The organism is Mycobacterium sp. NPDC003323 (genome assembly GCF_053589535.1).
Genome location: NZ_JBSFSB010000013.1, coordinates 1 through 57,671, shown reverse-complemented (window position 1 = coordinate 57,671; position 57,671 = coordinate 1). Strand labels below are relative to the sequence as shown.

The following is a 57,671-nucleotide window of genomic DNA, read 5'->3' as shown; positions in this document are numbered from 1 at the left end:
CGATCGCGACGGCGGCCTCACGCTGCAGCAGCCAGCCGACCAGCAGGTCGCCGACGGACAGCAGGAAGCGCACCGAGCCCAGGCCCACCTTGTAGATGGCGGCCGAATCCTCCTGCGAGGCCATCAGATAGCCGGTCAGCGTGGCGGCCATGCCCTGGACATCCTCCAGCGCGGTCGCCAGCAGCGCGCGCTCGGCCTTCAGCCGGCCGTTGCCGGTGGCGTTCTTGACGAAGGTGTCGATCTCACCGGCCACGTAGGCCAGCGCCTGACCCTTGTCGCGGACGATCTTGCGGAAGAAGAAGTCCTGCGCCTGGATCGCGGTGGTGCCCTCGTAGAGGGAGTCGATCTTGGCGTCGCGGATGTACTGCTCGATCGGGTAGTCCTGCAGGAAGCCGGAACCGCCCAGGGTCTGCAGCGATTCGGTCAGCTGGCGGTAGGCGGTCTCCGAGCCGAAGCCCTTGACCACCGGCAGCAGCAGGTCGTTGACGCGCACCGCCAGCTCGGCGTCCACATCGTGCAGCGCCTTGGCGACTTCGGCGTCCTGGAAGGTGGCGGTGTACATGTACAGCGCGCGCATGCCCTCGGCGTAGGCCTTCTGGGTCATCAGCGAACGACGCACGTCCGGGTGATGGGTGATGGTCACGCGCGGCGCGGTCTTGTCGGTCATCTGGGTCAGGTCGGCACCCTGCACGCGGTCCTTGGCGTACTCCAGGGCATTCAGGTAACCGGTCGACAGGGTGGCGATGGCCTTGGTGCCCACCATCATGCGGGCCTGCTCGATGACGTCGAACATCTGCGCGATGCCGTTGTGCACCTCGCCGACGAGCCAACCCTTGGCCGGGACGCCGTGCTGGCCGAAGGACAGCTCACAGGTGGCCGAGACCTTCAGGCCCATCTTGTGCTCGACGTTGGTGACGAAGACGCCGTTGCGCTCGCCGAGCTCACCGGTCTCGAAGTCGAAGAGGAACTTCGGCACGAAGAACAGCGACAGACCCTTGGTGCCCGGGCCGGCGCCCTCGGGGCGAGCGAGCACCAGGTGCGCGATGTTCGGGAACAGGTCATCGGCGTCGGCCGAGGTGATGAAGCGCTTCACCCCGTCGATGTGCCAGGAACCGTCGGACTGCTGGACGGCCTTGGTGCGGCCGGCGCCGACGTCGGAGCCCGCGTCGGGCTCGGTCAGCACCATGGTGGCGCCCCAGTTGTTCTCGGAGGCGATCTGCGCCCACTTCTTCTGCTCTTCGGTGCCGTTGTGCGCGAAGATCTGCGCGAAGCCGGCGCCGCCGGCGTACATCCAGACGGCGGGGTTGGCGCCGAGGATGTGCTCGTTGATCGCCCACAGCAACGCCTTGGGAGCCGGCATTCCGCCGAGGTCCTCATCGAGGGCGACCTTGTTCCAACCGCCTTCGATGGTCGCGTTGACCGACTTCTTGAACGACTCCGGCAGCGACACCGAGTGGGTGGCCGGATCGAAGACCGGGGGATTGCGGTCGCCGTCGGCGAACGATTCGGCGATCGGCCCCTCGGCCAGGCGGGCCATCTCGCTGATCATCTCGCGGGCGGTGTCGGCATCGAGATCGCTGAACGAACCCGCGCCGAGCGCCTTGTCGAGACCGAGCACATCGAACAAGGTAAATACCTGGTCACGGACGTTGCTCTTGTAGTGGCTCACGGTTTCTCCTCGGTGAGATCGAAGCTTGCGGTTGGGTACTCGGATGCGGACTGCGCTAAGTTACCCACCAGTAACTGATTCAAACTATACCGCCCGGTAACCACATCTCAAAGGGGTGTCGAGCAAATTTTCGCCAGCGAACCAACCCGGCGGTTGATCGGGCGCCCGGCCGACCGAATTCATGCCCTGTGAGCTGCGATTTCGACCGATCTGTGATGCTCGCCACGAAGCGCCCCATCAAACCTCTAGGGTGAGGCGCATGAGGCGTGTGGTGGTGTGGGGAACGGGAAACATGGGCTCGACGGCGATCCGCTCGACGGCCGCCTTCCCGGGGCTGGAACTGGCCGGCGTGATCACGTCGACGACGGAGAAGGCGGGCCGCGACGCCGCCGATTTCGCCGGACTGCCCGCCCCCACCGGGGTGCAGGCCACCACGGATGTCGAGGCGGCCCTGGCCGACGCCGATGCGGTGGCCTATATGGCCTCCGGCGACATCCGACCCGAGGAGGCCATCGCCGATATCGAGCGCTGCCTGCGCGCGGGCAAGCATGTCGTCACCCCGTCGCTGTACTCGCTCTACGACCCGGCCTCGGCCCCACCGGAATGGGTGGACCGGCTGACCGCCGCCGCCGAGGAGGGCGGCGCCACCCTGCTGGTCAGCGGTGTCGACCCCGGCTGGGGTAACGACGCGCTGGCGGTGACCGCCGCGAGCCTGTGCACCCGCATCGAGACCATCACCTGTCAGGAGATCTTCGACTACTCCACCTACAACCAGCCGTTCGCGGTCAAGGTCTCGTGCGGTTTCGGCGGCTCCATGGACGAGACTCCGATGATGCTGCTGACCGGGATCCCGACCATGGTGTGGGGCGGCAACGTCCGGCTCATCGGTCGCGGCCTGGGCATCGAGATCGACGAGATCACCGAGGAGGTCGAGCGGCTTCCGCTGCAGGAGACCGTCGACACCGTGATGGGCCCGTTCGAGAAGGGCACCCAGGGTGCCTTCTTCCTCAAGGTGATCGGCTGGTCGGGCGGAAAGCGCCGGGTCGTCATCGAGCACATCACCCGCATCCATCCGAGTTGCGCGCCGGACTGGCCGCAACCCGACGAGGGAGTCGGCGATCACCGGGTGATCGTGGACGGCGATCCGCAGCTGACCATCACCACCCGCGCCGACGTGCCCGGCGGCACCCGCGCCGACGGTGGCAACACCACCGCCGCCAACCGGCTGCTGGGCGCGCTGAACTGGCTCGCCGAGCAGAAGCCCGGCATCTACGACGGCCTGCAGGTGCCGCTGCGTTCGGCGCTGGCTCCCGAGGCCGAAACCGCGCGCTGGGCCTGAGCTCCGCCCAATCTGAACTCGATGGCGGAGAAACTCCGAAAAGTCGCCATCAAGTTCAGATTCGACAGAGACCAGCTAGGCCTCGGCCTCCGATTTCGTTTCGGGTTCGGCGGCCTCGGCGTCGGGTAGCTGGGACACCAGATGCTCGCCGAGTTCGCCGATGGTCGGGTAGTCGAACACCGCGGTCGGGCTGATGTCGAACTTCCCGCCGAACTGGCCGAACAACCGGTTGCGCAGCTCGACGGCCATCAGCGAGTCGGTACCGAGGTCCAGGAACCGGCTGGTCGCCGCCGGCGGCTGCGCCAGCCGCAGGAAGCCCTGCACCTCCCGCTGCAGGAACTCGGTGATGAACCCGGCCCGCGCGGCCACCGGAAGCTCCTGCAGCTGCCGCAGCAACTCGCTGTCACCGCCGGCCGCGGTGTCGCCGCTGGGCAGCACCTGATCCAGCAGCGGCGGACGGATGCCGCCGAGCATCTTCGCCGTCCGCTGCCAGTTGGCCTTGAGCACCGTGGACTGCCCGACCCCGTGCCGCATCGCCTCGCCGAGCGCGGCCAGCGCCGCCGACGGCTCCAGCGGCATCATGCCCTGCGCGCTCAGGTTGGCCATGGCGGCCTGCGAACTGGCCATGCCGCCGTGACCCCAGGGTCCGAAGTTGACCGCGGTGGCCGGCAGCCCGGCCGCCCGGCGCGCCGCCACCAGACCGTCGAGCAGGGCGTTGGCGGTGGCGTAGTTGGCCTGCGAGGGCGAACCCAACACCGCCGACGCCGACGAGAAGACGATGAAGAAGTCCAGGTCGTCGCCCGTGGTCAGGGTGTGCAGATGGTGCGCGCCATAGGCCTTGGGGCCCAACGTCGTACGGAACCGGTCCAGCGTCTGCTGGCCCACCAGCGCGTCATCGAGGACACCCGCCAGATGAGCCACCCCCGCCAGCGGCGGCAGCTCGCGACGGATGCGGTCCAGCAGGCCCGCGGCCTCGGCCTCGTCCCCGATATCGGCGCAGAACACATGAACCCGGCAGTGGTAGCGCTCGGTGATCGCATCGATCGCCTGCTGGGTCTCCGGGTCGGGGCTGCGCCGACTGGTCAGCACGATGTCCCCGGCACCAAGTTGGGCCAGGTATCCCGCGGTGTGCAGACCCAGCGCACCCAGACCACCGGTCACCAGATAGCTCCGATCACCGTGCGGCTGCAGCGGTTTGGGCATCTGGATGACGATCTTGCCGATGTGGCGTGCCTGCTGCATCCGGCGGAACGCGGTCCTGGCCTCGGTCAGCGGGTAGACCTCGGCCGGGACCGGGGTCCACACGCCGGTGGCCATACCGTCGGACACCTCGACCATCAGCCGCTGGATGTGGTCGGGATCGCTCATCATCGTCACGTCCAGCGCGACGATCTCGTAGTCGATATCCGGACGCACGGCGGCCATCTGGGCCGCCGTCCAGATATCGCGCTTGGCGATCTCGGCGAACCGCCCACCCTGCGCGGTGGCCCGCACGGTGGCCTCGATGAACCCGTCGTTGGTCAGGCTGTTGAGCACCACATCCACGCCGGCGCCATCGGTGTCGGCCAGGATCTGATCGGCGAAATCGGTGGTGCGCGAGTCGTAGACGTACTCCACGCCCATCGCCCGCAGGGTGGCTCGCTTATAGGTGCTCGCGGTGGCGAACACCGTGGCCCCCTGGTGGCGCGCCATCTGCACCGCCGCCAACCCCACACCACCGCTGGCGGCGTGGATCAGCACCCGATCACCCGGCTTGATCTGAGCCCAGTCGAAGGCCAGCCGAACCGTCAGCGCCGCAGCGGGAATCGTCGCGGCGTCCACCGAGCTGATCCCGTCCGGCACCGTCGCCAGCAGCTGGGCCGGCACGTTGAGCCTGCTGGAGAACGCCCCCTGCATGGAGCCGAACACCCGTTGGCCGATGGCGAAGTCGGTGACGTCCTCGCCCACGGCGGTCACCACACCGCACAGATCGCCGCCGATCGGACCCGGATCACCCGGATACAGGCCCAGCACATTGAGTACATCGCGGAAGTTCAGGCCGGCGGCCTCGATCCGCACCTGCACCTCGTGGGCCTGTGGTGCCGTCACGTCCTTCTCGGTCAGCCGCAGATTGTCGATGGCGCCGCGCTCGGTCGGTGCCAACACGAAATCATCCGAGCGCGGCATCGGCAGATAACCGTTGCGGGCCCAGTGCAGCAACCGCGGCACCAGGAACCGGCCCTGCCGCACCGCCATCTCGGGCTCGGTGACCGGCGTGCCCAGCGCGCCGGCCAACCAGGCACCGGAGTCGGCGGCCTCGGTGTCCACCATGCGACAGCGCAGCGTCGGCTGCTCGGCGACCAGCGTGCGCCCGAAGCCCCACAGCGCCGACTGCACCGGATCGACCGGCTCCCCGGGCTCGGTCGCGACCGCACCCTGGGTGATGATCCACAGCCCGCCGGTCAGGGTGGTCTTCTGATCGGCCAGCGCGGTCTGCGTGGCGGCCAACAGCGCGGCGATCTCGCCCTCCAAACGCTGGGCCAGTTCGGTGCTGGACTCCTGCCCGGCGGATCGAGCCGTGCTGCGCCAGACGATTCCGGTGACCGGCGCGCCGCGCTCGGCCGCAGCGGCGAATGCCGCTTCCCAGGCGGCCGGATCGGTGGCCGACTCGATGGTGACGGCACCGGGACGTTCGGCCGCCAGCGCGTCGTGCCCGGCGATCAGCCAGGTGCCGCCGGCATCCTCGGTGGCGGCCTCCGGTGCCGCACCCTCATGCCAGCCCAGCGTGTACAGCAGCCGGGTGGAATCCCCGCCGAGGCCGCGCAGCAGCGCCTCACGCGGTGCCCGCTTGACGGTGAACTCGCGGATACCGCCCAGCAGCCGTCCCTCGCGGTCGGTGAAATCGATGTCGAACACCAGGGTTTCGCTGTTCAGCGGTCCCTCATGCCAGCGGGCCCGGCAGTAGAAGCGCTTGGGCATCTTCTCGGCCAACTGCACCTGCCCGTAGCGCAGCGGCAGAAACAGATCGTGCATGCCCTGTTCGGCGGCCAGGACGGCCGGGAACGACGGGAACGCGACGCCGGTGCACAGGTCCAGCAGCACCGGATGCATCGGTTCGCTGCCGAGATGCTCGGCGAGTTCCTCGCCGACGGACACGTCCCCGATCGCCTCACCGTCGCCGACCCACAGCGAGCGCAGCGAGGTGGACCATGTCGGCCCCCAGGCCAGTTCGAGATCGTTGAAGATGTCGAACAACTCCTGCGGACGGGTCCGGTTCATGTGCTCGATCGCCTCGTCCGGCGGTGTCACGGTCGCGTCCGGTTCCGGCAGGTCGACGCCGGAGGCCAGGGTGCCGTCGGCATTGAGTGACCATTCGGACTCCCGCACCCCGTAGGGCCGGCTGTGCACCTGGAACTTCCAGCCGTCCTCGGTCGTGCGCAGCGTCAGCTGCACCTCACGAGCGGCCTTGTCCGGCAGGATGATCGGCTCGTAGAAGTAGACGTCGGTCACCCGGGCCGGGGCGCCCGCGGCGGCCATCGCCATCGCGGCGTACGTCGCTCCGGGCACCACCACCGTGCCGTAGATGACGTGATGGGCCAGCCACGGCTGCGTCTTCACCGAGAACACGTTGCTGTAGACCGTGTCCCCGGAGGCCAGATCCTTCGGGCTGCCCAGGATGCCCGAGGTCGCGGTGCCACCGGAACTCATGATCGCCGAGGCCTTGGGCCAATAGCGACGCCGCTGGAACGGATAGGTCGGCAGCTCCAGTCGGTGCGCCGGGGCGTGGAACCGTGCGCCGAAATCGGGCCGGTGCCCACTGATGTAGGCCGTCGACAGCGCATCGGCGATCTGCCGTTGCGCGTTGGCGCCCTTGCGCAGCGACACGATGGTGCGCGGTGTGGCAGCGGAATCCGGCCAGGACTGCAGCGCGGCCGCGGTCAGGATCGGCTGCGGGCCGATCTCCATCAGCACCGTGCAGCCCAGCCCGGCCACGGTGCGCACGCTCTCGGTGAACTGCACCGGCTGGCGCGAATGCCGTCGCCAGTACAGCGCGTCGATGGGCGTGTCGGCGGTGAGCACCGCGCCGGTCCGGTTGCAGACCAACGGCAGCGACGGCACCGCATACGTGAACTGACCTGCAAACGCCTCGAATTCGTCGAGGACGGGATCCAGCAGCTCGGAGTGGAAGGCGTGGCTGGTCTCCAGCCAGGTGCAGCGGGCGCCGTCCTGGCTGCAGTTGGCCACGATCTGCTCCAGATCCTCACCCGGACCCGAAAGCACCGTGTTGCGGCCGTTGTAGGCGCCGACCGACACCCGGGAGAAGGCCTCGGCGGCCTTTTCCACGTACTCGGGATCGGCGAACACCGCCACCATCCGGCCACCGGCGGGCAGGCTGCCGAACAGGCGGCCGCGCTCGGCGATCAGCCGCACCCCGTCCACGAGGCTGAACACCCCGGCGACGCAGGCGGCCGCGTACTGGCCGACGCTGTGGCCCAGCACCGCGTCCGGTTCGATGCCCCAGGACTGCCACAACCGGGCCAGCCCCATCTCGACGGCGAAGATCGCCGGCTGCGCGAACGAGGTGTGCTTCAACGTCTCGGCGGCCTCGCGGCCCGAACCGAACAGCACCTCCAGCAGCGGACGCGGCAGGATGCCGTCGACGGCCTGCGCGCAACGTCGCACGGTGTCGGCGAAAACCGGCTCCGTGTCGAACAACTCGCGGGCCATGCCCGGATACTGGCTGCCCTGGCCGGGGAAGAACCAGGCCGTCGTCGGGGGATCGGTGCACTCGCCGCGCACGACGCCCGGCCGCAGCCGGTTGGCCACCAGATCCTCCAGCAGCATCTTGGCCTCGGCCGGCGAACTCGCGACCACCGCGGCCCGATGCTCGAAGTGCGCGCGCCCGGCGCCGGCGGTGAAGGCCACATCGGCCAGCGCCGCGTCGGGGTGGGCGTCCAGCCAGGCGCCGTAACGCTGGGCCAGGGCATTCAGACCCGAGGCCGACCGTGCCGACAGCGGCAGCACGCTCAGCGCCTCCTTGGGCGCCTCGACCGGCTCGTCCGCCGACTCTGAAGCCGCCGCCGCGGGCGCCTCCTCCAGCAGCACATGGGCGTTGGTGCCGGTGAAGCCGAACGAACTGACCCCGGCACGACGCGGCCGTCCGTTGGTCTGCCACGGGGTGGCCTCGTCGACGACTCTGACCGGCAGGCTGTCCCACGGGATGTGCGGGGACGGATTCCGGAAATGCAGCGTCTGCGGCAGCATCTCGTTCTGCATCGACAGCACGACCTTGATCAGCCCGGCCACGCCGGCGGCGGACTCGAGGTGACCGATATTGGTCTTCGCGGTGCCCATCAGCAGCGGGCGGTTCGCCTCACGGCCGTTGCCGTAGGCGGCCGCGGCGGCCTGCACCTCGATGGGGTCACCCAGCGGGGTGCCGGTGCCGTGCGCCTCCAGATAGTCGACGTCACCGCCGCCGAGCCCGGCGCGGTTCAGTGCCGCGGTGATCAACCGTTGCTGCGCACCACCATTGGGCACCGTCAGACCGCTGGACGCGCCGTCCTGGTTGACCGCGGTGGACCGGATCACCGCGGCGATCCGGTCCCCGTCACGCTGCGCGTCGGACAGCCGCTTGAGCACCAGCACACCGCAGCCCTCACTGCGGACGTAACCGTCGGCCGCGGCGTCGAAGGTCTTGCAGCGCCCGTCCGGGGACAGCATCCGCGCCTGTGAGGCGGCGACGATCGACGCCGGGCTCAGCAGCACGTTCACCCCGCCGGCCAGCGCGAGATCGCAGTCCCCGGCGTGCAGCGCCTGGGTCGCCTGGTGGACGGCCACCAGCGACGAGCTGCAGGCGGTGTCCACCGCCATGGCCGGGCCCTCCAGCCCCAGCGTGAAGGCCACCCGGCCGGCGATCGCGTTGAGCGCGTTGCCGGTGATGAAATGCGCCTCCAGGTTGTCCACCGAATCACCGGACAGCAGATGCGAGTACTCGTTGGCGCCCACACCGACGAACACGCCACTTCGGCTGCCGCGCAAAGACGCCGGGGAGTACCCGGCCCGCTCCAGTCCCTCCCAGGCGATTTCGAGCATGAGCCGCTGCTGCGGGTCGATCCAGATCGCCTCGCGCGGGGAGATGCCGAAGAACTCGGGATCGAAACCGTCGACGCTGTCGAGGTATCCGCCGCTGCGGGTGTAGATCTTGCCCGGCGTCTGCTGGTCCGGGTCGTAGAACTCGTCGACGTCGAAGCGGTCCTCCGGGATCTCCCGGATGGCGTCGACACCGCCGGCCAGCAGATCCCAGTAGGCGTCCGGATCCGGTGCGCCGGGGAATCGGCAGGCCACCGCGATGACGGCGATGGGCTCATCGGTGGCCGCCGAGGCCAGCGAGACGTGCGCCACCTCGACCTTGCTGGCGGAGGACTCGTTGAGCTTGAGCACATCCCCGAGCAGGTAGTCGGCCACATCGCTCAGGCGTGGGTAATCCATCGCCAGGGTCGCCGGAAGTTCCTGGCCGACCGCGCGTTCCAGGCGGCGGCGCAGCTCCACGGCCATCAGCGAGTCCATGCCCAGATCGAAGAAGCCGGCCTCCTCGCGGACCTCGGCGGCGTCGACCTGGGTCACTTCGGCCACGGCGTTGCGCAGGTACTCCAGCACCAGCTTCTTGCGCTGCTGCACCGGCGCGGCGGTCAGCTGTTCGACCAGTTTGGTGGTGCCGGGCGCGCCGGCCGGTGCCGACACCGCGTCGGGCACCTCGCGGGCCACCTCCGACAGCAGCGCACGGGCTCCGGTCTGCAGATAGACCGGCAGGAACCGCGACCAGTCGATGCGGGCCAGCACGGCCTGCACACTCGGACCGACCAGGACATCGGCCAACCCCGCCAAGGCATCCGCGGGCGGCAAGGTGCGGACCCCGCGGCGGTCCAACTGCGCGCGCGCGTCCGGGTCGGCCATTCCCGCCGACCACGGACCGAAGTTGACGCTGAACCCGGGGATGCCCTGTTCACGCAGCCGCCAGGTCAGTCCGTCCAGGAACGCGTTGGCCGCGCTGTAGGCGCTCTGCCCGTAACTGCCCCACACCGACGAGATCGACGATGTCGAGATGAAGAAGTCCAGCGGCAGACCGGCCACCGCCTCGCTCAGATACCATGCACCCCAAACCTTTCCGGAGAACACGCGGTCCAGCTCGGCGGGCTCCAGGGTGGCCAGGGCGGTGGTGCTGTTCTCGCCGGCGGCGTGCACGATGCCCGCCAGCGGCGGCAGTTCGGCCTGCACGGTCGCGATCAGATGGGCGATATCGTGCGGATTGGCCACATCGGCGGTAAGCACCCGCACCGCGCAGCCGTGCTGGTTCCCGATCGCGTCGATGCGTTGTTGGGCGGCCGCACCGGGGGCGCGCCGGCTGGTCAGCACCAGCTGCCGGGCGCCGTGCGCGGCCAGGTGTGTGGCGATCTCCAGGCCCAGCGAGCCGAGCCCGCCGGTGACCAGATAGGTAACGTCGGAGCGCAACTCGAGCGGTTTCGGGTTCGGCTGGCCGCTGCGGCGGACCAGTCGGGGAACCCGGACGGTATGGCCGCGCACCGCGATCTGATCCTCGCCGCGGGCTGCCGAGACCACCTGCCGGATCAGTTCGGGCCATTCGTCGGCGTGGCCGGTCACATCGGCCAACCCACCCCACAGCTGCGGGTACTCCAGCGCCGCGGCGCGGCAGAAGCCCCACAGCGCGGTCTGTTCGGGTGACACGGCGTCGGTGTCGGTGACCCGCTGGGCGCCGCGCGTCAGCACCCAGACCGACGCGCGCAGATCGGCCGCGGCCGCGGCGCGGAACAGGCGCTGGGTGCCGTCGAGGATGCGGTGCTGCATCCGCAGCAGGGATTGCATCGACGGTGTGCTCGGCGCGTCCAGCGCCGCGATGTGCAGGATGCGCAGTTCGGGTTCGTCCTCGACCGCCGCGCGCAGCTCACCGGCCAGCCGTTGCTCTTCGGCGTCGGAGACCGGCAGGCTCAGCACCCGGTGCCGGTGGCCCAGTGCGGCCAGCGCATCTTTGAGTTCGGCGGCGATGGTGGTGTCGTCACCGATCAGCAGCCACGCCGCACCCGCACCGGTGACCGCGGACGCGGTGACGGCCGGCTGCCAGCGGATCTCGTAGCGGGCATCGGCGATGGACTGCGCATCACGCTGCCGGTTGTGTTGCACCGCAAGCTTGTTCAGCGCGTCGATGGTGGCCTGGTTGCCCTCGGCACCGTCTAGCAGCGCGGCCAATTCCGCGATTCGGCCGTCCTCCAGCAGGCGCACCGCCTCGGTGCGCACGGTATCGGTCTTGGCAGGTGCGGCGGCCTGCTTGTCCCGGAACCAGTACTGCCGGTGCTGGAACGGATAGGTCGGCAGGTCGAGCTTGCGGGCCGGGCGTCGCACCACCGCATCGAAATCGGGGTGGTGCCCGGCGACGTAGGCGTTGGCCAGCGCGTCGATGATCTGGCGGTGGTCGGCGGCGTTCTGGCGCATCGACGCGATCGCCCGCGGTGCGGTGGCCGGGTCGGGCCAGGCGCGCATCGCCGCGGCGGTCAGCACGGGTTGCGGGCCGACCTCGACCAGCACCGCGCAGCCCAGGTCGGCCAGCGTCGCGACGCCCTTGGCGAACTCGACCGGCTGCCGGGCGTGCCTGCGCCAGTAGGCGCCGTCGAGTTTGGCGGTGCGGCCCAGCGCCGCGCCGGTCCGGTTGCACACCAGGATCCGTTGCGGGGCCTTGTACTCGAATTGGTTGGCGTAGGCCTCGAAGGCGTCCAACGCGGGGTCGAGCAGGGCCGAGTGGAAGGCGTGGCTGGTGTCGAGCCAGTCGCAGCGCACACCGGCGTTCGCCAGCCCGGCCACCGCCTGCTCCAGATCGGGGCCCGGGCCGGACAGCACCGTGTTGGCCCCGTTGTAGGCGGCCACCGACAGGCTCGGGTACTCGTCGGCGAGCCGTTCGACGCGGTCGGGATCGGCGAAGATCGCCGCCATCCGCCCGCCGGCGGGCAGAGCACCGAAGAGCCGGCCCCGCTCGGCCAGCAGTCGGATGCCGTCCTCCATGCTGAACACGCCGGCGACGCAGGCCGCCGAGTACTGGCCGACGCTGTGGCCGAGCACCACATCCGGTTCGAAGCCCCACGACTCCCACAGCCGCGCCAGGCCCATCTCCACGGCGAAGATCGCGGGCTGGGCGTACTGCGTCTGCCGGATCGTCGCGTCCCCGTCGGGGGCGTCGAAGATCAAGTCCAGCAGTGGAATGTCGAGGGCGTCGGCGCAGCGCTTCATGGTGTCGGCGAACACCGGCTCGGTCTCGAACAGCTGCCGGGCCATGCCGGCATACTGGCTGCCCTGCCCGGGGAACAGCCAGGCGGTCTTGGGGGCATCGGCACATTCCCCGCGCACCAGTCCCGGCGCCGGCCGGTCATCGGCCAGCGCGCCGAGCAGTTCGCGGGCCGACTCGATCGAGTTCACCACCAGGGCGGCCCGATGCTCCATGTGGGCGCGGCCCGCGCCGGCGGTCAGGCAGACATCGGCCAGCGTCGCCTCGGGATGCTCGGCCAGCCAGCCGCGGTACTGCTCGGCGGTCTGCACCAGGGCCGCCGGCGTGCGGGCCGACAGCGGCAGCACCATGAAGCGGCGGTCATCGGTGGCCGCGGCGGCCGTCGGGGCGGGTTGGGGTGCCTCTTCGAGGATGACGTGGGCGTTGGTGCCGGAGAAGCCGAAGGAGCTGACGCCGGCCAGCCGGGGACGCTCGCAGCGCTGCCAGGAGGTCGATTCGTCGACCACCCGCACCGGGATGCGGTCCCACGGGATGTGCGGCGACGGGGTGTGGAAGTGCAGGTGCTTGGGCAGTTCCTGATGTTCCAGGGCCAGCACCACCTTGAGCACTCCGGCGATACCGGCGGCCGCCTCGAGGTGGCCGATATTGGTCTTGGCGGAGCCGATCAGCAGCGGCTGGTCGGCGTCGCGGCCCTTGCCGAGTGCGGCCGCGGCGGCCTGCACCTCGATCGGGTCACCCAGCGACGTCCCGGTGCCGTGCGCCTCCAGATAGTCGATGTCGGCGGGGGTGACGTCGGCGCGTTCCAGCGCCTCGGCGATGACCCGCTGCTGGGCGACACCGTTGGGCACCGTCAGCCCGCCCGATGCACCGTCCTGGTTGACCGCACTGCCGCGGATGACCGCGCGGATGTGGTCGCCGTCGCGGATCGCGTCCTCGAGCCGCTTGATGACGATGACACCGCACCCCTCGCCGCGGACATAACCGTCGGCGGCGGCGTCGAACGTCTTGCACCGGCCGTCGGCAGACAGCATCCGGGACTGGGAGAACGTGATCATGGTGGCCGGGCTCAGCAGCACGTTCGCACCGCCGGCCAGCGCGAGATCGCATTCGCCCAGCAGCAGCGCCTGGCAAGCCTGGTGGATGGCCACCAGCGAGGAACTGCACGCGGTGTCGACGGTGACGGCGGGGCCGTGCAGGCCCAGCCGGTAGCTGATGCGTCCGGCACCCGCGGCACCCGACGTGCCGATGGCCAGATAGGCCTCGACCTCGGGGTAGGTCAGCTCCGAGGACGCCATCGCCAGGTAGTCATGGGTGGACAGGCCGACGAACACACCGGTCTTGGTGTTGGCCAAAGCCGTTGGCGCAGTGCCCGAATGCTCGACCGCACGCCACGAGGTCTCCAGCAGCAGGCGGTGCTGCGGATCCATCAGGCGCGCCTCGCGCGCCGACACGCCGAAGAACGGCGCATCGAACCCGGTCACGTCGTCGACGAAGCCGGCGCGCCGGGTGACGACCTTGCCGGCCGCCCCCGCATCGGAATCGAAGAACTCGTCGGCGTCCCAGCGGTCCTGCGGGATCTCACTGACCGCGTCTCGACCGCCGGCCAGCACGTCCCAGTACTCGTCGGCGTCGGCCGCTCCGGGGAGACGCGCGGCATAGCCGATGATCGCGAATCGGGTCGACTGGGCATGCTGGGTTGCTGTCATCAGGTGTACTCCCCGCCTCGATCCGATGAACATCCGATGATGAGTTTCGAAAGCCGTGGATCCAGGCCGCGCCATGGTTCGAAATAGCTGCTGAAAACGGCTGCGGCCTGCTCATCTGCCGACAGCCACAGGCCGGTACCTTACTCGGCCGTAAGTATTGCATGTAGGTTGCTAAGTCACGCGGTTTCACCTCGTCCCCGAAAGCTGTCCGCAGCGGCCCGCGAACTCGGGTGAGGTAGCTGCTGTCCGAGCGAACTCTGCGCCGGTAGCCGCTATCGTGAAGTCGCCGTCGGTGCGGTCAGCACGTCACCGTCGACGCTCGAACCCCGGAGGGACAGCTTGCGAATCGGGAAGATCACCATCGGCACCATCGACGACTGGCAGCCGGCCCCGGGTGTGGTGACCTCATGGCATCCGAATGCGGAAGCCATGGAGAAGGCCCGCCAGGCGCCCGTCAGTTCCGTCCCGGTCAGCTATATGCAGGGCCAGCATCTGCGCGGCATCTACGAGCAGGCCGCCAAGGGACTGGACTACTCGCGGCAGATCATCGCCACCTGCGAGGTACCGGGGACGTGCGATATCGCGGCGATGAACCACGCGCTGAACTCGTATCTGCGCCGGCACGACACCTATCGGAGCTGGTTCGAGTACTCGGGATCCGGCGATGTCGTGCGGCGCACCATCGCCGACCCGGCCGATATCGAGTTCGAGCCCGTCGACCACGGCGAGATCACCGCCGCCGAGGCACGCAAGCACATCGTCGACATCCCGTCGCCGTTCGAATGGGGATGTTTCTCGTTCGGGATCGTGCAGAGCGAGGACCACTTCGACTTCTACGCCAGCATCGACCACGTGCACGGGGATGCGGCGCTGATCGGCATCACCATGCTGGAGGCGCACGGCATGTACACCTCGCTGACCACCACCGGTCAGCCGATGCCGTTGCCCGAGGCCGGCCACTTCGATGACTTCTGCGTCGAGGAACGGGACCGGACCGCGGAGTTGACCGTCGATTCTCCCGAGGTTGCGGCCTGGATCGAATTCGCCGAGAACAACAACAACAGCATGCCGGAGTTCCCGCTGCCGTTGGGCGATCCAAACGTGCCGACGGTAGCTGACATGGTCGGCGAGATGCTGCTCGACGCCGATCAGACGGCCCGGTTCGAGGCGGCCTGCGTCGCCGCGGGTGTGCGATTCGTCGGCGGGTTGTACGCCTGCACCGCGATGGTCGAGCACGAACTGACCGGCGCGGCGACCTACTACGGGCTGACCCCGCGCGACACCCGCCGCACCACCGACAACTTCATGACCCAGGGCTGGTTCACCGGCCTGGTGCCGTTGACCGTGCCGATCGCCGCGACGACGTTCGCCGAGGCCGCCTGGTCGGCGCAGACCTCGTTCGACTCCGGGCTGAACCTGGCCCGCGTGCCGTATTACCGGGTGCTGGAACTGGCGCCGTGGCTGGACAATCCGCATCCGAACTTCCCGGTGTCGAACTTCCTGCACGGCGGCGCCGCGCCGTTGAACGCGGTGCTGGCGGCCGCCGAGATGGGCTATTCGAACAACATCGGCATCTACTCCGACGGCCGGTTCTCGTATCAGCTGACGATCTACGTCTTCCGCTACGAGGCGGGCACGGCGATGGCGGTGATGTTCCCCGACAACGAGGTGGCCCAGAAGTCGGTCACCCGCTATATCGCGACCATGAAATCGGTGATCGAGCAGGTCGCCGAGACCGGGGACTGGGGTCGTTTTGGTTAAGCCGGAATCCGGCGTGGAAAGAGCTGTGGGGGATCTGTGCGCCGGTTAGCCGACTTCGTGGTGCGCTGGCCGCTGGCCGTGATCGGGATCTGGGTGGCACTGGCGGTGGCTCTGCCGCTGTCCGTGCCCAGCCTCAACGAGATGGCGCAGCGAAATCCGCTGTCCATGCTGCCGGGCGACGCCCCGTCCAGCGTCGCGGCCCGGCAGATGGAAGAGGCGTTCTCCGAACCCGGGACCGACGACCTGCTGTTGGTGGTGCTGACCGACGAGGACGGGCTGGGCCCCGAACACGAGGCCACCTACGCCAAGCTCGTCGACGCCCTGCGCGACGACCAACGCAATGTCGTGATGCTGCAGGACTTCATCGGCACACCGGCCCTGCGCTCGACGTTGACCAGCGAGGACAACAAATCCTGGGTGCTGCCGGTCGGGCTGGCCGGTGCGCTGGGCACCCCGCAGTCCTACGAGTCGTTCAACCAGGTCTCGGATCTGATCGAGCGGACCACGGCCGGCGGGCCGCTGGAGGTGCATCTGGCCGGCCCGGCCGCCACCGTCGCCGACCTGACGGTCGCCGGTGAGAAGGACCGGCTGCCGATCGAGATCGCCATCGCCGTGCTGGTGCTGCTGGTGCTGCTCATCGTGTACCGCAATCCGGTCACCATGCTGCTGCCGCTGGTCGGCATCGGCATGTCGCTGGTGATCGCGCAGTGCACGGTGGCGGCGCTGTCGGAGTTCACCGGTCTCGGCGTCTCCAATCAGGCCATGATCCTGTTGAGCGCCATCATCTTCGGTGCGGGCACCGACTACGCCGTCTTCCTGATCAGCCGCTATCACGACTTCGTCCGCAAGGGCGACGACTCACCCACCGCGGTGCGCGCGGCGCTGGGATCGGTCGGCAAGGTCATCACCGCGTCGGCGGCCACCGTCGGCGTGACCTTCCTGGCGATCAGTTTCGCCGAGATGGGGGTGTTCTCCACCGTCGGCGTCTCCTCGGCCGTCGGTGTGTTCGTGGCCTACCTCGCGGCGATGACGCTGCTGCCGGCGCTGGTGGCCTTGATCGGCCCGCGCGGCTGGATCAGTCCCCGCAAGGAACTCACCTCGCGGTTGTGGCGCCGCTCTGGCACCCGCATCGTCCGGCGGCCGTGGGCACATCTGATCGGCAGCCTGCTGGTGCTGTTCCTGCTGGCCGGGCTGGCCGGTTTCGCGACGTTCAACTACGACGACCGCAAGGCCGTCGCCGCCTCGGAACCCAGCTCACTGGGCTACGCGGCGCTGGAGGAGCATTTCGACATCAACCAGTCCATCCCGTCGTATGTGCTGATCCGCTCGCCCAAGGATCTGCGCAACCCGGAGGCGCTGGCCGATCTGGAACAGCTGGCCGAGCGGATCACCCAGCTCCCCGATATCGAGATGGTCAGCGGTATCACCCGACCGCTCGGCGTGGTGCCGCCGGAGTTCCGGGCCACCTATCAGGCCGGGATCGTCGGCACCCGGCTCGCCGACGGTGCGGAGATGATCAGCGACGGCTCCGAGGATCTGGACCGGTTGTCGACGGGTGCGAACACCCTGGCCGGCGGCCTGTCCGATGTGCGCGGCCAGATCACCGGTATCGCAGGCAGCCTGCAGCAGATGGTCGACGCGTTCGCCGCGCTGCGCGGCCAGTACGGCGGCGACAAACTGGTCAAGAATGTCGACGTCGCGGCCAAGCTCGTCGCCAGCATCAACCGGCTCGGCAACTCCATGGGCGTGAACCTGATGGCCACCCGCGACATGTTCGCCTGGGTGCCCCCGGTGCTGGCGGCCCTGCACGGCAATGTGGTGTGCGATCTGGACGTCTCGTGCAGCCAGACCCGCATCCACCTGTCCCGGCTGGCCGCCGCCCGCAACGACGGCACCCTGGCCGAGATCGAGGATCTGGCCGGACAGTTGGAATCGCTGCAGGACCGGCAGTCCCTCAACGCCGCGTTGCAACAGCTGGGCACCGCGTTCACCCGGCTGACCAACGCCATGCAGGCCATGGGTCTGGACAGCCCGGCCGGCGCCGAGGCGACGCTGGCCCAGCTGCAGCAGGGCGCCGAACGCTCGGCCGACGGTAGCCGGCAGGTTGCCAACGGGGTGGATCAGATCGTCGACCAGATCCAGGTGATGCGCACCGGTCTGGACCAGGCCGCAGCCTTCCTGCTGACGATGGCCGAGAACGCCGGCTCACCGGCCATGGCCGGCTTCAACATCCCGCCCGAGATCCTGCAGATGGAGGATTTCCAGGCGGCCACCAAGGCCTACATCTCGCCCGACGGGCATTCGGCGCGGTATCTGGTGTTCACCAAGCTCGACCCGTTCGGTCCGGCGGCCATGGATCAGGTCGGCGCCATCTCCGACGCCGCACGCGGCGCGCTGCCGAACACCGAGCTCTCGGATGCCACGATTTCGATGGGTGGCTATCCGGTGGCCCTGGCCGACACCCGTGACTACTACGAGAACGACATCCGCTACATCGTCATCGTGACCGTGATCGTGGTGCTGGCGATCCTGATGCTGCTGTTGCGGGCCGTGATCGCCCCGCTGTATCTGGTTGGCTCCGTGGTCATCTCGTACTTCGCCGCGCTCGGCCTGGGCGTGCTGCTGTTCCAGGTCATCCTGGATCAACAGCTGCACTGGTCGGTACCGCCGCTGGCCTTCGTGGTGCTGGTCGCCGTCGGCGCCGACTACAACCTGCTGCTGGTGTCGCGCATGCGTGACGAGGCGCCGCTGGGCCGGTTCGGCATCGTCCGCACCCTCAGCTCCACCGGCGGCGTCATCACCGCGGCGGGGCTCATCTTCGCGGCCTCGATGTGGGGTCTGCTGTTCTCCAGCATCGGTACTGTGGTGCAGGGCGGGTTCGTCATCGGCATCGGAATTCTGTTGGACACCTTCCTCGTCCGGACGATCACCGTGCCCGCCATGGCCACGTTGGTCGGCCGGGCGAACTGGTGGCCATCTCGACTCACAGCGCGAGGGAGCGGTACGGCATGAAGAAGCTACTCGCGGCGACCACCGCCTTCATGACGATCGGCATCACCGGACCGCTCGGTGTCGGGATCGCCACCGCCGACGAGCCGCCCCCTGGGCCGGTGGGACCCGGCCCGGCAGGCCCGGGCCACGCCCGCACCATCGAGGGCCGCGGCTACGCGCTCGGTGGCGCGCACGTGCTCGGCATCCCGTACGACGAATACATCATGCGCACCGGCGCCGAATGGTTCCCGGACCTGAACCGCCAGATCGTCGACTACCCGGCCGGCCAGGTCCAGGGGCACACCCTGGAGCGGCTGTTCCCGGGGATCGGTCGCCTCGACGACAACTTCCCCGGCCTGGGTCTGGACGGTCCGAGCTACGGCGAATCCATCGACGTCGGCGGCCCGAACCTGCTCAACGCCATCCGCCAGGGCGGCCCGGGCATGGCGATCGGATTGTCCGAGGGCGCCTCGGTGCTCGACGATGTGAAGCTGCGGCTGGCCAACGATCCGACCGCGCCGCCGCCGGACCACCTGGCGTTCGCGACCTACGGCAACCCGGTCGGCAAGCATGCCTTCGGGGAGAGCTTCCTGAGCCAGATGTTCCCCGTCGGCTCCGTGGTGCCGTCGCTGGACTACCGGATGCCGCCGCCGGTGGAGAGCCAATACGACACCCACCTGTTCGTCTCGGCCTATGACAGCATCGCCGACTGGCCGCAGCGGTCGGACAACTGGATCTCGGTGGCCAACGCGATCGTCGGCCTGGCCACCGGCCACACCGCCGTCGCGTTCACCAACCCGAGCATGGTTCCGCCGCAGAACATCCGGACCACCGTGAACTCTCGCGGCGCCAAGACGACGACGTACATGATCCCCGAGGAGCATCTGCCGCTGGTGCTGCCGTTCAAGTATCTCGGCGTGGACAAACCGACGCTGATGGAACTCGACCGGATCCTGCAGCCCTACGTCGATGCCGGCTACACCCGCAACGATGATCCGGCCACGGCGCCGATCACGGTCGACCCGGTCAACGGGTACGACCCGGCCGAGGTGACCGCCCCGGCCACCCAGGCCGCGTTCGGTGGCGGGGCGGATCCGGTGTCGCAGTTGATGGCCGGGTTGCAGTACGTGCTGAACAACCAGCCGCCGGCCCAGCCCTAGAGGCCCGCCAACCCCACCGCCAGCAGCACCACGCCCACCACGGCGATCAGCGCTGCGACGGCGCGGCGGCCCTGGGCGCGCAGCCAGTCGTTGAAGGCCGCCAGCGTCACGCGGGTCCGGTCGGGTGCCAGAAGATATGACAGCAGCGGAATCTCGACCAGCGCGAAGGCCACCGCGTTGAACACCAGCAGCGCCGTCAGCCGGGTGGTGGTGGACACGTCGGCCGCGCCGATGACCGCCAGCGCCGCCAGATAGTCGACCGAGGGCAGCGCGATACCGAGCCCGGCGGCCCCGGCCACCCACAGCGACTGGCCGTCCAGCAGGCGGCGCACCCATTGCGGCGGGGTGCGCGGCCTACCCGTGGTGACGGCGATGAGCGCGGCCGCCACCAGCGCGCACACCCCGATCGCGATCTGCACCTTGGGCAGCGTGAACCGGGTCGATTCGGGCAGGCGCGCTTCGAGCACCAACAGCACCACCGCGCCGACGGCCAGCCCCATCAGGAAGCCGCCGGCCAGGAAGGCGGCCAACTGTAGTTGCGGCCGTGGACGATTGAGCATCACGACCGACATCCCGATGCGGAACGGCTCCAGGCTCACGGCAACCGCCATGACCAGCAGCGTGATCCACATCGGCGGGCGTGTTACGCAGCCAGCCGGACGAACTGCCCCTGCCGGTACTGCTCCACACACGCCGATCGGCGGATCTTGCCGCTGGTGGTGGTCGGTATCGTGCCCGGTTCCACCAGCACGATATCGGCGACCTGCAAGCCATGCGCGCGCGAGATCGCAGCCACCACATCGTTTTTCAGCAGGTCCAGATCCTGGTCGCGGTTCTTGAGCTCGACCACGGCGACCAGCTGCTCGGATTCGCCGTCGGCGACCGCGATGGCCGCCACCCGGCCGCGGGTGATCTCCGAGACCGTCGACTCGATATCGTCGGAGTAGTGGTTGCGGCCCCGCACGATCAGCATGTCCTTGATGCGGCCCACGATGAACAGGTCGCCCTCGGAGATGAAGCCGCGGTCACCGGTGCGCAGCCAGTTTCCGGTCGGCAGGTCGGCGGGTCCGTCGACAAGCGTTGCCCCGAAACCGGTTCCGGTCTGATCTGGTTTGCGCCAGTACCCGGCCGACACGTTCTCGCCGTGGGTCCAGATCTCGCCGACGGTGCCCTCCGGGCAGGGGCGGCCGGTGTCGGTGTCGACCACCAGCACCAGCGGTGAGGCCGGCAGCCCGTACCGCAACAGCGGTGTGCCGCCGGTTTCGCGGACCGCGCTGCCCTGCGTCAGCTGCTCGGCGCCGAACTCGACGGCTTCGGGCGCCCGGCCCTGGCTGCCACTGGCCACGAAAACCGTCGCCTCGGCCAGGCCGTAGGACGGCATGAGCGCCTCGGGCCGGAAACCGTGGGAGGCGAAGCGTTTGTTGAATCGCTCGACGGTGACCGGGTGCACTCGTTCGGCACCGCAGATGATGCTCTCCACACCGGCGAGGTCCACGCCCTCCAGATCGGCGTCGGCGGTGCGGCGCGCGGCGAGGTCGAGCGCGAAGTTGGGTCCGCCGGACACCACGAGCGGATGCCGCGACATGGTCTTGAGCCACCGCACCGGGTGGGTCAGAAACGCCAGTGGGCTCATGACGTCGGCTTGGCGCCCCGCCAGGATCGGTGCGGCGACGCCGAGCATCAGTCCCATGTCGTGGTAGAAGGGCAGCCACGACACCAGGGCCCCGCCTACCGGGAATTCGCCGCCGTACCTGCGCAGGTAATCGGGCATCAATTGGTCGAAGTTGGCGACCAGATTGCGGTGGCTGATCATCACACCGGCCGGTGCCCGGGTCGACCCCGACGTGTACTGCAGATAGGCGATGTCCGGGCCGCCCGCGGGGACGTCGGTGTCGACCGGTTCGGGACCGTCCAGGTCGAGGGTGTCCACGGCCACCACGGCCGTCATCGCGGCACCGTCGTCGACGTACTGGGTGGCGACGTCGAACAGCGCGGCGGTGGTCAGCACCACCGCGGGTGACGTGTCGGCGACCACGGCGATGGTGCGCTCGTCATGCGAGCCGGGCACCGGCGCAGACAGCGGGACCGCGATGAAACCGGCCTGCATGGCGCCCAGGAAGGCCACCACGTACGCCAGCCCCTGCGGCGCCACGATCAGCGCCCGGTCACCGGGGGAGCCGTACTGGGCGACCTGCTCGGCCATGTTCAGCGTGCGTCGGTGCAACTGCGCCCAGGTCAGCGTGTCCTCGACACCGGCGGGGTCGCGGTCGTAGTCGGTGAAGGTGAACGCGCGGTCGTCGGGTGTCAGACCAGCGCGCTCCCGCAAGACGGTCAGGATGGACGCGTTGGGCATGGGGGTCAGGCTACTCATTGTGTTCATCCCGAGTGTGACCATGGTGGACATGGCACCGCACGCGGCAGGATGGTGGGGGACTCGCGGCGTGCCGAGAACCGTGCCCTGCGCACCCCGAGGTCGCCGCTGTGCGCCGTTACATGTGAAGATGGAAGTGTTATGAGTGACACAGACCTGAGCCCGGCCTCGCTGCGTGAGGCGTTCGGGCATTTCCCGACCGGGGTCATCGCGATCGCCGCCGAGGTCGACGGTGTGAAGGTCGGTCTGGCGGCCAGCACATTCGTGCCGGTGTCGCTGGATCCGCCGCTGGTGTCGTTCTGCGTGCAGAACTCCTCGGAGACCTGGCCCAAGCTCAAAAATCTGCCGTCACTGGGGATCAGTGTGCTGGGCGAGTCACACGATGCGGCGGCGCGCACGCTGGCGGCCAAGACCGGTGACCGGTTCGCCGGGCTGCAGACGCAGTCCTGCGAGAGCGGGGCGGTGTTCGTGCACGGCACCAGCGTGTGGCTGGAGAGCACGATCACCCAGGAGGTCCCGGCCGGTGATCACACCATCGTGGTGCTGCAGATCAGTGACATCACGGTGCACGACGTGCCGCCGATCGTTTTTCACCGCAGCACGTTCCGCAAGCTCGGCAGCTAGGGGCGCGCCGCCAGCTGGTCGCGGTATCCGCTGATGCGCTGGTCCAGTTCGGCGGCGTCGGTCTGCCTGCCCTCTTTGCGGGCAAGGTCAGCACGGACCGTGAGCTCGCGAATGGCGGTGCGAATATCGTTGACGCTGATCGTTTCTCGATGTGACATGGGTGTGCCTTCTCGTCGCTGATCGGACGTTGTTCGGTCGCCCCACCAACCGTACGCCCGATATCGCGCGGCGGCATCGATGTCTTCTGGCGAAACTCGCGTACCCGTTGCTCCACCAGGGGATTCAGCCCCGGGTACGCGGGTTTCGCCCGGCGTCGTGCGCCCGATCTACCGCCGGAAGAGCTTGTTGCCCAGCCACACGATCGGGTCGTACTTGCGGTCGGCGACGCGTTCCTTCATCGGGATCAGTGCATTGTCGGTGATCTTGATGTGTTCCGGGCAGACCTCGGTGCAGCACTTGGTGATGTTGCAATAGCCCAGCCCGTGTTCGTCCTGCGCCATCTGCTGGCGGTCGACGGTGTCCAGCGGATGCATGTCCAGTTCCGCGATGCGCATGTGGAAACGCGGGCCGGCGAAGTTCTGCTTGTTCTCCTCGTGATCACGCACCACGTGGCAGACGTTCTGGCACAGGAAGCACTCGATGCACTTGCGGAACTCCTGGCTCCGGTTCACGTCCTCCTGCTGCATCCGGTACTCGCCGGGCTGCAGATCCTTGGGCGGGGTGAACGACGGGATCTGGCGCGCCTTCTCGTAGTTGAACGACACATCGGTCACCAGATCGCGCATCACCGGGAACGTCCGCAGCGGGGTGATGGTGACGGTCTCGTTCTCGTCGAAGGTCGACATGCGCGTCATGCACATCAGCCGCGGGCGGCCGTTGATCTCCGCCGAGCAGGACCCGCACTTGCCCGCCTTGCAGTTCCACCGCACGGCCAGATCGCCGGCCTGGGTGGCCTGCAGCCGGTGCACGATGTCGAGCACCACCTCGCCGTCGTTCACCTCGACGGTGTAGTCCTGCAGGTCACCGCCGGACTCGTCGCCCCGCCATACCCGTAGTTTTGCGTTGTAAGCAGCCATGATCAGCCCTTCCGGTCCGGGTGTTCGGCCAGTTGGTCATCGGTGTAGTACTTCTCGAGCTCGGACAGTTCGAAGGTGGCCAGCAGGTCGGGCCGCATCACCGGTTGCTCCTCGGGGGTGACGACGACGTCCGGGACCACCGGGTCACCCGGCTTGTCGCCCGCACCGTCGACCGTCTTGCAGACCAGCAGCTTGTTGCGCCAGGTGCGGTCCATCTGCGGATGGTCGTCACGGGTGTGGCCACCGCGGCTCTCGGTGCGCTGCAGTGCGGCCTTGGCGACGCATTCGCTGACCAGCAGCATGTTGCGCAGGTCGATGGCCAGGTGCCAGCCCGGGTTGAAGATGCGGCCGCCCTCGACGACGACGTTGGCGTAGCGGTTCTTCAACTCGTCGATCTTGACCAGCACTTCTTCGAGTTCGTTCTGCTTGCGGATGATCCCGGCCAGATCGTTCATCGACTCCTGCAGTTCGGCGTGCAGGGTGTAGGGATTCTCGGCGTCGGCCTTGGGTTCGAAGGGGCTCAGCGCCAGCTGGGTTGCCCGCTCCAGGGCATCCTCGGACACCTTCGGGCGGGTGTCGGCGTTCAGCGCTCGCACGTAGTCGGCGGCTCCGAGGCCGGCGCGCCGGCCGAACACCAGCAGATCGCTCAGCGAGTTGCCGCCGAGGCGGTTGGAGCCGTGCATGCCGCCGGAGCACTCCCCGGCGGCGAACAGGCCCGGGGTCGCCGCTCCGCCGCTGTCCGGGTCGACCTCGATACCGCCCATGACGTAGTGGCAGGTCGGGCCGACCTCCATCTCGTCCTTGGTGATGTCGACCTCGGCCAACTCGATGAACTGGTGATACATCGACGGCAGTCGGCGCTTGATCTCCTCGGCCGGCATGCGGGAGGCGATGTCGAGGTAGACGCCGCCGTGTGGGGTTCCGCGGCCGGCCTTGACCTCTTCGTTGATGGCGCGCGCCACCTCGTCACGGGGCAGCAGATCGGGGGTGCGGCGCGCGGAGTCGTTGTCCTTGAGCCACTGATCGGCTTCCTCTTCGGTCTCGGCGTACTGGCCCTTGAAGACGTCGGGGATGTAGTCGAACATGAAGCGCTTGCCCTCGGAGTTCTTCAGCACTCCGCCGTCACCGCGCACGCCCTCGGTGACCAGGATTCCCTTCACCGACAGCGGCCAGACCATCCCGGTGGGGTGGAACTGGATGAACTCCATGTTGATCAGACCGGACCCGGCGCGCAGCGCCAGCGCGTGCCCATCGCCGGTGTACTCCCAGGAGTTCGACGACACCTTGAACGACTTGCCGATACCGCCGGTGGCCAGCACGATCGCCGGCGCCTCGAACAGCACGAACTTGCCGGTCTCGCGGTAGTAGCCGAACGCGCCGGCCACCCGGTCACCGTCCTTGACGATCTCGGTGATCGAACATTCGTGGAACACCCGGATGCGGGCGTCGTAGTCGCCGAGTTCGCGCTTGTCCTCCTGCTGCAGCGAGACGATCTTCTGCTGCAGGGTGCGGATGATCTCCAGCCCGGTGCGGTCACCGACGTGGGCCAGCCGGGGGTAGGTGTGTCCGCCGAAGTTGCGCTGGCTGATCTTGCCGTCCTTGGTGCGGTCGAACAGCGCACCGTAGGTCTCCAGTTCCCACACCCGGTCCGGAGCCTCCTGCGCGTGCAGCTCGGCCATCCGCCAGTTGTTCAGGAACTTGCCGCCGCGCATGGTGTCACCGAAGTGCACCTGCCAGGAGTCCTTGGTGTTGACGTTGCGCATCGCCGCCGCGCAACCGCCCTCGGCCATCACGGTGTGCGCCTTGCCGAACAACGACTTCGTCACCACCGCGACGCGCAGACCCCGCTCGCGGGCCTCGATCACCGCGCGTAGTCCCGCCCCGCCGGCACCGATCACGACGACGTCGTAGGTGTGCCGTTCCAGGTCACCCATCAAGAAATCCTCACTACGTTGTTTGCGTCCGGAAAAGCCTTGTCAGCCAATGAATCTCAGGTCACTGATGGTGCCGCTGGCCACCAGCATGATGTAGAAGTCGGTGAACATCAGGCTGCCCAGGGTGATCCATGCGTACTGCTTGTGCCGGACGTTGAGCTTGCTGATCTGTGTCCACATCCAGTAGCGCACCGGATGCTTGGAGAAGTGCTTGAGCCGGCCACCGGCGACGTGGCGGCAGGAATGGCAGGACACGGTGTAGGTCCACAGCAGCACCACGTTGATGACCAGGATCAGGTTGCCCAGACCGAATCCGAAACCGCCGTCGGGCTTGTGGAAGGCGATGATCGCGTCGTAGGTGTTGATCACCGAGATGAGCACCGCCAGGTAGAAGAAGTACCGGTGGGTGTTCTGGATGATCAGCGGGAACCGCGTCTCGCCGGTGTAGGTGGCGTGCGGTTCGGCGACCGCGCACGCCGTCGGGGCCTGCCAGACGGTGCGGTAATAGGCGCCACGGTAGTAGTAACACGTCAACCGGAACAGCAGCAGGAACGGCAGCGACACCGCGGCGTAGGGCAGCCACCAGACGTCGGGCAGGAACTGGCCGAAGTGGCTGGCCTCGGGCACACACCCGGTACTGACGCACGGCGAGTAGAAGGGGGTCAGGTACCCGTACTCGGCGACGTAGTAGTTGTTCTGCAGGAACGCCCGCACCGTCGCGTAGATCACGAACGCGGCGAAGCCGAGGTCGGTGATCAGGGGCGAGCGCCACCACGCATCGGTACGCAGTGTGCGTTGCTTGATCTGTGCTCGGGTTGGTGAGAAGACGCCGGTACCTTGAGGTTTCGAGGTCGGTGCGCTCACAGGGTTCCCTCTTCTTCTGTTGTGTCGGGGCGCCGGGCCCCTATGGTCTAGCGGCTGCCGCCGAGACCCTCGTCATCGACACCGCTCCAGAAATCTCGGGAGTAGTCGTGATCGGGGATGGTGATCTTCTCGGCGGTCCGGGGGTGCGCTGGTGCTCCACGCATCTCCAGTTCCGCGGCGTCGATGTCCAACCGGTCGATATCGTTGAGCATGCGTTCGGCATCGTTGACGATGCGGCGCATCGCCGGGGTGTCGCCGTAGCGGGCACGCAGCGATGTGACGCATCGGCGAAGGTTGCCGATCAGTTCGTGCAGTTCGGCAAGCTCGGTTGTGGTGGACAAGGGTGACCTCCTTGGGCTGAAGGGTGTCAGGGATCACATTACGCATCCGATGTTAGCCACAACGCGGACTTGAGAGTGAGACAGATCACGTCTACGTCCAGGAAATTTCTCACCGAAAGGGATCACGATGTCCAACGAGGATCTACAGCAGAAGGCCTCGACCCTGCTGGCACTGCACAAGCCGGGCGATCCGGTGGTGCTGCCGACGGTGTGGGATGCCTGGTCGGCGAAAACGGCCGTCGACGCCGGTTTCGTCGCACTCACGGTCGGCAGCCATCCGGTCGCCGACTCGGTCGGCAAGCCCGACGGCGAGGGCATGAGCTTCGACGATCTGGTGACCCGGGTCGCCCAGATCACCGCGGCGGTCGACGTGCCGATCTCGGTGGACATCGAGTCCGGTTACGGCGAGTCGCCGAGCCGGCTGATCGACGGTCTGCTGTCCGCAGGGGCCGTCGGCCTCAACATCGAGGACACGGTGCACTCCGAGGGCGGGCGTATCCGCTCCGATGAGGACCATGCCGCTTTGGTGGGCGAGCTGCGCAAGGCCGCCGATGCCGCCGGCGTGCACGTGGTCATCAACGCCCGCACCGACCTGTTCCTGCGTGAGGTGGGCGACGAGTCCGACCGCTACGACCGCGCCGTCGAGAAGCTGAAGTTGGCCGCCGAGGCGGGTGCCGACAGCCTCTACCCCGTCGGCCGCCACGATGACGACACCTACCGCCGGTTGGTCGCGGATCTGCCGCTGCCCATCAATGCGATCGCGCTGCCCGCCCAGGACGATCCGAAGAGCTTCGCGCCGCTGGGCGTGGGTCGGATCAGCTTCGGCCCGTTCCTGCAGTTCGCCTTGACCGAACGCATCAACGAACTCATCACCCCCTGGAAGTGATTTCCGCCCAAACGAACAAACGGGCACCGAAGATCGAGTGGTTTCATCCACAACGTCAAGCTCGGTGACGCACGACGAGGCCCCGCGAATTCTCGCGGGGCTTCGTTTCGTGTTGCCCAAGTTGACGTTCGGGTGGGGCCCACCTGGACCTTTTTCACCCGTTTGTTCGTTTGGGCGGTACTTGGCCTTGCCTACTTGGTGGTGATGGCGATGCGCTGCGGCTCGGTGCCCGCATACACGCCGGCGACCCGAACCGTCAGCACGCCGGCGTCGTAGGACGCCGATACTGCGTCGCCGCTGACCTGAGCGGGCACCTTGAACGACCGGCGGAAGGCGCCGTAGCGTACCTCGGACAGCGTCCGACCCTCGCCGTGCTGATCGCGCCGCTCGCCGCGGATGACCAGTTGGCCGCGGTCGAGTTCGACGGTCACGTCCTCGGCCACGTCGACGCCCGGCAGTTCGAGCCGGACCACGGCGTCGTCACCGTCGCGCACCACCTCGGCGGCCGGATTGAAATCGGCCGAGACCGGGGCGGGCGTGCCGAAGAAATCGCGCAGCCAGAAGTCGACCGGCGAGGCCGGGCGGGTGCGTACCGCGTTGCTCATGATGTCTCCTCGATGTCTCGTGACCGGCCCTGCGCCGGTCCGCTGCACATAGAACTTGAGTCGACCCCGCTGAAGTTCCATCAGCGTGTTCGCCGTCAGCGAAGCACTCACAGCCCTTTGCACGGATATGTGAGGAAGCCGTGACGGCCGATTCACACGAGGGCACATTGCGGCAATATCGGCTTCCTACCGTCTCCGGTATGCAAGCAGCCAAGCATGTGGTCGTGGTCGGACACGGCATGGTCGGACACCGCTTCGTCGAGGCGCTGCGCGCCCGCGACACCGAGGGAGTCTGGCGCATCACGGTCCTTTCCGAGGAGGCCGATGCCGCCTATGACCGCGTCGGCCTGACCGGCTACACCGACCACTGGGACCGCACCCAGCTGGCGCTGCCCGGCAACGACTATGCCGGGGACACCGCGGTGAGCCTGCAGCTGGCCATGCCCGCCCAGGCGATCGACCGCGACGCCAAGACGGTCACCACCGTCGACGGGCAATGCCTGGCCTACGACGCGCTGGTGCTGGCCACCGGGTCGTACGCCTTCGTACCCCCGGTGCCCGGTCACGACCTGCCGCACTGCCACGTCTACCGCACGCTCGACGATCTGGACGCCATCCGCGCCGGCGCGCTGGCCGCCGCCACGACGAAGACCCCCGTCGGCGTGGTGATCGGCGGCGGCCTGCTCGGGCTGGAGGCCGCCAACGCGTTGCGCGCGTTCGGGTTACAGACCCACGTCCTGGAAATGTCCCCGCACCTGATGGCCGCCCAGCTCGATCCCGCCGGTGGCGCGCTGCTGAACCGGATGATCCGCGGCCTCGGTATCGACGTGCACACCGGCGTCGGCACCGAGAGCATCGCTCCCGCCCAGCGCAACAAGCCGCTGCGCAAATCGCAGGCCGACGATTCGGTGCGCCTGTCACTCAACGACGGCACCAGCATCGACGCCGGTGTGGTCGTGTTCGCCGCCGGTGTCCGGCCGCGTGACGAACTCGGCCGTGCCGCCGGCCTGGAGATCGCCCAGCGCGGCGGCGTGATGACCGACCGATCATGCGTGACAAGCGATCCCAGTATCTATGCAATCGGTGAGGTGGCCGCCATCGAGGGCCGCTGCTATGGGCTGGTCGGTCCCGGCTACACCAGCGCCGAGGTGGTCGCCGACCGGCTGCTCGGCGGGGAGGCCGAGTTCGGCGAGGCCGATATGTCCACCAAGCTCAAACTGCTCGGTGTCGACGTGGCCAGCTTCGGTGACGCGCAGGGCCGCACGCCGAACTGTCTGGACGTCGTCGTCAACGACCCGGTCAAGCGCACCTACGCCAAGCTCGTATTGTCCGACGACGCAAAAACTTTGCTCGGCGGCATCCTGGTGGGCGATGCGTCGGCCTACGGTGTGTTGCGCCCGATGGTCGCCAGCGAACTACCCGGTGATCCGCTGTCACTGATCGCGCCGGCCGCCGAAGGAGGCGGTGCATCGGCTCTCGGTGTCGGCGCGCTGCCGGACATCGCCCAGATCTGTTCGTGCAACAACGTCACCAAGGGCGATCTCAAGGAGGCGATCTGCGGTGGCTGCACCGATGTCGCGGGCCTGAAGAAGTGCACGCTGGCCGGCACCTCCTGTGGATCGTGCGTACCGCTGCTCAAACAACTCCTGGAGGCCGAGGGCGTCGAGCAGTCCAAGGCGTTGTGCGAGCACTTCGGCTACTCGCGCGCCGAGATGTTCGAACTCATCAGCGCCACCGAGATCCGCACCTTCTCCGGTCTCATCGAGAAGTACGGCACCGGAAAGGGTTGCGATATCTGCAAACCCACCGTCGCGTCGATCCTGGCGTCCACGAGTTCGGACCATGTGCTCGACGGCGAGCAGGCCTCGTTGCAGGATTCCAACGACCACTTCCTGGCCAACATCCAGAAGAACGGCAGCTACTCGGTGGTGCCGCGGTCACCGGGCGGTGAGATCACGCCCGAGCAGCTCATCCTGATCGGCGAGATCGCCCGCGATTTCGATCTCTACACCAAGATCACCGGGGGTCAGCGCATCGACATGTTCGGCGCTCGGGTGGACCAGCTGCCCGAGATCTGGCGTCGGCTGGTCGAGGGCGGCATGGAATCGGGCCACGCGTACGGCAAGTCGCTGCGCACGGTCAAGAGCTGCGTCGGCAGCACCTGGTGCCGTTATGGACAACAGGATTCGGTGGACATGGCCGTCGAGATCGAGAAGCGTTACCGCGGCCTGCGCGCCCCGCACAAGATCAAGATGGCGGTTTCGGGATGCGCCCGCGAATGCGCCGAGGCGCAGAGCAAGGACGTCGGCATCATCGCCACCGAGCAGGGCTGGAACCTCTACGTGTGCGGTAACGGCGGGATGTCGCCGCGGCACGCGCAGTTGCTGGCCGGTGACCTCGACGACGAGACACTCATCCGCTATATCGACCGGTTCCTGATGTACTACATCCGCACCGCCGATCGGCTGCAGCGCACCGCGCCGTGGCTGGAGGCCCTCGACGGCGGGTTGGAGCATGTACGCGAGGTCGTCTGTGACGATTCTCTGGGCCTGGCCGCCGAATTCGAGGCGGCGATGGCCCGCCACGTCGCCGGCTACGCCTGCGAATGGAAGGGCGTGCTGGACGACCCGGAGAAGTTGTCGCGCTTCGTGTCCTTCGTCAACGCACCCGAGGTGGCCGATCCGACCATCGAGTTCACCGCATCATCCGGACGCAAGGTGCCTGTTGCCATCGGCATGCCGAAGTTCACGCCCGAGGAGAACAGCAAATGACACTCACCGATGACCGCAAAGACGTTGTTGCTGAGGCCGATCCGACGTGGACGACGGCGTGCCCGCTGGACCGGCTGCTGCCCAACCGCGGGGCCGGTGTGTTGCTGCCCGGGGGCGTGCAGGCCGCGTTGTTCCGGCTCGATGACGGATCGCTGCACGCGATCGGCAATATCGACCCTTTCTCCGGGGCGGCGGTGATGTCGCGCGGTATCGTCGGCGACCGGGCCGGCCGGGCGTGTGTACAGACCCCGATCAAGAAGCAGGCCTTCGCATTCGATGACGGCGCCTGCCTCGATGATCCGACGAGATCGGTGCCGGTCTACCGGACTCGCGTCACGCAGGACGGTCTTGTGCAGATCGCGGCGTGACCGCCAGCACCCAGCGGGCATCTCTGCCGGGTCCGGGTTGGCGTGCCACATCACCACGCCGTTGCAGCACTGTGAGGTTGCGATATACCGACTCGATCACCGCACCCGAAACACCTTGTCGCAGAACATGATCGCGTAGCTCTGCGGTCGTCAAGGGCCCTTCGGCGTTCTCCAACGCGCTGATCAACTGCGCGCGCAGTCGCTCACTGTGCCCCGACGAAGCCATTTGCACGATCCTAGCCGAGGGACCGGGTCAGCCCCGAATCGGCAGGTCAGGCCGCGGCCGGCAGGCTCAGCGCGCCGGCGCGTCGGAACCGGCCGGCGATCAGCCGCACCATGCCGGGGTGGATACCCAGCGGTTCGGCCACCAGGTCGGCTCCAGCCGCGCGCAACCGGTCCTGGAACAGACCGTCGGCCAACAGATAGGACGCGATGGCGATGCGCCTTTCGGCGTTGCGCTCACGTGCGGCCTCGACGGCGGCCGCCACGGTCGGCGCACCGGTGGCCGCGTAACCCAATTCCACCCGGTCGCCGATCAACGCCGACAGCATCGCCGCCGTCTGGCGCAGGTCGGACTGTGCGCTGCGGTCCGAGGTGCCCGCGGCGGCCAGGATCACCGAATCGCCGGGCCGCCAACCGGCTTCCTGCAGCCTCTCGGCGAGCACACGGACGCTGCCGGCGCACGGGCCCAGCGGGCGGGTGACCGTCACCGCGGGGTGCGCGCTGGCCTGCACGTGGGCAGGCACATCGACCCGGACGTGGTAACCACCGGCCAGGAAAGCCGGCACCAGCACCGCGGGACGGTCCTGGGGCAGGCGGGCCAGCACCTCCGACGGTGTCGGCCCCACCACATCGACGAACGCGACCTCCACCGGCCGGTCGAGGACGGCGGAAACCCGTTCGGCCAGTTCGCCGATCATGCTCACCCCGCCGGGCTTGCGGGTGCCGTGCGCCACCAGCACCGCCGATGCGTCCCGATTCATGACACCCCCACCGCAGATTCGTCGACGGCCAGTCGGTAACCGCGTTTGACGACGGTGGAAACAATGTTCTTGTCACCCAGAGCCGTTCGTAACCGCAGCACGGCCGTCTCCACCGCGTGAGTGTCGGTGCCGCTGCCGGGCAACGCGTTGAGCAGATCGTGTCGCGACACCACCGCGCCCGGCCGGTGCGCCAACGCCCGGATGGTCGCCATCCCGGCCGGTGGCAGTTCCTTGACCACCTCGTCGACCAGGACGCAGGTGCCGCGGATCTCCAACAGGTGCCCGGCCACCCGCATCCGGCGCGACTGCAGCAGGGGTAGCTCGTCGGTGATGTGGCGGGCCAGCGCACCCAGTCGCATCCGTTCCGGTGCGGAGGTCGGCACACCGAGCCGCACGAGCGGCCGGGCGGTGATCGGACCGACGCACATGGCATGGACGTTGGTGCGCAACGCATTCAGCACGTCGTCCTCGACACCGAGGTCGGCGGCCCGCAACAGCAACGATGCCACCGCCGGTGCCGAGGTGAAACTGACCGCGTCGAAGCGCTGCTCGGCGATGGCGAGCACCAATTGGTCGAACGGTCCGTTGCGCGGGGCGGGATTCCAGCGGTACACCCGAATGGGAACCACGTCGGCGCCGGCGGCGCGCAACTCGTCGAGGAACTCGGGGAACGGATCCCAGTCGTCGTTGGTGCCGTGCAGTTGCACCGCGACCCGCATGCCGACGATGCCGCCCTCCAGCAGATAGTGCAGCAGTTCGCGCGAGGATTCCGATTCCGGGGACCATTCCTCGGGAAGCCCGGCGGCACGCAGCGCGCCGGTGGCCTTGGGCCCGCGCGACACGATGCGCGCATTGCTCAGCGCGGCGGTCAGTTCGTGGGCCAGGCCCCACCCGTCGGCGGCGGCGATCCAACCGCGCAGTCCGATACCGGTGGTGGCGATGACGATGTCGGGCGGGTCGGCGATCAGCGCCTCGGTGTTGGCGCGCAGTTCGTCGTCATCGGGCAGCGGCACCATGGTGATGGCGGCGGCACTGGTCACGTCGGCGCCGCGTCGGGTGAGCAGGGTGGCCAGCTCCTCGGCTCTGCGGGCCGAGGTCACCGCCACCCGGAACCCGGTGAGCGGCGCCCAGTCAGGTTCGGTCATGTCACCTGTGTATTCAGTCGGTGTTTCTGGGTTGTTACCCCGCGATTGCACGCGGGTGTCGTGACGGGCTCGGTCGCGATGGGCGTCGCGAACAACATTGGACCGAGGCTATGAGCGCATTGTTGCACGAGCGCTGCCGGCGGTGACCCGGCCGTGAACATCCGCTCACCGCCGATTCCGGCCGGCCGTGAGGTGCGGGTCCGGCCCGTCTTACCAGACGTCCCCGTCGCGCCAATCACAGCTCAGCTCCGCGGTGGTGTCCAGTTCGACGCCGACCGGCAGCACGTAGACGCCGCCGTCGTCCTCGGGTGTGCGCACCCGCCCCGTGGGCGCGAGCACCGACGTCGGCCCCGCCCACTGCTGCCACCCGCGCGGCAGGTACAGCTGCAGCCCGGCCTCCGAGGAGCCCAGTGCACCGAGCTGATAGGCCCCGCGCAGCACCTGTTCCAGCGCGTCCATGATCGCGGTGGCCAGGCCCTGGCCGCGCCAGTCCTGCCGGACCGCGACGGCCTCGATGTATCCGCAGCGCAGCGCGGTGTCGCGGTAGAGCAGCCGGCGCTGGACCACCGCGCCGTGGGCGATGATGGCACCGCGGTGCTGGATCAGGGCGTGCATGCCGCCCAGCGCGTGCTCCCAGTCGCTGTCGTCGAATGCGCCATCGGGGTCGTCGGCGAACGCGTCGACGACCATCCGGTGCGCATCGGCGCGCGTCTCGGCATTTAGATCGGCGGTGTGGATCAGCCGGGCGGTGTGGACCTCCCGGACAGCGCCCTGTCCCTGTGTGTGACTGCGCACACCGCCGTTTCTACCACCATTTCAGAACGGGCGGCGCGGACGCGACCAATGCAGCCGCACCGTCTGCCCCGGCCGCACCTGGCCCAGCTTGTCGATGCCCTCGTCGGTCACCACGCCGATCACCGGATAGCCACCGGTCACCGGATGATCCGGGCCGAGGATCACCGGAAAACCGTTGGGCGGTACCTGGATCGCGCCACGGGTGGCACCCTCGCTGGGCAACTGACGATCCGGCCACCGGTACTCCAACGGCATCCCGACCAGTCGCATGCCCACCCGGTCGCTGCGGTTGGTCACCAGCCAATTGGTGCGGACCAGGATGTCGGGGTCGACGAACCAGTCGTCGCGCGGGCCCGGCACCACTTGCAGGTCCAGGATCTCCGGTTCGATCGCACCGACCGGCGCCTGGTCGATTTCGGGGAAGTCGGCGGTGTGCTCGCCGACGGGCAGCACATCGCCGACCCGCAGCGGAGCCGGGCCGATCGCCGACATCACGTCATAACTGCGCGACCCCAGGACCGGCGCCACGTCGATGCCGCCGCGCACCGCGAGGTAGCTGCGCAGACCCGAGTGCGGCGCACCCAGCGAGATCACCTCACCATCTCGGGCGTAGTGAATACTGTTGGTGCCGAACGGGACTCCGTTGACGGCCGGATCGGTGTCGGCGCCGGTGACGGCGATGGTGACATCTCCACCACGCACCCTGGCGGAGAACCCGCCGAAGGTCACCTCGACGGTGGCGTGTTCACCGGGATTGGCGACCAGTCGGTTGGCCAACGTGTGCGCCCGACGGTCGGCGGCACCGGACCGGGTGACACCCATGTGCGCCATGCCGGGTCGGCCCAGATCCTCGACCAGGGCCAGCGGTCCGGTACGCAGCACTTCCAGCGTGATGCTCATGCGATCTCCCGGAAAGCGACGGTCATGCCCGGCGTCAGCAGGGCGGGTTGGGCGCGTTCGACGTCGAACAGCACGGCCGAGGTCCGTCCGATCAACTGCCAGCCGCCGGGGGATTCGCGCGGATAGACACCGCTGAACTCGCCCGCCAGCCCGACCGATCCGGCCGGCACCCGGGTGCGGGGCTCGGCCCGGCGCGGGACCTGCAATCGCGGATCCCCACCGACCAGATAGGCGAATCCCGGTGCGAAACCGCCGAATCCGACCTGCCACAGGCTTCCCGTGTGGGCGGCGACGACCTCCTCGACGGTCAGGCCGGTGAGCTGCGCGACATCGGCCAGGTCCGCGCCGTCGTAGGTCACCTCGATCACCACGTCGGGCTGCTCGGCCTTGCCCACCTCGTCGACCGCCTGGTGCAGGCTGAGTTTCCCGAGCCGTTGCCGGGTGGGCGCCAGATAGCGCGGGCCCGCCAACTTCAACAGGATGGTGCGCGAGGCGGGCACGATGTCGAGGACACCGAGCAGCGCGGCGCGCTGCAAGGTGTCGGTCCAGGCCAATACCGCCGCGGTGCTGTCGAACTCGAGCAGCAGCGCCTGATCCCCATAATCGCGAACGGTGCCCAACTCGCCGGGCACATGCACTTCCGTCGTCACGGTCATCTACCGAAGCTACCGCCGAGTAAGTTCGTTCTCGACGTGTCTGTGGGCTTTGCCAGAGGAGCCTTAGACGCCTATCAGACAGCTGGCTGGTAGGTGGGTTCGCGACGCTTGACGACGGCGATCACGCGGTAGGTGATCGGCAGCATGACGACCTCGACGATGGTCTTGTAGAACCAGCCTTGCGCGGTGTAGATCAGGAAATCGCTGAACGAGGTGATACCGATGACGCTGGCCGCGATCGCGCAGAACACCACGGTGTCGCCCAGCTGCCCGATGAACGTCGATCCGACCAGGCGTGCCCACAGGTGTTTTTCCTTGGTCCGTTCCTTGATCAGCACCAGCGACCACGCATTCAGCGTCTGTCCGACCAGAAAACCCGCCATCCCGGCGATGATCAGGCCCGTGTAGGCGCTGACGATGTTCTCCAGGTGCTCCTGGTTGGGGTAGAAATCGGCGGCGGGCAGATAGACGGTGGCCCAGAACGCCAGCGCCGCCAGGATGTTCATCGCGAAGCCGAGCAGGATCGCCTTACGCGCAGCCTTGAAGCCGTACACCTCCGACAGCACGTCGCCGATCACGTAGGTCAGCGGGAAGATCAGGAAACCGCCGTCGGTGATGATCGGCCCGAACTCCACCCCCTTGGTCGCGGTGACGTTGGAGATGATCACCAGCGCGGTGAAGACGGCGACGAAGATCGGATAGTAGGCCGAACCGACCTGCGCATAGGAGGGCCGCGGCGGGGTCTGGGTCGGGCTGTTCACCCGGATATCTTCTCAGGTGAGCGCGGCGCTCAGCATCGGCGGCAGTTGGTCGGCCACCGCGGGCAGCGCCAGCGGGGAGCTGAACGTGATCGCGGCGCCCAGGTCGCGACCGGTGAACACATTGCGCCGGCCCTGCTCGGCGATCAGCGGATCCACCGTCAACGCCGCGATCTCGGGGTCGTCGGCGCACCAGATCAGGACATCGGCTTCTCCGAGCACCTCGGACATCTGATCGCGCGGGACCACCGGATCGGTCTCGGGAACCTCGAACCCGAGCTGGGTGAGGAACTCCGTGCGCCAGCCCGGCGGCGTCGTCACCAGGTCGCCGTCGTCCAGGCTGCCCGGCAGCAGCAGCGCCCGCCTGCCCTTGAACTCCGGATGCTCGGTGGCCAGCCCGGTGAACCGGTCGTCGATATCGGCGATGAGTTTGGCCATCTCGTCGTACTTGAACACAGCCGTGCCGATCGCGGTGGCCTGGTCCTTCCACGGTTCGAAGAAGGCCTGCGTCCCCGGCTGGGCGATGGTGGGAGCGACGCCGGATAGCCGGTCGTAGGTGTCACGGTCCAGTCCGGCGTTGGTGGCGATGATCAGATCCGGGTTCAGTGCGGTGATGGCCTCGAAGTTGATGCCGTTGTCCAGGTTGAGCACGGCGGGCTGGGCCGATCCGAGCGCCGGTATGGCCCAGGGCCACACCGCGAACGGTTGCCCGCCGAACCACTCGGTGATGCCGACCGGAATGACGCCGACGGCCAGCAGGCAGTCCTGACCGGTCAGCCCGGCGCTGACGACGCGGGTCGGCGCGGCCGGGACCCTCGTCTCACCGAAGGCATGGGTGACGGTGACCGATCCGTCATCGGCGACGGCGCCGGGACGTTCGGACTCGCAGGCGGCCACCGCGGCGGCCGAACCCGCGGCGAGCACCAGTAGGAAGCCTCGCCGGGACCAAGGAGTCGGCACGCGCTGAGCGTACTTCGCCGCCAGTGACCGTGTCTGGTCAGCGACACGCCGATTCCGCGGGCCTTTGGCGGTCGCTCGTCACGGCGCGAGGCCCCGCAGCAGCACGGTCAGGCCGAACTCGAAGGCGTCCTCGGCGCGGTCGGCGACGCTCGATCCGGTGGCCAGGGCCCGCGCCAGTTCGGGTCCGACATCGTCGCCGCCTCCCCATGGGGCCTCCGGTGCGGCGGCATCCAGGGCCGAGCCCAGCACGAAGCTGTCGATCAGCGTGATGATGCGCAGCGTGTCGGCGGGATCGAACCCGGCCGCGGTCAGAGTGCCCGCCAGCGCGTTGTACATCTTGACGGCGTGCGCACTGCCGACGGGATAGGCGGTCAGCAGCGGTATCAGCCGTGGGTAGCGTGCGTAGCTACGCCGGTAGGAGCGCATGATCTCGGCGACGACCTCGATCCACGGGCCGTCGAGGTCGGGTAGATCGACCGCGCTCATCGCCTTCTCGCGCAGCAGCTCGATGATCTGTTCGCGGCCGGTGACGTGGTTGTACAGCGAGGACGGGCTGACCTTGAGCGTGCGGGCCAGGTCGGGAATGGTGAACCCACCGGTCGAGGTGACCAATTCCATTGCCGCATCGGCTATTCGGTCCGTAGACAGGATGGCCACCCGGGGTCGTCCCATGTGAATTCCCTCCAGGTCTTTACAACGGCGTCGCTTCATCACACAATAAACGAAACTCATTCGTTTTAGGAGTGTCGACATGCGCGTTCTGACCGCCGAGCCCGCCCGACCGTTGTCGCGGACCACCGAGTCGACGCGGCCGCCGGTGCGCGTCGCGCTGGTGCAGCACCGGTGGCGACCCGACGCCGCGAAGTTGACCGCCGCGCTCAACGACGGCATCGCCCGCGCCGCCGATGCCGGGACGTCGGCGGTGTTCCTGCCCGAGATCACGCTGCTGCGCTACCCGGCCGACACCCCGGCCGGCCCGAATCCCGGTGACTCCGCCGAGGATCTGCTGGACGGTCCGACCTTCGCGCTGGCGGCCGAGGCTGCGCGCCGGCATCAGATCTTCGTGCACGCGTCGCTGTACGAGAAGGCCCCGGCCGCCGACGGTCTCGGCTACAACACCGCGATCCTGGTTTCCCCGGCCGGGGAACTGGCCGGCCGCACCCGCAAGATGCACATCCCGATCTCGGCGGGCTATTACGAGGACACCTACTTCCGCGCGGGCCCGCCCGAGGACGCCTACCCGGTGTATTCGCCCGAAGGTCTGGGTGCCCGCATCGGCATGCCGACGTGTTGGGACGAATGGTTCCCCGAGGTGGCCCGCAACTACGCCCTCGGCGGGGCCGAGATCGTGGTGTACCCGACAGCCATCGGGTCCGAACCGGTGTTCCCGGATTTCGACACCCAGCCGCTGTGGCAGCACGTGATCGTCGGGCACGGGATCAGTAACGGCCTGTTCATGGTGGTGCCGAACCGCACCGGTGACGAAGGTGCCCTGTCGTTCTACGGGTCGTCGTTCATCTCCGATCCTTATGGCCGCGTGCTGGTTTCGGCGCCGCGTGACGAGGAGGCGGTGCTGGTGGCGGATCTGGATCTGGACCAGCGGCGCGATTGGCTGGAGCTGTTCCCCTTCCTGCTGACCCGGCGGCCGGACAGCTACGGATCGCTGAGCGCACCCGTCGATCCCGAGCAGCCGTATGGCGTGGGACATGCCGCGACGGCGGTGGTGAAGTGAGCTATCTGATGCCCGCCGAGGGCGCGCCGCAGGACCGGGTGTGGATGGCGTTCCCATCGGCGGGTTACTCCCTCGGGGACACCGCGGCCGACCACCATGAGGCGCGGTCGACCTGGGCGGCCGTCGCCCACGCCATCGCCGAGTTCGAGCCGGTCACCATGCTGGTCGATCCCGACGAGATGGCTTCCGCGAAGAAGTATCTGTCCGCCGATATCGCGATCATCGAGGCGCCGCTCAACGACGCCTGGATGCGCGATATCGGGCCCACGTTCGTGCACGCCGAGGACGGCTCGGTGGCCGCCGTGGATTGGGTCTTCAACGGTTGGGGCGCCCAGGATTGGGCGCGCTGGGACCGCGACGCCAGGGTCGGTGCGCTGGTGGCCGAGGCGGCCGGTGTGCCCGTGGTCTCGTCACCACTTGTCAACGAGGGCGGCGGAATCCAGGTCGACGGTCGCGGCACTGTGCTGGTCACCGAGACCGTACAACTGGACCCGGGCCGCAACCCCGGCCTGACCAAGGCCGATGTCGAGGCCGAACTGGCCCGCACCATCGGCGCCGCCGAGGTGGTGTGGCTGCCCAGGGGACTGACCCGCGACTCGCAGCGGTTCGGCACCCGCGGGCACGTCGACATCGTCGCCGCCTTCACCGCGCCGGGCCGGCTGCTGCTGCACACCCAGACCGCCGAAAGCCATCCGGACACGGTGGTCTGCAAGGAGATTCGCGCCGCGCTCGGGGACCGGTTCGAGATCGTGGACATGCCCGCACCGGCAACCCTGACCGATGATGAGGGCTTCGTCGACTACAGCTATATCAACCATCTGGTGGTCAACGGCGGCGTGATCGCGTGCAGTTTCGGCGACGCCCGCGATGCCGATGCCGCGGCCATCCTGGCCGAACAGTATCCGGGCCGCAGCGTGGTCGCGGTGGACGCCCGGCCGCTGTTCGCGCGCGGCGGCGGCATCCACTGCATCACCCAGCAGCAGCCTTCGGCTCGCTGAACGTCGAAAGGCCGGTCATCGCGAAATGCCCGCGATGACCGGCCTTCGCGACTGTCAGACCAGGGTGGTGGTCACCGGGATGTTGCCGCGGGTAGCCTTCGAATAGGGGCACACCTGGTGGGCACCCTCGATGATGGCCTGCGCGGTCTCGCGGTCCACGCCGGGGATGCTGACATTGAGCCGCGCCTCCAGGGAGAAGGCGCCGTCGGTGTTCACCAGGTCCACCTCGGCGTCCACGGCAGTCTCGGCGGGCAGCTTGACCTTGTGCTGGCCGGCGACCAGGCCCATGGCGCTCAGGTAGCAGGCCGACCAACCGGCAGCGAACAACTGCTCGGGGTTGGTGCCGGTGCCCTCGGCGCCGGGGGCGGTCAGCTGGATGTCCAGATTGCCGTCGGAGCTGTACGACTCGCCCTGGCGTCCGCCGGTGGTGTGGGTGGCGGCGGTGTACAGAACGGACATGGTGCTCTCCTTCAAATCCTCGTCGGTCGGTCGTTCCGGCCTGACTGCTGGGTAGAACTCCACCGCCTTTTGAATCATTCCCGATTAAATCGGACACGCTACAATTGGGCATGGCTGAACTGCCCAAGCTTTCCGATTTCCTCTGCTTCGCCGTGTACTCGGCCAATCTGGCCTACGGCAAGGCCTACAAACCCACCCTCGACGCGTTGGGCATCACCTACACCCAGTACCTGGTGATCGTCGCCTTGTGGGAGGAGGACCATCAGACCGTCAGCGGGCTGGGAGACAAGCTGTTCCTGGAGTCCAACACGCTGACGCCCATCCTCAAACGGCTGGAAACCATGGGCTATCTGACGCGCAGGCGGTCCACCCAGGACGAGCGGCAGGTGGTGATCAGTCTGACCGACGTCGGCCGGGCGCTGCGCGAACAGGGCTTGGAGATGGACCTGGTGGCGGCCACCGGCCTGGAACCCGATGAGCTGCGAGCCATGCAGAAGGGGATCACCAAACTGCGCGACAACCTGCGCAGGCACGCCGCGGGCGGCGAGTGACGGATCAGGGTGATGCGGGCGCGTGCCCGGCCACCGCGATCGCGGCGCGCCGGACCGCCCCACCCAGATCCCGGATCTGCGCACCACTGACCGCGCCGAACGGCGCCACCGCCACGCAGGTATCGGCACCGCCGTCGGAGCGGGGGACGGGTGCGGAGATGACGAAGACCTCGTAGCGAGTGTCGTCGTCGAGTTCGGAGTCCAGGAAGTCGATCTCGATGGTTTCGGTGACCGCGGCGGCGATCCGGGTGTTCAGGGTGTCGCTGCCACCGTCGCTCAACACGTGCAGGGCCTTCAGGATGCGGACGATCTCGTCGTTCATCCGTTCGATGACGTAGCCACGGCGTGCCGCCTCCTCGATGACGGCCGTCATCCTGCGGCGAATCGGCGACGCGGCGTCCCCCAGGCCCGCGAACCACTGGGCCTGCGCCGAATCATCCAGTCCGGTCACGAATTCACGACCGAAAGGCGCCACCATCGGCAGCCGAAATCCACTGGTGAAAGAGGCCGCAACACCCGGCATACCGGCCGTCTCGTCGGTGACGATGACCGATCCGATCCGCCGGGACAGCAGTGCCTGGCAACCGGTGGACACCGCGAGTTCTCTGAGAACCGGCGTGTGTCGAGGCGAGCGCAGCAGCGCCGAGACGCCGTTGTTCAACTCGTAGGAACCGCCGACCTCATCTCGCACCACCCACCCGCGCGCGGTCAGTGCCGACAGGATCGAGTAGGTGGTCGAGCGACTGGCGGCGGCGCCGGCGACGACCTCGGTGTGGCTCAGCGGCCGGTCGGCCGCCGCCAGCAACTCGATGATGTCCAGCACGCGGTCGGTCGGTGGCGATGCCGACGACGGCGGATTCGGCATGTGCTCACCTCGGGGGGCCAATTTCGGTTGTGTTGAGGAAACGGCCATCAATCGCGGAGGCGATGGCCAATAATCGATTCGAAATACTGTACATCGCGTCCGAATATTCGGACAACAGGTTCGGGGGTCGAATCATGAACCGACGACGTGTGTCCGCGCCGCTGGCGGCCGAGATCCCGGTGGGCCGCGTCGGCGGGCTTGCCTTCGCACTCGGAGTCGGGGTCGTCACCGCGGGTCTGGCGCTGGCCACCCCCGCGCATGCCGACACCGGTGAATCCACCGGCGCCGCGTCCTCGTCGGAATCCGCGGACGCGCGGGACACCGAAGCCCGCGACACGACCACGCCCGAGAGCGCCGACTCAGACCAAAAAGCCGACGATGACAAAGCCGAAACCGACGACGACGATGATGCTCCGGTCAAGGGCCGCAGTGTCCGCACTGCGGACGATGACGAACCCGCACCCGATAGGGACCGCGACCACACTCGGGCCGTCGACGATGACGCATCCGAGTCGCTGAAGCCGCGCACCGGTCCCCGCCGCAGCACCGCACCGCAACACCACGTGGCGTCCACCGAACTGCGCACCGAGGCGGCCGAACCCGAACGCAGCGAACCGCAGATCGACGAGCTCACAGCGGATGTACCGACCTCTCAGCAGCCGGACGCCGACGCCCCGGCCGGTGTCGTCGTCAGCAGTCCCGAGCGTGAGACCGAAGTTCGCACCGTGATGACCGCGCGCACGGAATCCTCGGGCGCACTTCCCGATCCGGAACCGGCGACGCCCAGTCTGTGGACGTTCCTCGCCGGAATCGGACGGCACCTGCAGCGCACCTTCGACAACCGTTATCCCACGCTCAGTCCGACGATTCTGGACCGAACCCCCGAGGGTGTGGTGACCGGATCGCTGAACGGTTTCGACTTCGACGGCGACGATCTCAGGTTCACCGTGGTCGGTCGGCCGAGCCTCGGTCGCGTCGAGATCGACCAGGAGTCCGGGACATTCACCTACACGCCGGTCGTCGATTTCGCGTCCTACGGCGGCAATGACGCCTTCACCATCTCGGTGATCGACAAGGCGCCGTTCGCGCTGCACGGTCTGCGCGGGCTGATGAATCTACCCTTCGACCTGATCCGGGGTATCCCGTTCGTCGGCTCGTTGTTGTCGGATTACCTGCCGACGACGACGGTGCGCAGCACGGTCAAGCTCACCTTCGACGGTACCGGGGAGGTCAGCGCGCTGGCCTTCCCGCCCGGCTTCCACTGGGGTGTAGCCGGTGCGGGTTTCCAGCATGAGATGGGAACGGGCACACCGCTGGACGTCAACTCCGATTGGTGGCAATGGACGCACGATCCGTTCAACAGGCTGCTGTTCGGCTGGAAGCCCGATGCGCGGCCGGAGAACGGGCCCGGTCAGTACACCCAGTACCCGGGCGATATCGCGCTGGCCCGCGACGGTGTCGGCGCCGACACCTATCGCATGGGCATCGAGTGGAGCCGGATCTTCTCGTCCTCGACCGCCGGCGTGGACACCTCCGGCGGCTTCACGCCCGAGGTGCTGGCACAACTCGACGCGCTGGCGAATGCCGACGAGGTCCAGCACTACCGCGACGTGTTGACCGCGGTGCGGGCCGCGGGCCTGGACCCGGTGGTCGCCATCAATCACTTCACCCTGCCGCTGTGGGTGCACAATCCCGCCGAGTTCCGTGGGCCGGCCATCATCGGGCGGACACCGACCGAGGCGGCGGGCTGGACCTCGAGCGCCACCGCCGAGGAATTCGAGAAGTACAGCGCCTATCTCGCCTACAAGTACGGCGATCTGGTCGACAACTGGATCACCCTCAACGAGCCGGTGAACTCGATGCTCACCTCGTATTTCGGCATCCCGTTCGGTACCGGCTTCCCGCCGTCGCTGCTGCGCCCCGACCTCGTCGCGCGCGGCTTGCGCAACGAGGCCGCGGCACATGCGGCGGCCTACGATGTCATCCATCAGCTCGACTCCACCGCGAATGTCGGTATCGCGCTGAACATGGTGGCGTGGCGTGGGGCCAACCCGGAGAGCCTCAGCGACCAGCGCGCGGCGGCGGATTTCAGCCAGTTCTACAACCGCTGGTTCCCGGACGCGGTCATCTCCGGCCGGATCGACGCCAACTTCAACGGTGTCATCGAAGATGACGAGATCCACCCCGAATTGGCGGGAAAGGCCGACTTTTTCGGTGTCCAGTACTACAGCCAGGGCAGCGTGATCGGCTTCGGCGGCAACCGGGCCAACTCGTCCATGCCGATCATCAAGGGTTACCCGCAGTTCGCCCCGTTGCTCAACGTGGCGTTCAACACCGGCTGCCCGTCGGTGCAGTGCAGCGATATGCGACAGGTCATCGACCCCGCCGGATTCCGGGAGGTCCTCGACATCGCGGCGTCCTACGGTGTGCCGATCTGGGTGAGCGAGAACGGTGTCGCCGACGCCGATGACAGCGACCGGGCCTCCTACCTCGTTCGCCATCTGGCGGTGCTGAACAAGGCGATCGCCGACGGCCTGGACATCCGCGGGTACACCGCCTGGTCGTTGGTCGACAATCTCGAATGGATCCTCGGGTATCAGCCGAAATTCGGCCTGTACTCGTATGATCCGGTGACGCTGGAGCGCACGCCGCGACCGAGCGTGGGTACCTACAACGACATCTTCACCAACAGCGCGATCTCTGCGGAACTGTTCCGTCAATACGTCAAGGACCGTCGCGTCTGAGTCACGAGGTGGAGTCTGTGGCACGGCGGCTCTGTCCCATACTGCCGCGTCGATGCCGGCGCGAGACTACGGGGCGAGCTGGACCTTCAGGTGATCGCCGGACCGCGACATGGCCGCCGCATAACCGGCCGCGGCATCGTCCAAGGGCATGGTGGTGGTGAAGATCCCGTCGACGTCGAGCCGCCCGGTCTGCAGCAGCGGCACCAGTTCGGGCCAGGTCTGCTGGACCGGTGCGGTGGTGAGCCGGATGGTGAGGCTGCGGATCAGGCAGGCCAGCGCCGGCAGCGGGTAGGGCTGCAGATCGTGTACGCCGACGATGGAGACGGTGCCGCCGCTGCGGACGGAGTCGATGGCGTCGTTGATCGACGTGTCGGTGCCGACGGCGTCGATCACGGCGTCGACGCCGATCCCGCCGGTGGCCTCGCGAACCGATTGTGCGGCAGGGGAGTTCACCGGGTTGGCACCCCACGACTCGGCGCGGGCGCGGCGGGCCTCGACCGGGTCGACGGCGTAGACCGTGGCCGCCCCCAGGGTCAGGGCGCTGCGCAACGCGCACATGCCGACCGCGCCCAGCCCGATCACGGCGACGGTGCCACCGATCGGGATGTCGGCGCGTTTGGCCGCCGCCCAGCCGGTCGCCAGGTTGTCGGTGAGCAGCAGGGCCTGTTCGGTGGTGATGGCCTCGGGCATCTTGAGCAGCTGGAAATCGGCTGCCGGCACCGCCAGCAGTTCGGACTGCGCCCCGCCGAGAGCGCCCGAGCCGAAGATCTGGGGTCCGTGCACACAGCGGATCGGGTCGTGGGTGGCGCAGCCCGCGCAGCGGCCGCAGCCGGCCACCGAAGACACCAGCACCCGGTCCCCGGTTCGGTATCCGCTGACGTCGGAACCGATCTCGACGACGGTGCCCACCGCCTCGTGGCCGAGTGCGACCGGATCGACGATGGGGTAGTGCCCCTCCAGGAAGTGCAGATCGGACCCGCAGATCGCGGTGGCCTCGACGGCCACGATGGCACCGTCGGGCCCGGGCAGTTGCGGGTTGGGACGGGTGTCCACCCGGACGGTGCCGGTGGAATCGACGACAACGGAACGCATCTCAGGCCTCCTGATAATCCGACCATATGGGTTGGTACACCGCGTCGTGATACGTGCTCAGCCGCCACGGGCTGACGGTGTGGATTTCGCCGTCGGCGTTCTTGAAATAGGAGTGCTTGATCGACGGGTGCGCCCACACCGTCTTGCGAATCTCCTCCTGGGAGCGGCGGTGCCATTGCGCGGTGGGCTCGGGCCGCGGTTCCAGGGTGCGCAGATTCTGGGTGATGAGCCGTTCCAGGCATTGGTTGATATAGCGCATCTGCAGTTCGGAGTTCAGGATCAGGCTGCCGCCGTGGGCCAGATGCGCGCCGGGCCCGTAGGTCATGAAGAAGTTGGGGAACCCGGGCACGGTGATGCTGCGGTAGGCGTACGGTCTGCGGCCCCAGACCTCGTGCAGGTCGGCGCCGTCGCGGCCGGTCACCGTGATCGGGAACAAAACTTCAGTGGCCCGGAAACCTGTGGCGTACAAGATGATATCGGCGTGATAGGTGGTGCCGTCGGCGGTGACGACGCCGGTTTCGGTGATGCGTTCGATGGGGGTGCGGACCAGCTCGACATGGTCGCGCTTGAGTGTGCTCAGCCAGCTGCCGTTGTCCTGCAGGGTGCGCTTACCGGTGGCCGGGTAGTCCGGCAGTACCTTGGCCAGCAGCTCGGGGTCGTCGCCGACCTGGGTGGTGATCCAGTCGGTGAACATGATGCGTGCGATCGCGTTGATCTCGCTGACGGCGTGGGACTGGTCGGCGTAGTCGGGGTCGACGAGCGCGGCGTCCAGGCCTTTGTCGGCGCCGGGCCACAACAGCAGGAAGCGGTACCACCGGCCGTAATAGGGCAGATGTTCCATGGCCCAGCGGACACCGTCGGCGACCGGCTCGTGATACATCGGGTTCGGGAACATCCATTGCGCGGTGCGCTGAAAAACGGTGAGGCTCTGTACCTTGTCGGCGATGGCCGGCGCGATCTGGAAGCCGCTGGCCCCGGCGCCGATCAGAGCGACCCGCTTGCCGGTGACGTCGACGCTGTGATCCCAGGCCGCGGAGTGAAAGGCCGGTCCGGTGAAGGTATCCGCGCCGGGGAAGTCCGGGATCTGCGGGCGGTTGAGTTGCCCGACGGCGGTGATGACGGCGTTGGCGGTGAAGGTCTGGTCGTCGGTGCTGACGGTCCAGGCGTCGCCGTCCCAGCTGACGGATTGGACCTCGGTGTTGAACCGGATGTGCGGGCCCAGGTCGTGGCGAGCAACGACATCGGCGAAGTAGCGGCGCAGTTCTGGCTGTTCTGCGAAGAAGTGGTCCCAGTGGTTGCTGGGTTCGAAGCTGTAGCAGTAGAAGTGGTTGGCGACATCAACGCGGGCGCCGGGATAGCTGTTCTCCCACCACGTTCCGCCCGGTCCAGCGTTCTTCTCCAGGATGGTGAAGTCGATGCCGGCCTGCTTGAGCCGGACCCCGGCGAGCACACCGGATTCGCCGCAGCCGATCACGACGACGTGGAAGTCGCGGGTGTCGGCCAGCTTGGCGGGGCGTCGTGGGTCGGAGCCGTCGAGGTCGAGTTCCTCGAGGACCAAGGCCAGGTTGTCATCGCCGACGTGTTCGCAGGCGGCCCAGTCGAGCATCTCGCGGACCAGTTCCGGCGCCAGCGGGTCCGGGACCGGGCAGCCGGCATCACGGTAGGCGGCGATCACCGGGACGGCCTCGGCGCGGGCGCGGGCCTTGTCCTCCTCGGACATGAATCCCTGCACCTCGTTGAGGAACAGTCCGGCCTGCTTGTAGTCGCGGATGAAGCGCGGGTCGCCGGTGATGTGCACCAGTGACAGCAGCAGCGTGGGGATGCTGACCTGCTCCAACGCGGCGGCGATGTCTGCGTCGGGGGTGTCGAACGGCTTGCCGGCGTGGAAGCTGCGGATCACGCGGAGTTACGCTACTGTGCGTAGCGTTAGGGGGCAAGGGTGTGGGGCACCTGCTGTCGATTGCCATTCTGCGTGGCGGATCGCCATTTCGAATGGCGGAAGATGGCGGAGCCGCCAGTTGGATGACCAACCTGTTAGCTGGTCTTTGTATATGCACGGGATGGACCCGCCCGCGTGCACCTGCTACGGAAGCTGCAGCATCGATAACGGCAACGCGGCGTGATAGTGGTGCCCAACTTGTCACCACAGTGGGCCAAACTAGAGTCGTGCTAACTCTGCAGGGCGAAGCCGACAATCGGGCACTGGTCCAGAAACTTGTGGCGGCCCGAGCGAACACACGATTTCTCGACCCCCGACTGGCCGATCTGGAAGATCGGCGGCACGTCGACGAGACCCTCCGCGGCCCCGCGGAAGTGCTGTGATTCGCCAGTTCTGGCTGGTCGTCGCGGCTCGCCTGCGGCTCCGCCTGCTTGCCGAGCAGCAGTGGTGGCGCTGGCGCAACCGGTGGCACCGTTGGGGTGTGCGGCGATCCCTCTGGCTGCAAACGCGATCGAGTCAGGTCGACGGGCACCGCAAGAATCTAGGCGTTGCGGTAAAGCTAGCGACCCAATCAGCAGGTATTGCAATCGCTGCCACATTGCTGTTGTTAGCCACAGAGAGCATCGGCGCGGCGCTCTCCCAAATCTGTTGGGGCCCGATTCAACACATTGCCGGTACCCGAGAGTCCAAGGACTACGAGTCGCTCGTCGGGGTTCTTATCGGTGCGGAAGCGACCCTGCTGGCGTTGTACTACGCGACCGTTGGCGTCGTCGCGTCGACAGCCTACGCTTCAGTTCCCGGCGATATCCGGAAACTGTTCGTGCAACAGCGGATTAGCACCGTCTACACCCGCGGTATCGTCCGAGCTTTGGTGTTCACCACAGTCCTATTCGGGCTCGGCTCGTTGGGTTATCACGTGCGGGCAATCAGCGTCATCGCCGCAGTCCTTCTAGCTCTATTAGCGGTTCTGCGTCTGGCCGTCGTCGGTATCGCCCCATTCGGCTTTTTCGACCCAGCTTCTTTGACGCGAGATCTGCCGCCGCGGTTTGGGCGTGCTCTCTCTCGCGTCACCACGTTACCTATGGCACTCGATGAAGGCAGCCAACAGCAGGCACACCGCGACGGACGGGAAACGCTTGAGCTTTATCGCCAGATCACCGATCTGGTCGCAAGCCGCCCGATCCGAAACTCCGCAGCTCCCTTGGACGTTGCCCGCCAACTTCTTGTCCTCATTGCCATATACGCATCCCAAAAGAACCGTATCCCGTCAGACAGTGCCTGGTGGCCGTCAATTGCCCGATACCCCAACTGGTTCACTCTCAGCGCCGATCAAACCAACCTTGCTTTGGCTGTATCCACGGGTGTGCATACCCCAACGGGGCCGGACTTGCTGTGGATAGAGCGACAGTGCGCCGCCGGTATCTCCAAGCTGATTGTGATCGTCGGACGCGGTCAGTTGGATTCCTTTACCAGCTTCCTGGACCAAACTGCCACGCACATACGCGCATTGAGCGGTCGATTGCTGTTCGATGAGGCCCTTCTCCTTGAGGACCACATCGTTGCGGCCATTTGGGAAGCCGTGGAACCTGCCACCGACGATCCCGCTCTGACGGCGTACCTGGCGGAGGAGCATGAACGCGACCGGGTGATTGCAGCTCAACGCTCAGTGGTGCTGCTGATGAATGTGTGGCTGGGTTTAGTCGACGCTGCTGAGCACCTCACGAATCGGCAACTCAGTGCAGATGTCGATCGTGTCATTGCCGACCGGAATGTTCTCTACGAACTGAACTTCCCCCGCTCGGCGGTTGAGATGCTTGAACAGCTCAGCGAGCGAATGATATTCGAGAAAAGCATCGAAGGCCGACAAGTCACCCCGACGTGGTTCGTCCACCACCACGTGGCGCGGGTCTTAGCTCAACGCCTAGCAGCCGGCCAGCAGGCAATCATACAGCGATTCACCGGGCGCACTATCAAGGAGGTAAAGTCGGCGATAGATGCTCAGGATTGGAAACTGGCAGCTATGGTCGCCTTTTCGGCACTAGAAATGATCGACAAGATCGACTCCCACCAAGCGCTCATCGCGGGTGCCCACCATACCTTGCGTCAATGGAAGAGCGCTGCACTCGACGAACCCAACTGGCCCAACCAAACTGAGTCGTCATCGCTCGACGGTGCCTTGCGGAGACAGGTACTTGGGTACATCGCTGAGTGCCTGCCGAATCTGCCTGCCAGCCCACATGATCGGCGACAACCTGATCTCTACGGACAAGCCTACGTGTTTGTCTTCAATGCAACATTTGACGCAATCCTCGATGGCGATCACGACCGGGCTGCAGCCTGGTTCACGACGCTGTTCGATCAAGGTCAGGCCGCAGGCCGGCGGATGATCGCGGATGTGGCGGGACAGCTACCACTCCTCCAATTCATCTACACCGTAGAACCGCTCGTCGCGATGATGGAACTCAGCGGCTACGCGATCTTGCTCCAAGAGCTCGCTGGCGAAGGGATCTGGGAAGCTATCCGGGCGATGTGGGACTCTCGGCGTGACGAGCTCGGCGAGCACTACCTACCAAACCTGCTCGAGATCATGGCAAATGTCGACTCTGCGTTCTCCTTGAACGACCTCTACGTCCTGCGCAGCACCCGCGAACAGAAGCTAATCCGATTCCTTGAAGAGCACGACATCACCGACCCCGAGGATTCCTTCGACTTTGACAATCCCTATGCCCGGCGGACTAACCAGCTTTCGCCGATCGTGGCGGCCTTCGCTCCGGGAGATTTCGGAAGCACTTGGAAGCCAACCGATTTGTTCCTCGTTCACTACGTCCTGCCTCAACTTGGCGACGACACCAAAGTTCCTCCGAACCTCAGTTCGCTGAGACAGACGATTGCGCAATTCGAGGAGGACCGAGTGACCGATGCGGAACGAGCGGTCCAGCCGGTCAACACCGACCCTTCCACCGACAGCGCCCACGGAGATGATGCAAATGCGTGATCGACATCAAGGTCTCCGTAGCCACCGCCGCACGCAGTTCTACACCCACGAGGCCGCCGAAAGCGATGCCAACCTGGTCGACCGGATTGATCGTCTGCAACGCGATCAGCTCCGATGGGGTAACTTCTACGGCCACATTTTCACCGAAGACACTGAGCATATCCTGCCCTGGCGGGACGACTCTGACAGCGGCTTCTCCATTTCCATCGAGCCCTACAGCGAAATGATCGAGAATTTGGTCACTGACGGTTTGATTTCACCGACTGGTCCATCCTCGAGGCTTGAGACCGCGGTCCGGTACCACCTGAGCTGGATCGCGGACATGATGTTATGTGGTCACGCAGTCTACGAAATCGATCTACTATCTGACGCCGACGGTGAAAAGGTGGCGTTCAGGACCGGCTGGATCCCCCAGGGCACCATCGACAAACGGAAAGGACGATACATCCAGTACGTGCCCGAGGAGCTTGGAGAAGGGCGAAAGCATAAGGGCTGCTATTACGTTGAACTAGACGAAGAAATGCTCATCTGGACGCAGCTGCCACGTTCCACGCGCCTATCCTTACGCCGAGCGGCTTCAACACTCGCTGAGGCAAGCGTCCAACAGTCCACCCCCTCAGCCATGCTTCACGCGAGAGTGAAAGAGTTCAACCTGCAGCAATTTAAGGACGCCCAGGCGCGTGAAGTTCTCTCGGCTACAAAAGGTTTAGGTTGGCACGGACGTTGGCTCTTCGACGAGCAAATGACCTTGCCCTACATCACGTGGCGCCACCTAGAGTTCCTACGGTTGAAGATTCTGATTCGCGACGCGGGCATTGCCAGCATAAACCGAGCTCTTGTCGTAGCTGGTGCGTCGATCGGATTTAACGCGCAGCTAGTACTCCGCGGCGCAATCACTGCGCCCGACGTTGATCGCGCGCAAAACGAACTGCGGACAGGAAGTCGGCCACTTTCGCAGTTGCTCGAAATGGACGTCTAACGGTGGTCGCCCCTACGTCGCGAACAGTGTCCGGAGCAAATTGCTCGAGTTCAGACACATGAACGCGCGTCGACGGTTGGAAAACAGAGCAGAACCGGCACGGTTGCCGTCGGCCGGCTTCGGGCCGCGCTGTCCATGTCCAGCGTGCGCCGCTGAGCGCTTCTAGATCGCCGACTACACAGCCCAGCGCTGGTCCTCCCGGTATCGCGAGTCGGGGCTGGCCGGCAGGCTGATCGTGCTCACGACCGCACCGAAGCCCCCAATCAGACCCCACCCGCACCTGGCGTCGGATCACCGAGTCCGGGGACCTGGTGGTCCCGCAATCGGTGTTCTTGAGAATCGTGCTCACGGCGAGCAGAATTCTCTTTACCTGCTGTGGGTATTGCGATGGTGTGTGAGTCCGAGGTCGATGTTGATTCTGCGGTTCTGACGTACAAGACCGCAGCGGGTGACCTGTGTGCCGCGAGAGCCGTGGCAGCGCAGCCTGTGGAGCTCTACAGCGCCCAGCCGATACGGGTCTTTCGGTGGTACGTGGGCCAACGGCACTATTCCGGTGAGTATTGGTCGTCGACTGAGCGGGATCTGGTGCCGCACGAATCTCGTCTGGAAAAAGCGACGCTGATGATTGCCGACTTCGACCCGATCGTGCACCGCATCGTGGCTCAGCCATTCCTGCTGGAGGTGTCGGTGAATGGGACACGGGTCCGGCACACCCTTGATTACCTGTTGGGCACTGATCTGGGTCCGGTGGTTGTCGACGTCATGCGCGCCGAGCGATACGCCCAAGACAAGTACCAACTGTTGGCTGCCTGGACTCGGCGGGTGGTGCAGTTCCTCGGCTGGTCTTATGTGGTTTCGATAGAGCCTGAACCGGCGCTGCTGGACAACGTGCGATTCCTATCCGGCTACCGCCGCGACTGGCTGACTAATCGCGCCATCGTCAACGAGCTACGCCAACAGCGAGACCAATTAGCAGGAAACACTCTCTGTGACATCGAATCCCAGTTTCCACGTCGAAGTCAATCACTGGTCCGTAGCTCACTGCTGCACCTGTTGTGGCGGCACGAGCTGACTTTCGATGTCACTCGCCCGCTGCAGCCCAGTACGGTGCTGGGAGTGCCGTCATGAGTTTCGCGGGTGTGCGGGTGGGCGCAGGAACCACTTTCCGGGATGGCATTGATCTGTTTCGGATCGTAAAGACACACAACGGTGACGGCCTGCCAGAGATCGTCGCAGAAGACATTCGCACCGGCGATCTGTGTCGATTCGCGATGGAATACGTGCTTTTCGCGGCGACCGTTCGTATCCTCGGCGAGGATCTCTTGCCGCTTATGTGTGATCCGGGCGATCCCATTGATGTGCTGTGGGACGCTGCGCCGGAGGAGTGCCGTCGGGAGGCGCGCGTGAAGGGCGCACACATTCGGGAAGTACTTACCGGGTACAAATCGGGCAACGAGGATTTCGCCGAACACGGTGAGCCCCGACCTCAGTATCGGCCAAGTCGGCCCCTGGGGGATCGTATCGAGGCCAAATGCGAAGAGATGAACTGGCATAGCCGAACGTTGGAGCGCTGGATCAGTAACTATCAGCTCCGGGGTGAGCCCGGGTTGATCTCGCGGCGCGCTATCACGCCGAGTTTGGGAACCCGTCAAGACCCGCGATGGGTACAGACAGCCCGCGAAGTGAAAGCAGAGTTCACCTTCAAATCGAAACCCTCGCAGTCCCTGATCATCGCGCACACCAACGCCCGGCTGATCGCCCGGTACGGGCCAGAGGGTGTTGGTCTGCCTTCGGAGAGGACAGCGCGCCGCATTCTCAGTCAGGAGGAGAAGTTGGCGCCGCTGTTCACCGGTTCGACTAAGCACATCCGTGATGTCGCCGGCCGGCCGCAGAGTGTGTACGGCAAGCTGCTGCCGACGCGACCGGGGGAGTACGTCCTGATGGACACCACCCGTCTGGACGTCTACGCGATGGATCCGCAGACCTTGAAGTACGTCGGCCTGGATCTGACGGTGGCGATGGACTGGTACAGCCGCTGCATCATCGGTCTGCGCCTGACCCCGACCACCCGCGCCATCGATGCCATGGCCGCACTGTATGAGTGCTTCCGCCCGAAACCGGCCGGTCCGGACTGGCCGGCACGGGCGGTCTGGCCTGCCCATGGGGTGCCCCGCAACGTGTGGGTGGACCGCGACAGCGTGGATCCCGGCGGTGCGCTGCCGGCGGCGACCCCGGCCATCGTCCCCGACAATCTGCTCGTCGATCACGGCAAGATCTTCGTATCTTCCGCCATGCTGGGTGTGTGCCGCAGCATGGGCATCTCCCTGGCACCGGCGCGGGTGAAGATCCCCTGGGACAAGGGCCCGGTGGAGCGGTTCTTCGGTACGGTCCGCACTCTGTTCCTGCAAGAGCTGCCCGGCTATAAAGGCCCCGATATCTATTCGCGCGGTCTGCATCCCGAACTGGACAGCTTCTACTTCATCTCTGAGATGGAAGCGCTGCTGCGGGAATGGATCGCCGACGTCTATCACAACCGACCCCACGACGGCATCGGCGAACCGCAGCTGTGGAACCTCGGTTTGAGCCCCGCGCAGATGTTCGCCCGCGGCGTCCAGATGGCCGGTTACATCGAAGCACCCCGCGACCCCCAGCTGGCCTTGAACTTCCTGCCCCTGGTGTGGGTGAAACGCCGACCCGAAGGCATCGTCATCCGGCGCCGGGTCTACAAAGGCGAGGTCCTGGATGCCTATCCGCCGGGGGCGCCCAGCCCCTACACGCAGAAGAACGGCCGCTGGCCGATCCGGGTCAACCCCGACGATGTCCGCACCGTGTACTTCTTCGACCACAAGAACAGCGGGGAATGGATGCCGCTGACCTGGGACATGGGCCGAGCCATGGAACTGCCGATGTCCGAGGAAGGATTGGACTTCGTCCGCGAGATCCTGCGCACCGGCGACCGCGCCGTCGATGACCGGCTCGCGGTCGCGGCCATGCTGGATCGCCGCTCGCTCAGCCAATCCCTGGACACCGAGAAACGCAATGCCGCACTGCGCCTTTCCCGCGAACAGTCCTCACTGGCCGCAGACCTCGACGCTCTGGCAGAAAAGAGACACAACGCCAAACAGCGACGGCGTCGCGCACGAGCGGTGCCGCCCAGCGATGCGATCGAGGCGTTCGTCGACGAACTCGATATACACGAAGACGAAGACGACGATCTTGACGACGAGTTCGATGACTCCACGGCCACCTACCGGCTGATGGAGGACATGTGAGCGCATCCGCCACAACACCGAACATGACCGGCCTGGACAACGTCACCCTCGCCGGCAAAGAAGGCTGGCTCGCCTACGTCAACGCCCCCAAACGCGAACAACCCGAACAGCTTTCCACCCGCGCACTGCACCGGCTCAGCGCCGACGCATTCGATGACTACCGGGTACTGCGCAACACCTGGCACAACAACCTCGGCCCGTTCTTCACCCCGCAAGCCAAGAAGATCCACGACCAACTGACCATCGTCATGGACGCCGATGCCACCAAAGACGGCTGGCAAGCCAAAGACGCCGTCGCCATCGACGGGCTACCAGGGCTGGGCAAAAGCACCACCGTCAACGCGTTCGCGAAGACCTTTCACGAGCAGGAGGTCCGACGCCACGGCCCGTTCACTGCTGCCGGGGATGAACGCCACCCGGTCATCCGGGTCGGGATGCGCGGCAACACCGGCATGACCGCCTTCAACAAAGCTATCTGCGACTTCTGCGGGCACCCTTCTCGGCGCACCGGCAATGTCGACGAACTCGGCCGTCGTGCCTTGGACCTCGTCCGCTTGTGCGAGACCCGCCTGTTGCTCGTCGATGACATCCACTTCCTGCATTGGCAGCGCGACGGCGGGATCGAACTGAACAATCACTTCAAATTCATCGCCAATGAATTCCCACTCACCGTCATCATGATCGGCATCGGGATCTCCGAGCGCGGCATCCTGCGCGCGGGCACCGCCCAGGAAGCCTTGGCCCAATTAGCTCGCAATACTACCGAATACAGCTTCGAAGGCTTCAAAAACACCACCGAACGTCAGCGCCGCCAGTGGCGAGAACTGCTGGCCAGCTTCGACCACCGCATCGTGCTGGCCCGCCACCACGAAGGCATCCTCATCGAGCACGCTGACTACCTCTACCAGCGCACCGACGGCCACATCGGATCACTGTCAGCGCTGCTACGCCGTGCCTGTGCCGCAGCGATCTACACCAAAACCGAAACGCTCTCTAAGAAGCTGTTCGACACCATCACCATCGACAGCGCCGCCGAACGTGCCCGCAAGGAACTCACCACCGCCTACAGCACACGCCCCCACGCCACTAGAATCTTGGAGAAGTACGCGAGCTAGCCGTGGGTCCGGTGTAATCAGTTCTGCAACGACTTTCAACGATTCGGAAGAAGCTCACGGTCACTCTGACAGCAGGCGCAGAGCATGACCCAGTCAAACACCGGCTTGTGAACCAAGGGGCGCAATGACAAATGAAACCAGCGAAGGTGGCACGTCAGCCGTTACGAAGCTGATCGCGTCGGGTGCGGGCGCGACCGGCGTCGCTGCAGGAGGGGTGGCGGGCTTTCTAGTCGGAGGACCAGATGGCGCTATTGCTGGAGGCCTGACTGGCGCCCTGCTGCAGGACGGTATGAAGGCTGCGGTCGGCGAACTCGCGGAGCGCTTAAGGACTAGGACAGAGCGTGAGCGCGTGGGATCCTGCCTTATCCAGGCGTATGAGCTCATCGCTGAGCGCCTCAACGATGGTCAGGCGCTACGGGATCCGGGCTTCTTTAAGCGTCGTCAACGTAAAGACCAGCAGGAGTTACGTTCGGAGGCGGAAGAACTGCTCGAAGGGACGTTTCTCGCGGCCCGCGACGCTTACGAAGAGCGGAAGGTGGAGTTGTTGGCCCGTTTCTATGCGAATGCAGCCTTCGAACGTCATGTGGATGCCAGCCACCTCAACCACATTTTGAACTTGGCCAAATGGCTGACATATCGACAACTGGTCATCATCGGGATAGTCGGACACAGCGACCTGAGCGTGGTCCGACAGTCGGATTTTCGAGATTCAGGCTCTGTGTCCAACGCCACGATCGGCGTCCTGTACGAGGTGTATCAGATGGTCGGACTTGAACTTATAGTGGCGAGAGACTCGTCATACATGATGGGCGTTGCCGATATCAATCCCGCCCAGTTGCAGCTGCAGGGCAAGGGTCTGCTGCACGAATAGGTGACATCTGAGTTGGCTTGCCCGGCGTGGGCGGGCTGGAAGGATGTCCCACATGGCAAGGCCCTATCCCCGCGAGTTCCGCGACGACGTCGTCCGGGTCGCCCGCAACCGCGACCACGGGGTGACGA

40 protein-coding genes (1 of these 40 running past the window's edge) are annotated in these 57,671 nt (G+C 66.8%); 18 read left to right on the top strand and 22 right to left on the bottom strand.

All coding sequences use genetic code 11. From position 1 onward, the window contains the following. Nucleotides 1–1,669: the 5' portion of an acyl-CoA dehydrogenase gene (locus tag ACWDUN_RS23390; RefSeq protein ID WP_449932397.1), read on the bottom strand. Its footprint begins 167 nt before the window's first position; only the first 1,669 of its 1,836 coding nucleotides appear in the window; it begins with the start codon at nucleotides 1,667–1,669; its stop codon lies beyond the left edge, outside the window. 259 nt (nucleotides 1,670–1,928) lie between these two features. Here ACWDUN_RS23390 and ACWDUN_RS23385 point away from each other — a divergent pair, with 259 nt between their 5' ends. Then, on the top strand, nucleotides 1,929–3,008 hold the full coding sequence (locus ACWDUN_RS23385) for an NAD(P)H-dependent amine dehydrogenase family protein (protein WP_449932396.1): 1,080 nt from the start codon (nucleotides 1,929–1,931) through the stop codon (nucleotides 3,006–3,008). A gap of 75 nt (nucleotides 3,009–3,083) precedes the next feature. Here the strand turns inward: ACWDUN_RS23385 and ACWDUN_RS23380 are convergent, their stop codons facing one another. Continuing rightward, nucleotides 3,084–13,982 (bottom strand): type I polyketide synthase, encoded by a 10,899-nt coding sequence (locus tag ACWDUN_RS23380; protein ID WP_449932395.1) that lies wholly within the window; start codon nucleotides 13,980–13,982, stop codon nucleotides 3,084–3,086. 339 nt (nucleotides 13,983–14,321) lie between these two features. Between ACWDUN_RS23380 and ACWDUN_RS23375 the strand changes: the two genes are divergently transcribed. Genes ACWDUN_RS23375 through pe form a run of 3 tightly spaced genes read left to right on the top strand, consistent with a single transcriptional unit; the run spans nucleotide 14,322 to nucleotide 19,894 of the window. Continuing rightward, entirely contained in the window at nucleotides 14,322–15,743 is a 1,422-nt protein-coding gene (locus tag ACWDUN_RS23375; RefSeq protein WP_449932394.1) for a condensation domain-containing protein, read from the top strand. Between the two features lie 36 nt (nucleotides 15,744–15,779). Continuing rightward, nucleotides 15,780–18,755, top strand: a complete 2,976-nt coding sequence (locus ACWDUN_RS23370) for an MMPL/RND family transporter (RefSeq protein ID WP_449932393.1) — start codon at nucleotides 15,780–15,782, stop codon at nucleotides 18,753–18,755. Further along, complete coding sequence (pe, locus tag ACWDUN_RS23365; RefSeq protein WP_449932392.1) at nucleotides 18,752–19,894, top strand: acyltransferase PE; 1,143 nt, start codon at nucleotides 18,752–18,754, stop codon at nucleotides 19,892–19,894. Before ACWDUN_RS23370 ends, pe begins: the two co-directional genes overlap by 4 nt. On the opposite strand, the gene ACWDUN_RS23360 is transcribed toward pe, so the two are convergent. After that, the gene (locus ACWDUN_RS23360; protein WP_449932391.1) at nucleotides 19,891–20,526 is read right to left on the bottom strand and encodes a GAP family protein; all 636 of its coding nucleotides are present in this window, start codon (nucleotides 20,524–20,526) and stop codon (nucleotides 19,891–19,893) included. The two genes, pe and ACWDUN_RS23360, sit on opposite strands and share 4 nt — an antisense overlap. An 11-nt stretch (nucleotides 20,527–20,537) precedes the next feature. Beyond that, nucleotides 20,538–22,247, bottom strand: coding sequence for an AMP-binding protein (locus ACWDUN_RS23355; RefSeq protein WP_449932390.1), 1,710 nt, complete (start codon nucleotides 22,245–22,247; stop codon nucleotides 20,538–20,540). 159 nt (nucleotides 22,248–22,406) lie between these two features. On the opposite strand from ACWDUN_RS23355, the gene ACWDUN_RS23350 reads away from it, so the two are divergent. Beyond that, entirely contained in the window at nucleotides 22,407–22,889 is a 483-nt protein-coding gene (locus tag ACWDUN_RS23350; RefSeq protein ID WP_449932389.1) for a flavin reductase family protein, read from the top strand. On the opposite strand, the gene ACWDUN_RS23345 is transcribed toward ACWDUN_RS23350, so the two are convergent. The 5 genes from ACWDUN_RS23345 to ACWDUN_RS23325 all read right to left on the bottom strand — a co-directional run bounded on the left by ACWDUN_RS23345 (nucleotide 22,886) and on the right by ACWDUN_RS23325 (nucleotide 27,104). Further along, entirely contained in the window at nucleotides 22,886–23,047 is a 162-nt protein-coding gene (locus ACWDUN_RS23345; protein WP_449932388.1) for a hypothetical protein, read from the bottom strand. The genes ACWDUN_RS23350 and ACWDUN_RS23345 overlap by 4 nt on opposite strands. A gap of 168 nt (nucleotides 23,048–23,215) precedes the next feature. Next, complete coding sequence (locus ACWDUN_RS23340) at nucleotides 23,216–23,965, bottom strand: succinate dehydrogenase/fumarate reductase iron-sulfur subunit (RefSeq protein ID WP_449932387.1); 750 nt, start codon at nucleotides 23,963–23,965, stop codon at nucleotides 23,216–23,218. 2 nt (nucleotides 23,966–23,967) lie between these two features. Further along, nucleotides 23,968–25,899, bottom strand: a complete 1,932-nt coding sequence (locus ACWDUN_RS23335) for a fumarate reductase/succinate dehydrogenase flavoprotein subunit (RefSeq protein WP_449932386.1) — start codon at nucleotides 25,897–25,899, stop codon at nucleotides 23,968–23,970. Nucleotides 25,900–25,941: 42 nt separating this feature from the next. Beyond that, entirely contained in the window at nucleotides 25,942–26,763 is an 822-nt protein-coding gene (locus ACWDUN_RS23330; RefSeq protein WP_449932385.1) for a hypothetical protein, read from the bottom strand. Nucleotides 26,764–26,810: 47 nt separating this feature from the next. Continuing rightward, nucleotides 26,811–27,104, bottom strand: coding sequence for a hypothetical protein (locus ACWDUN_RS23325; protein ID WP_449932384.1), 294 nt, complete (start codon nucleotides 27,102–27,104; stop codon nucleotides 26,811–26,813). Between the two features lie 127 nt (nucleotides 27,105–27,231). Between ACWDUN_RS23325 and ACWDUN_RS23320 the strand changes: the two genes are divergently transcribed. After that, nucleotides 27,232–27,990 (top strand): isocitrate lyase/PEP mutase family protein, encoded by a 759-nt coding sequence (locus tag ACWDUN_RS23320; protein WP_449932383.1) that lies wholly within the window; start codon nucleotides 27,232–27,234, stop codon nucleotides 27,988–27,990. 191 nt (nucleotides 27,991–28,181) lie between these two features. Here the strand turns inward: ACWDUN_RS23320 and ACWDUN_RS23315 are convergent, their stop codons facing one another. Further along, complete coding sequence (locus ACWDUN_RS23315) at nucleotides 28,182–28,595, bottom strand: Hsp20/alpha crystallin family protein (protein WP_449932382.1); 414 nt, start codon at nucleotides 28,593–28,595, stop codon at nucleotides 28,182–28,184. Nucleotides 28,596–28,795: 200 nt separating this feature from the next. On the opposite strand from ACWDUN_RS23315, the gene nirB reads away from it, so the two are divergent. Both nirB and nirD read left to right on the top strand, forming a co-directional pair. Beyond that, the gene (nirB, locus tag ACWDUN_RS23310; protein ID WP_449932381.1) at nucleotides 28,796–31,366 is read left to right on the top strand and encodes a nitrite reductase large subunit NirB; all 2,571 of its coding nucleotides are present in this window, start codon (nucleotides 28,796–28,798) and stop codon (nucleotides 31,364–31,366) included. Then, a complete protein-coding gene (gene nirD / locus ACWDUN_RS23305) occupies nucleotides 31,363–31,734 on the top strand; it encodes a nitrite reductase small subunit NirD (RefSeq protein WP_449932380.1) in 372 nt (123 codons plus the stop codon). The genes nirB and nirD overlap by 4 nt, the downstream gene beginning before the upstream one ends. Before the next feature lie 272 nt (nucleotides 31,735–32,006). On the opposite strand, the gene ACWDUN_RS23300 is transcribed toward nirD, so the two are convergent. The 8 genes from ACWDUN_RS23300 to ACWDUN_RS23265 all read right to left on the bottom strand — a co-directional run bounded on the left by ACWDUN_RS23300 (nucleotide 32,007) and on the right by ACWDUN_RS23265 (nucleotide 38,603). Further along, on the bottom strand, nucleotides 32,007–32,717 hold the full coding sequence (locus tag ACWDUN_RS23300; RefSeq protein ID WP_449932379.1) for a sirohydrochlorin chelatase: 711 nt from the start codon (nucleotides 32,715–32,717) through the stop codon (nucleotides 32,007–32,009). Then, nucleotides 32,714–33,862 (bottom strand): uroporphyrinogen-III synthase, encoded by a 1,149-nt coding sequence (locus tag ACWDUN_RS23295; RefSeq protein WP_449932378.1) that lies wholly within the window; start codon nucleotides 33,860–33,862, stop codon nucleotides 32,714–32,716. Before ACWDUN_RS23295 ends, ACWDUN_RS23300 begins: the two co-directional genes overlap by 4 nt. A 210-nt stretch (nucleotides 33,863–34,072) precedes the next feature. Next, on the bottom strand, nucleotides 34,073–34,657 hold the full coding sequence (locus tag ACWDUN_RS23290) for a GNAT family N-acetyltransferase (protein WP_449932377.1): 585 nt from the start codon (nucleotides 34,655–34,657) through the stop codon (nucleotides 34,073–34,075). Between the two features lie 21 nt (nucleotides 34,658–34,678). Further along, the gene (locus ACWDUN_RS23285; RefSeq protein ID WP_449932376.1) at nucleotides 34,679–35,557 is read right to left on the bottom strand and encodes a 5-oxoprolinase/urea amidolyase family protein; all 879 of its coding nucleotides are present in this window, start codon (nucleotides 35,555–35,557) and stop codon (nucleotides 34,679–34,681) included. Beyond that, the gene (locus ACWDUN_RS23280; protein WP_449932375.1) at nucleotides 35,554–36,213 is read right to left on the bottom strand and encodes a 5-oxoprolinase subunit B family protein; all 660 of its coding nucleotides are present in this window, start codon (nucleotides 36,211–36,213) and stop codon (nucleotides 35,554–35,556) included. Before ACWDUN_RS23280 ends, ACWDUN_RS23285 begins: the two co-directional genes overlap by 4 nt. 74 nt (nucleotides 36,214–36,287) lie before the next feature. Beyond that, on the bottom strand, nucleotides 36,288–36,974 hold the full coding sequence (locus tag ACWDUN_RS23275) for a queuosine precursor transporter (RefSeq protein ID WP_449932374.1): 687 nt from the start codon (nucleotides 36,972–36,974) through the stop codon (nucleotides 36,288–36,290). Between the two features lie 12 nt (nucleotides 36,975–36,986). Then, on the bottom strand, nucleotides 36,987–37,931 hold the full coding sequence (locus ACWDUN_RS23270) for an ABC transporter substrate-binding protein (RefSeq protein WP_449932373.1): 945 nt from the start codon (nucleotides 37,929–37,931) through the stop codon (nucleotides 36,987–36,989). Nucleotides 37,932–38,009: 78 nt separating this feature from the next. Further along, nucleotides 38,010–38,603, bottom strand: a complete 594-nt coding sequence (locus tag ACWDUN_RS23265) for a TetR/AcrR family transcriptional regulator C-terminal domain-containing protein (RefSeq protein ID WP_449932372.1) — start codon at nucleotides 38,601–38,603, stop codon at nucleotides 38,010–38,012. Nucleotides 38,604–38,682: 79 nt separating this feature from the next. Here ACWDUN_RS23265 and ACWDUN_RS23260 point away from each other — a divergent pair, with 79 nt between their 5' ends. Continuing rightward, a complete protein-coding gene (locus ACWDUN_RS23260) occupies nucleotides 38,683–39,663 on the top strand; it encodes a nitrilase-related carbon-nitrogen hydrolase (RefSeq protein WP_449932371.1) in 981 nt (326 codons plus the stop codon). Continuing rightward, complete coding sequence (locus ACWDUN_RS23255; protein WP_449932370.1) at nucleotides 39,660–40,661, top strand: agmatine deiminase family protein; 1,002 nt, start codon at nucleotides 39,660–39,662, stop codon at nucleotides 40,659–40,661. The genes ACWDUN_RS23260 and ACWDUN_RS23255 overlap by 4 nt, the downstream gene beginning before the upstream one ends. Nucleotides 40,662–40,715: 54 nt before the next feature. Here ACWDUN_RS23255 and ACWDUN_RS23250 read toward each other — a convergent pair whose 3' ends face one another. Next, the gene (locus ACWDUN_RS23250; RefSeq protein ID WP_449932369.1) at nucleotides 40,716–41,120 is read right to left on the bottom strand and encodes an organic hydroperoxide resistance protein; all 405 of its coding nucleotides are present in this window, start codon (nucleotides 41,118–41,120) and stop codon (nucleotides 40,716–40,718) included. Between the two features lie 110 nt (nucleotides 41,121–41,230). Between ACWDUN_RS23250 and ACWDUN_RS23245 the strand changes: the two genes are divergently transcribed. Further along, nucleotides 41,231–41,671: a MarR family winged helix-turn-helix transcriptional regulator gene (locus ACWDUN_RS23245; RefSeq protein WP_449932368.1), complete on the top strand. Its 441-nt coding sequence runs from the start codon at nucleotides 41,231–41,233 to the stop codon at nucleotides 41,669–41,671. Nucleotides 41,672–41,675: 4 nt separating this feature from the next. Here ACWDUN_RS23245 and ACWDUN_RS23240 read toward each other — a convergent pair whose 3' ends face one another. Beyond that, a complete protein-coding gene (locus ACWDUN_RS23240; protein WP_449932367.1) occupies nucleotides 41,676–42,536 on the bottom strand; it encodes a helix-turn-helix domain-containing protein in 861 nt (286 codons plus the stop codon). A 134-nt stretch (nucleotides 42,537–42,670) separates the two neighbouring features. Between ACWDUN_RS23240 and ACWDUN_RS23235 the strand changes: the two genes are divergently transcribed. After that, complete coding sequence (locus ACWDUN_RS23235) at nucleotides 42,671–45,280, top strand: family 1 glycosylhydrolase (RefSeq protein ID WP_449932366.1); 2,610 nt, start codon at nucleotides 42,671–42,673, stop codon at nucleotides 45,278–45,280. A 66-nt stretch (nucleotides 45,281–45,346) separates the two neighbouring features. Here the strand turns inward: ACWDUN_RS23235 and ACWDUN_RS23230 are convergent, their stop codons facing one another. Together ACWDUN_RS23230 and ACWDUN_RS23225 are read right to left on the bottom strand one after the other, a co-directional pair. Then, the gene (locus ACWDUN_RS23230; protein WP_449932365.1) at nucleotides 45,347–46,372 is read right to left on the bottom strand and encodes an alcohol dehydrogenase catalytic domain-containing protein; all 1,026 of its coding nucleotides are present in this window, start codon (nucleotides 46,370–46,372) and stop codon (nucleotides 45,347–45,349) included. A 1-nt stretch (nucleotide 46,373) separates the two neighbouring features. Next, entirely contained in the window at nucleotides 46,374–48,269 is a 1,896-nt protein-coding gene (locus tag ACWDUN_RS23225) for a flavin-containing monooxygenase (RefSeq protein WP_449932469.1), read from the bottom strand. A 421-nt stretch (nucleotides 48,270–48,690) separates the two neighbouring features. Here ACWDUN_RS23225 and ACWDUN_RS23220 point away from each other — a divergent pair, with 421 nt between their 5' ends. From ACWDUN_RS23220 to ACWDUN_RS23195, 6 genes are all read left to right on the top strand, one after another. Then, complete coding sequence (locus tag ACWDUN_RS23220; RefSeq protein WP_449932364.1) at nucleotides 48,691–51,306, top strand: hypothetical protein; 2,616 nt, start codon at nucleotides 48,691–48,693, stop codon at nucleotides 51,304–51,306. Next, complete coding sequence (locus ACWDUN_RS23215; protein ID WP_449932363.1) at nucleotides 51,299–52,285, top strand: hypothetical protein; 987 nt, start codon at nucleotides 51,299–51,301, stop codon at nucleotides 52,283–52,285. The genes ACWDUN_RS23220 and ACWDUN_RS23215 overlap by 8 nt, the downstream gene beginning before the upstream one ends. A 375-nt stretch (nucleotides 52,286–52,660) precedes the next feature. Further along, nucleotides 52,661–53,413 (top strand): TnsA-like heteromeric transposase endonuclease subunit, encoded by a 753-nt coding sequence (locus tag ACWDUN_RS23210; protein WP_449932362.1) that lies wholly within the window; start codon nucleotides 52,661–52,663, stop codon nucleotides 53,411–53,413. An 11-nt stretch (nucleotides 53,414–53,424) separates the two neighbouring features. Further along, a complete protein-coding gene (locus ACWDUN_RS23205) occupies nucleotides 53,425–55,557 on the top strand; it encodes a transposase (protein WP_449932361.1) in 2,133 nt (710 codons plus the stop codon). A 23-nt stretch (nucleotides 55,558–55,580) separates the two neighbouring features. Beyond that, nucleotides 55,581–56,672: an AAA family ATPase gene (locus tag ACWDUN_RS23200; RefSeq protein WP_449932360.1), complete on the top strand. Its 1,092-nt coding sequence runs from the start codon at nucleotides 55,581–55,583 to the stop codon at nucleotides 56,670–56,672. A gap of 124 nt (nucleotides 56,673–56,796) precedes the next feature. Continuing rightward, nucleotides 56,797–57,543: a hypothetical protein gene (locus ACWDUN_RS23195; protein ID WP_449932359.1), complete on the top strand. Its 747-nt coding sequence runs from the start codon at nucleotides 56,797–56,799 to the stop codon at nucleotides 57,541–57,543. Nucleotides 57,544–57,671: the final 128 nt, after the last annotated feature.

Bases quoted from the DNA above. Each gene is read 5' to 3' on its own strand.
- ACWDUN_RS23385 (WP_449932396.1), top strand. From the start codon at position 1,929: ATGAGGCGTGTGGTGGTGTGGGGAACGGGAAACATGGGCTCGACGGCG.
- ACWDUN_RS23380 (WP_449932395.1), bottom strand. From the start codon at position 13,982: ATGACAGCAACCCAGCATGCCCAGTCGACCCGATTCGCGATCATCGGC.
- pe (WP_449932392.1), top strand. From the start codon at position 18,752: ATGAAGAAGCTACTCGCGGCGACCACCGCCTTCATGACGATCGGCATC.
- ACWDUN_RS23360 (WP_449932391.1), bottom strand. From the start codon at position 20,526: ATGTGGATCACGCTGCTGGTCATGGCGGTTGCCGTGAGCCTGGAGCCG.
- ACWDUN_RS23355 (WP_449932390.1), bottom strand. From the start codon at position 22,247: ATGCCCAACGCGTCCATCCTGACCGTCTTGCGGGAGCGCGCTGGTCTG.
- ACWDUN_RS23350 (WP_449932389.1), top strand. From the start codon at position 22,407: ATGAGTGACACAGACCTGAGCCCGGCCTCGCTGCGTGAGGCGTTCGGG.
- ACWDUN_RS23345 (WP_449932388.1), bottom strand. From the start codon at position 23,047: ATGTCACATCGAGAAACGATCAGCGTCAACGATATTCGCACCGCCATT.
- ACWDUN_RS23340 (WP_449932387.1), bottom strand. From the start codon at position 23,965: ATGGCTGCTTACAACGCAAAACTACGGGTATGGCGGGGCGACGAGTCC.
- ACWDUN_RS23335 (WP_449932386.1), bottom strand. From the start codon at position 25,899: ATGGGTGACCTGGAACGGCACACCTACGACGTCGTCGTGATCGGTGCC.
- ACWDUN_RS23320 (WP_449932383.1), top strand. From the start codon at position 27,232: ATGTCCAACGAGGATCTACAGCAGAAGGCCTCGACCCTGCTGGCACTG.
- ACWDUN_RS23315 (WP_449932382.1), bottom strand. From the start codon at position 28,595: ATGAGCAACGCGGTACGCACCCGCCCGGCCTCGCCGGTCGACTTCTGG.
- nirB (WP_449932381.1), top strand. From the start codon at position 28,796: ATGCAAGCAGCCAAGCATGTGGTCGTGGTCGGACACGGCATGGTCGGA.
- nirD (WP_449932380.1), top strand. From the start codon at position 31,363: ATGACACTCACCGATGACCGCAAAGACGTTGTTGCTGAGGCCGATCCG.
- ACWDUN_RS23300 (WP_449932379.1), bottom strand. From the start codon at position 32,717: ATGAATCGGGACGCATCGGCGGTGCTGGTGGCGCACGGCACCCGCAAG.
- ACWDUN_RS23295 (WP_449932378.1), bottom strand. From the start codon at position 33,862: ATGACCGAACCTGACTGGGCGCCGCTCACCGGGTTCCGGGTGGCGGTG.
- ACWDUN_RS23285 (WP_449932376.1), bottom strand. From the start codon at position 35,557: ATGAGCATCACGCTGGAAGTGCTGCGTACCGGACCGCTGGCCCTGGTC.
- ACWDUN_RS23280 (WP_449932375.1), bottom strand. From the start codon at position 36,213: ATGACCGTGACGACGGAAGTGCATGTGCCCGGCGAGTTGGGCACCGTT.
- ACWDUN_RS23265 (WP_449932372.1), bottom strand. From the start codon at position 38,603: ATGGGACGACCCCGGGTGGCCATCCTGTCTACGGACCGAATAGCCGAT.
- ACWDUN_RS23260 (WP_449932371.1), top strand. From the start codon at position 38,683: ATGCGCGTTCTGACCGCCGAGCCCGCCCGACCGTTGTCGCGGACCACC.
- ACWDUN_RS23250 (WP_449932369.1), bottom strand. From the start codon at position 41,120: ATGTCCGTTCTGTACACCGCCGCCACCCACACCACCGGCGGACGCCAG.
- ACWDUN_RS23245 (WP_449932368.1), top strand. From the start codon at position 41,231: ATGGCTGAACTGCCCAAGCTTTCCGATTTCCTCTGCTTCGCCGTGTAC.
- ACWDUN_RS23240 (WP_449932367.1), bottom strand. From the start codon at position 42,536: ATGCCGAATCCGCCGTCGTCGGCATCGCCACCGACCGACCGCGTGCTG.
- ACWDUN_RS23235 (WP_449932366.1), top strand. From the start codon at position 42,671: ATGAACCGACGACGTGTGTCCGCGCCGCTGGCGGCCGAGATCCCGGTG.
- ACWDUN_RS23230 (WP_449932365.1), bottom strand. From the start codon at position 46,372: ATGCGTTCCGTTGTCGTCGATTCCACCGGCACCGTCCGGGTGGACACC.
- ACWDUN_RS23215 (WP_449932363.1), top strand. From the start codon at position 51,299: ATGCGTGATCGACATCAAGGTCTCCGTAGCCACCGCCGCACGCAGTTC.
- ACWDUN_RS23200 (WP_449932360.1), top strand. From the start codon at position 55,581: ATGACCGGCCTGGACAACGTCACCCTCGCCGGCAAAGAAGGCTGGCTC.
- ACWDUN_RS23195 (WP_449932359.1), top strand. From the start codon at position 56,797: ATGACAAATGAAACCAGCGAAGGTGGCACGTCAGCCGTTACGAAGCTG.